Source organism: Nitrincola schmidtii (genome assembly GCF_008973715.1).
GTDB lineage: Bacteria > Pseudomonadota > Gammaproteobacteria > Pseudomonadales > Balneatricaceae > Nitrincola > Nitrincola schmidtii.
In genome coordinates this window covers 1-57,671 of record NZ_WBOL01000004.1, presented here as the reverse complement: position 1 = coordinate 57,671, position 57,671 = coordinate 1, and the positions used below count along the sequence as shown (strand labels likewise).

The following is a 57,671-nucleotide window of genomic DNA, read 5'->3' as shown; positions in this document are numbered from 1 at the left end:
GTTCAATATATACAAACAGGTATTAAAAATGGTCACCAAACGCATCTGCTGATGAACGGTCTCTAAGAAGTTATCCATTCCTTCACGAGCATAATCTGACTCGCGTTTGGCGTGAGAAAAGAGTTTCACGGTTTGAATATTGGTGTAGGCATCAACAACACGACCGGTCATGATCGAGCGCGCATTCGCTTGAAGCTGGGATACCTTACCCATCAATGGCACGAAATAGCGAAGCATCACAATATAGCTAGCTAACCACACTAGCAAAGGGATCATTAAGCGCAGGTCAGCACTACCCATGATGATCAGGGTGCCAATAAAATAGACACTGACATAATTCAAGACATCGATCAGTTTGATCACACATTCTCTAACCGATAGCGCCGTTTGCATCAGCTTAGTGGCAATTCGTCCTGCAAACTCTTCTTGATAATAATGCATTGATTGCTTTAGTAAATAACGATGAATATTCCATCGTATTCGCATCGGGTAAGTACCCATGAGTACTTGAAAGTTCAGCAAAGAATGCAGTAAAACTAATAAAGGAAGAGTAATGATCACCAAAGCCATTCCCAATAGTTTCCAGCCTTCTGTTTGCAAGAAGGTCGAGCGGTCTTGCTCTGCTAGCCAGTTGACCAGATTTCCCATAAAGCTAAACAGCCAGACCTCTACGACGGCAACACAGGCCATCATCAGCGCAGAAACTAACAGCCAGGGCCAAATATCACGTGAAAAATGCACGCAAAAAGCGATGACTCCTTTTGGAGGTTGTGTGGGTTCTTCAGGCGGGAAAGGGGAAATCCGTTGTTCGAACCATGTAAACAGCTTAGTTGACTTGATCATCTCTAACATATTGGTTTAAAAGTGTGGTTAAATTCAGACAATACGAAACATTCACGCTGATCTGCATTTTTAGGAGTTGATTATGATTTCGCTGCGTAAATTGCTGGCGACTGCCAGTGTCGCGTCTTGTTTGACCCTGTTATCGCTTCCTGCCATGTCGCAGGATTTTCGCTTAGGTTTGATTACGCCACCGTCCCATCATTGGACTCAAGCCGCTCAATCATTTGCTGAAACTCTGAATCAACAGTCCGAAGGTCGGCATAGTGTATCAGTATTTCCTGCAGCACAGCTTGGAAATGAAGCACAAATGGTTCAGCAGTTACAAACGGGTGCGCTGGATATGGCCTTTCTGACGGTCGCTGAAGTATCAAACCGAGTTCCTGAGTTTGGTGCGTGGTATGCTCCTTATCTAGTAGACAATATTGATGAAGCAGCAGCTTTGTTGAAATCTGAAGCAGCCGAGTCGATGTTTGAGTTGCTGCCACAACAGGCAGGTTTGATAGGAATCGGTTATGGTATGGCCGGTATGCGTCAAATGATGGCCCGTACGACGTTGAATACTCCCGCAGACTTGTCGGGTTTGAAAGTTCGAATTACTCCTTTCGATCCCATCCGAGATTTCTATGCGGCACTGAATACAGCACCAACACCTTTACCATTACCGGCTGTCTATGATGCCTTAGCGAATCGTCAAATCGATGCAATCGATATGGATTTTGATTCGATCCTAATCTTCCGTTTCTATGAACGCGCAGAAAATATGATGATCTCCAATCATATGATGTTCCCAATGGTTGGTGTGGTATCCGCACGTGTGTGGCGAAATCTTTCAGCCGATGATCAAGCCATGATTACTGATTTGATGAAAGCAGAACTAGATCAGGTAATCGAGACCTTCAGACTGCAAGAAGCTGAGCAGGAAGCGGAACTCAGAAGTTTGAATATCACCATTACTGAAGCAGATCGCGACGATTTTGCTGACAGTGTCGCTCAATGGGAAGCCATCTGGTCTGAAAAGAGTAGCAGTCTAGGTAAGCTTCGCGAAGCCGTTGAACAGATACGTCAACCTTGATAGCTGACGTTCTTTTTTGATGTTGCGAAGGTTATCGGCAGGTATTTCTTGGTTTGAGTGCTGGCTGGCTGCAGGGCTGGCCGGCTTACTTACGCTGTTAATTTTAGTCAATGTCATCACCCGAGCGCTGAGTATGCCGATTTATTGGGTTGATGAGTTGGCTATTTTTTGTATGGTATGGATGACGTTTTTGGCGACCACGGTAGTCATAAAACGTCGCCAAACACTATCGGTGACCTTGGTTCTGGATTTGTTGCCTACAACACCAAAAAAATGGTTAATACTTTTCAGTGATTTGATGGTTCTGTTGTTTGCCGGACTGTTAATTTACTTTTGTTTATTGTGGTTTCAACCCATTACGCTAATTAAATCTAGTTTTGAATTCAGTGCATTTCAGATGGAAACCTTCAATTTCATCTATTCCGAATCTACCAATACCCTCGGGGTTAAAAAGTTTTGGGTCTGGTTGATTATGCCATGGGTCGCTTTATCGTTGGTTTTGCATGCGTCTGTTAATCTCTGGGATAGCACAACGGACCTGTTAACGGCTAAGCGGCAGGGATCACACGAATGCTAGCTGCTGTATTCTTCATTTTATTATTCGCTGCAGTCCCTATTGCGTTGGTGCTTGCTCTATCCGCTGCTTTTTACATGGCGACATCGGGCAATTCAGTCCTATTTGCTTCGTATACGCAGCAATTATTTTCCTCCATTGAAAATTATGGCCTTTTAGCGATTCCTTTGTTCATGTTAGCCGGAGAGTTGATGAATGAAGGTGGGCTAACACGACGTTTAATCAATATGGCCAGAATTTTGGTGGGAGGCTTTCGCGGTGGGATGGCCTATATCAACTTAGTGGCGAATATGATGATGGCGGCGATTATGGGATCAGCTGCTTCGCAAATTGCGATCATGTCCCGTGCGATGGTTCCAGAAATGGAAAAAGAGGGGTATAGCCGTCCCTTTGCTTCAGCAATTACGGCAGCAGGTGGATTGCTATCGCCGATTATTCCACCATCCATGTTGTTTGTTCTTTTTGGTGTATTGGCACAAGTGCCTATCGCCGATATGTTTATAGCAGGTATCATTCCAGGTTTAATTCTATCCTTTCTCTTTTTTATCACTATCGCCCTGCTAGGTTTAGTGCATGAGTATCCACGAGGTCGTTGGTTAAGTTTTGCAGAAGCTTGGCAGGCACTACTGATGGGTTTGCCTGCGCTGGGTATACCGGTGTTGATCATCGGGGGCATACTGACAGGCGCAGTGACACCGACAGAATCTGCGGCACTGGCATCCTTAGGTGCATTGCTGGTGGGTCGATTTATCTATAAAGAATTTAGCTTTTCTCAGTTACCGGAAGTGCTAAAGCGAACTGCGCTGAATTCAGGTATGGTAATTATTCTGATCTCTGCTGCGGGTGTGTTTGGCTGGGTGTTGGTCTACGAGCATATACCTCAAAATGCAGCGGCGTGGATTGTTCAGCAAACCTCTGATCCCTTTATATTTTTATTGATGGTTATTGCTGCGCTGTTGCTCGTAGGCATGGTATTGGATGGTATTGCTGCGTTGATTTTAGTGGTGCCGATTCTGCTTCCTGTCGCACAGACTGAATTTGGAATTAGTGCCTATCAATTTGGCGTCGTCGTATGTCTAACCCTAGTGATGGGCTTACTAACACCACCGGTGGGTGCGGGTTTGTTTATCAGCTCAGCGATGACGGGTGAATCACCGATGCGAGTATTCAAGGCATTAATTCCCTTTTTATTGATGACCTTGCTGACATTAGTGTTATTGAGTTGGCAGCCACAACTGGTTTTGCTGTTACTGCCTTAATTCTTAATGCTTTTGCTTTACATTTGTTCAACAACGTGCAAAAAATAGAGTTAATGTGCAGTTGCGTGATTTCCCCACTTGCTCAGGTATTTAAACTGCGAGGAATAGATGAATCAACTAGATGGAGACAGGGGCGAAGATACTAAGGCGATCTACGACAGTATCACCAGTCGCATGAACGGTTTTCTATATCGTTGCCGCAATGATGAGCACTACACCATGCTGGTGATGTCTGGGCGTGTTGAAAGAGTCACTGGCTATGCATTGAATGATCTGCTCGGTAATCGCAAAGCATCTTATGTTTCGCTTATTCATCCAGACGATGTTGCAGCAGTTGATGCAGCAGTAGAAGCGGGTATTCAAGCGAAAAAGAATTGGGATGTTGATTACCGTATTCGTATGGCATCGGGTGCGATTCAATGGGTCAATGAACATGGTGGCGCCGTATTTGATGCTCAGGGCGAGTTGAATTATCTTGAGGGCGTGGTGGTTGATGTTTCCAAGCGCAAAGAGGAAGAAAATCAGCGAACTTCAAACTTGAAGCAAGTTGCTGACGTCAGTGGAAACATCATTCAAGAAACCCAAAAAATTCTCTATATGCTTAAATCCTTGCGCTTACTTAGCTTAAACGCCAGTATTGAAGCAGCGCGAGCTGGTGAAGCAGGGCGAGGTTTTGCGGTTGTTGCCGAGCACGTAAAGGAGTTGGCTGAAAATACAGGCCAATCTGCTGAGCTAATTAATAGGCTGATTGGCGAGTTAGAACGCCAATTAGATGCAGAAAATAAACGTTAAAAGTCGATTTTTTTATTTGTTGAATCGGAGATCTGTCGTTGCAGTTTGACCCCGTCAAAATATTAATCACTGGTGCCGATGGACAATCGGGATCTGCGATCGCACGTACCGCTGAATTAGATAGTTTCTTTGAAGTGATTCCGCTGAATCGTAAGCAGTTGGATGTCACTCAGCCTGACAAAATTGTTGCTGCTTTGGATAGGTATCTACCTGACTATGTGATTAACTGCGCTGGGTTGAACTCTGCTGATCGGGCAGAAAGAGAGCCGCATAAGGCAATGCTGCTCAATGCGGAAGCTGCGAAAAATATTGCTGCAGCCTGCGGCGATCTCTCGATACCTATGATTCAACTCTCCACAGACTATGTATTCGACGGACATTATGCCAGTGGATATACCGAAGTAGATGAAACCCGTCCACTGGGCGCTTATGGTGAAAGCAAGCTACAGGGTGAACTCAATGTTCAGCAGTTTATGCCTAGGCATATCATTATAAGAACCAGTTGGTTGTTCAGTGATCGAGGCAACAACTTCATGTTGCGTACCTTAGAAGAAGCTCGAGAAAATAACCTAATGTATGGTGTCGATGATCGACGAGGCTGTCCTACCTCTGCATTTGATTTGGCAAGAGTGGTGATAGCGGTGATCAAACAACTCAGTTGTGGCGCTGAAGCATGGGGAGTCTATCATTACTGCGGTGCTGAAGTGACTACGCGCTATGGGTTTTGTGAAGCCGTCATTGCAGCCGCAAGACAATATGAAGATTTAAAAGTCGACGAAATTAAACCGGTTGCAGCAAAAGACTTTGTTACTGAAGCAGAACGTCCGTCAACGTCTGTATTGAAGTGCAACAAGATTTTGAATGTATTTGGTATCAGGCAGCGCCCTTGGCGTAGTGAACTGCAACGATTAATTCGTGAGTACTACGGCCAAGTGCGCTATTAAATTGCGAGTAGTTTTAGAAAAGCCCTAACGTTGGTGTGCGACGAACGGCAACCATAGCAATATAAGCCAGTGTTGTACCAGCGAGCACCACACCGACTAAACGCGTTGGCAGCGTGGGTGCGGTTTTAAAGGCATAGACTGAAAAACCAATATAGGCCACTAGTGCAATAATCTTAGCTAACACCCAACCAACATGGAGTGGGTTCATTTGCATCACGACCAAAAGTGCAATCGCCGATAAAATTAATAAACCATCCACCGCGTGAGCGGTTATCTTCAACCAACGTTTACGAACCCCTGCCGGCCACACTAGAACAAATACCGCTCTAACAAGGAAGATAAGCACGGTAAGTGCTACGAGGGTTAAGTGAAGATGTTTAAACGCCATATACATAAAGCTGTGTTTCCATTGCTAAGTTAATAAAAGGTAAGTTAATAAAATTATTGATCGAAGGGTTTACGTTCAAATGAAGCTAAACGATTCATATTTACGTCATACCACGTCCAGTGCTGTCCTTCCAAACTGCTATAGACCGTTTCTTCTAAAAGCTGTAAAAAGCGTGACTCTATTTCTGCAGCATCTTGGCAGAACATACGAGTGCTGGCGATAGCTCCAAAGCTGAGATGATCACCTTCTAGCTGAATAGGGCCAGCCATGACATTACAGCCACTGTGCCCCGATAGTTGCTGCCCGCTGAAACGAACGTAAGGACGTACTAACATTTCTTCTAAATCTGAAGGAAAAAAGCCATCTAGCTCGACGATATCCCATTCGTGGTGTTCTAGCTCAGCAATTGGGCTGCCACAGGTAGTCGCTGGAAGAAGGCGCTTTAGATCTGTAAAGCGTAAATGGTGACGTGCAGGTCCCTCTTCAGGAGTTTCCCAAGTTAAAGTCACGTCGGCTAGGGTATGTAAATAACTTCCTCCAACAGTGCTAGAGGCAAGATAGGCGCGTTCGACTTCAAGCCATTCAGGCGACATGACGATGGGAAAACGCAAGCCTGTTTGGCATTCAACAAAAGTGGGAGCGTCAGCCATATAGGTCAGCATTCCATCAATCTCTTTTTTCACTTGAGTTGGCTGCCAGCCTTTGGGATCGAGAGTGTAATTCAGTTGCGACACGATGGGGTTGCCGAGAGTGTCTGCTTGTAACCAACCACCGGCTTCATTCGCAAAGTAGATCAGTTTGTCTTCCTTGGTATGGTGAAGCATTAAACGATCACCCTCTATTTCCCATAAACCGATTCGACTGAAGGTGCTATCAGGGCGATCTTGATACGTTTGGGTAAGAAAGTAAGTTCCATTAGCAAGAAGATCAAGTTGAGTTTCAATGCCTGGGCAGTTTGCACAGGGTAAAATACCAAAATAACTTTGGTTGCCACTGATACTGGTCGTTCCAGAGGTGCGAACCGCTTCTTGCCCTATTTCTTGAGTGGCATCTGGAGCGGTACTGCTGCAACCCGTCATCAGTATCGCAGCTAAAATACAACTTGAAAGACTATATCGAAGCGTTGGAGGCATGTGTTGATTCCTTGATTAATGATCCATAGATGCATAATTATGTTATGCAAAACTATAACGCTATGAAGCTGAATTCACCAGCAACTTAGGCAGATACCTCGACCCAGCGAAGACTTAAAAGCGCGCCAGCTAACCCAGCGATCCCCAAAATGATTAATGTACCTTGAATTGAAACAAGCGCAGTCAACGCGCCGATAGCGCCGGTTAATAACAGTAATGCACCAATCACCGAGTTACTGACCGCAACATAGTCAGTCCGTTGATTACCTGATGCCATATCCACCAAATAGGTTTTTCTTCCTAAGCGTATCCCTGAGTGAGCCACACCGAGTCCAAAAAATGCAGCTAGATACAAAGGCATTAAGGCAGTCGTAGCGATAGGTATCCATGAAATTAACGCCACCAGAATGGATAAGCCGCCTGCAAGAGCACAAGCGAGCGCAAACACCTGACGACTGGATCTATCTGCCCAGCGGCCCCAAATAGGCGAACTTAACAAACCAGCCAGTCCTTCTACCGCTATAAAAAGCCCGAGCAAACTGATTGCACTGCCCAGATCATCTCGAGCTAAAGCAATATAAAAAGGTGCGGCAAGTCCCGAGCCCATCGCTAAGGCTCTGGCGATGACAAATAAACGAAAAGGCTTATCTTCTTTGAGTAAACTTAGCTTTCCCATCGCATGAGCTAAGCCGTTAGCTCCACCTTCTGTCGCACCCGGTAACTCGATAATGCGGCTAAACCACCAAGCAGCGGCGAACCAACAAAGTCCCGCAAACAGTAACAAACTGGTATACAACCAAATTGAAGCATCTGGTGATAGTTGACTTAACAAAAGTCCAACAGTTAAAGCAACCAATCCAGAAATGGCGCTGATCCAACCTGATAAGCGCCCTCGACGAGTTTTAGGAACGGTTTTACCTTGAACATCTTTAAAGGCAACCGAACAAGCGCCTCGAGCAAGGCTGAATAAGATTAGCAATGAAATAATGACAATGCCACTCAGGGTGCCCTCAAAAGCTAAGGCAGCAAATCCCATTAGCATCAAACATAGCCCCTGCAACGTGCCGCCAATCACCCAGATCCATTTGCGTACGGCTTGCTTTCTTACCCAAGCACCGATCAGCATTTGAGGCAACATTGAACCTGATTCACGAATAGGAACCAACAAACTAAGCATCCATGCAGGAGCGCCTAGTTGCAGTAGCAGCCAAGGGAGGGTTGTTTTTGCGCTAGCGAGTTTATCGGCTAAATTGCTAAAAGTGTTTGATATTAGGGTGTAGATAAAGTTTTCGGGGGCAGCGTTACAAGCTTCTTCTGGAATATCCTTACAGACTCTTCCTTCATCATCTTCGGCTAGACGTTCATATAGATTTTCAACCCAGTCAGACTGTTTATGTACCATGCATCACTCTTCATTTATCGACGTAGAGAAACAGTGGTAACTCGTTGATCATCATATTGTTTAGCGCAAAATTCTTGTTCATCACCACCGCTATAGTGCACTTTAACATTAAATCCCATGCCTGGGTCATGATTCAACAGCACTAATCTCTCTTCCCCTGGGGCTAGTCTCAGTAATAACAGGTCAGATTGACCATTGGCGTTACCAAAATTTAACTGCAATGAGTCGATCATAACGTTGTCATCATTTTTGAAAGTGACATACATGCCAGTATCAGGTTGGCTGTTCATGTAAAAAACACCTGCACCTAAAATAAGTCCGATGAGAAGTGCAGGGAGCCAAGTTTTGAGATGTGATTTCATAGCAGCTATCTTTAGTCAGTGTCTAGAAGCCAGTATAAAGCTTTACTAATATAAAAAAACCTATCGAGCTATAAATGTTATTGAGCTGAAATTTACATGACGACAGGTTAAGCTCTGCGATTAACTTAGGAGAATGTAATGCAGGGTCTATTAATGGCACTGGCAGCCTATATTTTATGGGGCTGCTTTCCGCTATTTTTCAATTTGTTATCACACGTTCCCTCTATCGAAGTATTAGCTAACCGTATTATCTGGTCGATGGTGGCGACACTTTTAGTGATCCTTGCTTTAGGTAAGCGAGATACGTTATTTGCGTTGCTTAAAAACGCGCAGTTGATGAAATGGCTAGCCTTAACGTCGTTATTGATTTCGGCAAATTGGTTGATCTTTATCTGGGCTGTTGCTCAGCATCGCGTTATGGAAGCCAGCTTAGGCTACTACATGACGCCGTTAGTAAGCTTGTTGTTGGCGAGAATATTACTTAAGGAATCCTTGCATCCGTTGCAAGCGATTGCAGGTGCTTTGGCTGCCATTGCGGTATTTTGGGAGTTGTATAGTTTAGGAAGCTTGCCCTGGGTGTCTTTAACCCTAGCGATAACCTTTGGTTTTTATGGTTTGGTGCGTAAACGTTATCCGGTGGATGGCTTATCCGGTTTAACTGTAGAGACTTTGTTGATATTTCCCATCGCCATGGCCTGGTTGCTTTGGCAGTTTTGGAGTCCAGCACACAATTTATTGTTTGGCGAAAACGTGAATACGACATTGTTGCTGATGGCATCGGGTATTGTCACTGCGGTACCGTTGTTACTTTTTGCGGCGGCAGCGAAACGCTTAGATTTATCAGTCGTTGGCTTTATTATGTATATCAACCCTACCATGCAATTTTTAATTGCGGTATTGATCTTTAAAGAGGACTTTCCCCCACAGCGATTAGTGACGTTTGTGATTATCTGGACAGCACTGGTGTTGTTTATGTGGGGAATGTGGCAATCTCGACAAAAATCGAAAAAAGCTGAAGAGCAGATTGAAGAGCAGCTAGGCTCTTCATAGCGGTATGGAAGTCGAGTGACAACGTGATAAAAATCGAATATATTAGAGTTATCTTAACTAGTGGTTTCTAGGAACTATTATTTTTAGAAACTATTACTTTAGAAACTATAAAAGGACCCCTGAACATGTTTTCATCCCGTCATCAGAAGTTGGTTTTTACGTTTTTAATGTCCATTTATATGGTCACCATCATGACATTTGTGATTACTTTGGTGAATACCGGTATGGCTGATGGGTTTTTGCTGCGCTGGTTTAAAGCATTTGCAGTGGCTTGGCCAGTAGCATTTGTTCTGATCTTGGTGGGTGGTCCACGGATTCAGAAATTAGCAGGAAAACTGATTCGCCAAGGTTAAAACCCAAAAGGTTAGGTTTTTTTACTTGGCGAATAGTTAGGATCTGATTAGGGCTTAAGCGTGTAATTTCCAGCGAAGTGTTTCACCTGCACGAAGTGGCACGATGATGTCATTTCCAAAAGGCATTTCATCTGGAACTTGCCACGCGTCTTTGAGTAAGGTTACTTGCTCTTGATTGCGTGGTAAGCCATAAAAATCCGCGCCGTAGAAACTTGCAAATCCTTCCAGCTTATCTAGAGCACCTAGATCTTCAAAAATTTCTGCATAGAGCTCAATCGCTGCATAAGCGCTGTAGCAGCCTGCGCATCCACACGCATTTTCTTTAGCACCTTTGGCGTGCGGTGCAGAATCGGTTCCTAAGAAAAACTTATGGCTGCCGCTCACCACAACATCCTGCAATGCTTTTTGATGAATATTGCGTTTCAAGATGGGTAAGCAGAAGAGGTGAGGGCGAATGCCACCGACCAGCATGTGGTTACGATTGTAAGCTAGATGTTGAGGCGTAATCGTTGCGCCAACATTATCACCATGCGCTAGGACAAATTCGGCTGATTCTTTCGTGGTGATATGTTCAACCACCATTCTCATTTTAGGATGGCGCGCTGCTAAGGGTGCTAATATTTCATCCAGAAATTCTTTTTCACGGTCAAAAATATCAACATGATTATGCGTTACTTCACCGTGTACCAATAAGGGCATATTGGCTTCAGTTAAAGCAGCGCAGATATCATCCAGTTTGCCTAAATCGGTTAAGCCTGAATCGGAGTTAGTGGTCGCACCCGCAGGGTAGAGCTTGACCGCTTTCACATACTCGGTCCTACCCGCTTCAGCGATTATCTCGGCACTTGTGTGATCAGTGAGATACAGCGTCATCAAAGGGTTAAACTGAACGCCTTCAGGAACATGCGCCATAATACGTTCACGATAAGCTAGAGCCTGTTCAGCATTAGTCACAGGTGGCTTGAGATTGGGCATCACAATAGCGCGATGCATCTGTCTAGCCGTTGCAGGCACAACATGTTGCAACACTTCTCCATCACGTAAATGAAGGTGCCAATCATCGGGACGAGTCAGGGTTAAGCGGTCAGTCATCGTATTAAAGCCCTTTTAATTAAGTAGTAGCCGTTTCCGTGCTGTTAAGGGCAATAGTTTATCACAGGCATGCTTGGTTGCTGAGGGACTTTAACGATGAACGATGACATCAACGGTTGATTATTCGAACAATTAAGGTTTTCTTCTAAAAACTAAAAGAGCCCCGCCAAGTAAAATAGACCCTACGCCAGCCCACATCGGAACATTGACGTTCTTTTTTTCTTTAACAGATAGTTCGATAGGCCCTAAATTTGCTTCATGCGTTTCAGATGTATAACTAAAGCTTCCATAAACTAGACCTAAGGTTCCAGCGACGATCAGTAGGATGCCAATCATTTTAATAGCATTCATTACGAAATCCTTTATCGTGAGTGATAAATAACAACAATATTTGCTGCTATATTCACACCATATAGAGTATTCCCTAGGGAAGATATGTATTTATAAGTATGACGCAGGTTGGCAAGTTAACTTGGCTTAACTAAAAAGAGATGGATGCAGATTAAGAGACTGGTGTACAAGGAATAGTGCCCTGCCGGGGGACGGAAACAGGGCACTATTTTTAGAGCAACTACTTATTCGGGAATCAACACCGTATCGATCACATGAATAACACCGTTAGATGCTTTTACATCTGCCATCACTACTGTTGCGTTGTTAATCATGACGCTGTCGCCAGTAGCGTTAACATTTAAAGAACGGCCTTCCACTGTTTCAGCAGAAAGTTCTTTTCCGGCAATATCGGCGCTCATCACAACACCAGATATGACATGATAAGTCAGAATTGCAGTCAGTTGATCACGATTTTCTGGCTCCAGAAGGCTCGCAACTGTACCTTCTGGCAAGGCTGCGAAAGCTTCATCGGTGGGTGCGAATACAGTAAATGGACCTTCACCGCTTAATACTTCTACTAATTCAGCAGCACTTAGCGCAGCAACCAGGGTTTCAAAGCTTCCATTGGCAACTGCAATCTCTGTAATGGTGCCTGCAGTTTCTTCTTTGCTGTAACCATAGCTGGATGATTCTTTGTTACCACCATGATTGTGAGCAAATGCCATACCACTCAATGCTAAAGAACTTGCGATAGCGATTGCCAGAGTTTTAATTTTTTTCATTGTTAATCTCCATATTGATTTTGTGACAACGTTTTAATCATTCTGCAGATAGATCGAAAGGTCTTACGCTCTGTCTGGTGTATTTGGATTGCAAATCATTTACTGTGAATAAAAATTATCCAGTGAGAGGTTCCTATGTCTGAAGATAAGCGTCGCCAGTATTCGTCACAAGTTGTTGATGGAATTGGTAAATCGGCTAGCAGAGCGATGTTAAGAGCGGTAGGTTTTACCGATGAAGATTTTAAAAAACCTCAGGTAGGCATCGCTTCTACTTGGAGTAATCTGACTCCCTGCAATATGCACATTAATCGTTTGGCTGAAGAATCCGCTGCTGGAGCAGATGAAGCGGGCGGTAAATCTCTTATATTCAATACGATTACCATCTCTGATGGCATCGCTAATGGTACCGAGGGAATGAAGTATTCCTTAGTGTCGCGAGAGGTGATTGCAGACTCTATCGAGACGGTTGCTGGTTGCGAGGGTTTTGATGGATTGGTAGCCATCGGTGGTTGCGATAAAAATATGCCGGGATGCATTATGGGGCTGGCGCGTCTGAATCGTCCTTCTGTCTTTGTGTACGGTGGCACCATTTTACCGGGTGAAAATCATACCGATATAATTTCGGTATTCGAAGCGGTGGGCGCTCATGCTCAGGGTAAAATGGATCTGATCGAAGTTAAACAGATTGAAGAAAAAGCCATTCCTGGTGCGGGTTCCTGTGGTGGTATGTATACCGCTAACACCATGGCCTCGGCGATAGAAGCCATGGGAATGAGTTTGCCCGGCAGTTCTGCACAAAATGCAGTTTCCAATAACAAGCTAGAGGATTGTCGCGCTGCTGGTGCTGCCGTTCTTCATCTACTTGAAAAGGATATTAAACCCTCCGATATCATGACTCGTGAAGCCTTTGAGAATGCGATCACTGTGATCATTACACTAGGCGGATCAACCAATGCAGTGCTCCATCTGATTGCGATGGCCAATACTATCGGTGTTGAGCTGACGCTGGATGATTTTGCAGAAATCGGCAAGCGTGTACCTGTACTCGCTGACTTACGCCCTAGTGGTCACTATATGATGTCTGAGTTGGTGGCTATTGGTGGTATTCAACCGCTGATGAAACGCCTTTTGGATCGTGGATTGCTGCATGGCGACTGTATGACCGTGACGGGTAAAACCCTAGCCGAGAATCTGGCAGATGTTGCGCCTTACCCAGAAGGTCAGCAGATTATTCGTGATTTTGATAACCCCATCAAAGCTGATAGCCATTTACGTATTCTGTACGGCAACCTTGCTCCTACTGGCGCAGTAGCAAAAATCACCGGTAAGGAAGGTACCCACTTTACCGGTCGCGCAAGAGTTTTCCATTCGGAAGAAGAAGCTCAAGAGCGCATCCTTGATGGTTCAGTCGTTGCCGGTGACGTGTTGGTGATTCGCTACGAGGGACCCAAAGGGGGGCCGGGTATGCGAGAAATGCTCAGCCCAACATCCGCTATTATGGGAAGAGGTCTTGGGAGTGATGTGGCCTTGATTACCGATGGCCGATTCTCCGGTGGAAGTCATGGTTTTGTGGTGGGACATATCACACCCGAAGCAGCGGAAGGTGGACCGATCGCCTTAGTCGAAGAGGGCGATATGATTACCATCGATGCGGTTGAAAATCGAATTGTCTTAGATGTATCCGATCAGGAACTTGCACGTCGTCTTGAGACATGGCAAGCGCCTGAACCGAAATACAAAAGAGGTGTGCTGGCTAAATTTGCACGTACTGTGCAGTCGGCATCACAGGGTGCGATTACTGATTTGCCTTGATGCTATGGGTAAAAAGCAGATCAATTAATTTGATCTGCTTTTTAATCGAGCCAGTTTGATATGTGCGATAAGTCAGGCTACATAAATTATTTGGGTGCTGTACTTAGTTGATAAACAATAAAGTCACTCGGACCTGATGTGTATTTATCGTAAAAGCCTCTGCCTCGCTCATTAAAGTGCTGTGTGATCCAGCGTAACAATGACCAACCTCTTTGAATAGCAATGGATTGTAGCTCAGCAACAACGGCATCCGCTGCTCCTGATCCTCGCACATCAGGAGCAATGAAGAGATCATCTACAAAGCCTATTTCACCTCCACTTAATGAACGTGGGCAGGCTCTAAAGTGAACAAATCCGATGACTCTTTTGGATTCATTACGTACCAATAACCCTTCGAATTGATGATCAGGATCTTGTAGCCAAGCCCAGACGCGATCAATAGCGTCTTGTTCTATTTGGGTTTTATAGAAATCTGCGTAGGCTTTAAAAAGTGTTTGCCAGTCCTCTTTATCGTCAGCTTTAGGTTGGCTTAATTGATAATTCGACATGATTGATAACTCTTAGTAGTAGAGTATTAAAGAAATCGTAATCTGAGGGGTCTAGTCTGCCATAGCGGCAACTTTTATGGGTAGAGGTTTTGTAGTGATGCTAGAGGACGTTATTCAATGGAGTGTTGCTAAGTAAGGTGGTGGAGGTGGCGGGTGCCTAAAGTTGCCCCTTAACCTCTTGTAATTGCAATTCTTTTGAAAACGATCTTCAACTCGAATGGCACCAGCGAATGTAATATAGACCACATCAGATCATGATGTAAAGCCTCAATTAGATGATTTTAGTCCTTGTTAAACGTTTATGCTAATACCTTGTATTAATTGATGTTTTAGTTATTCTGAATTATAAAGAGCTCTCAACTTACAAAGAGGAAGTGAAGAGTGAAAAAACTAAAATTGGCACTCGTTGCAATGGTTGCTTTACTGGCATTGGTTGGTACGAAAACTTTTGCTGATGAATTTAAACATCTATACATGGTTATTGGCTATGACGACTTCATCTGGGGTGAGCATGAAGATCACCTATTTGTGATGTCAAACCACTCACTCTTCAGTGATCACTTGGTAACAGGTTGTATTATCACAGATACAAATTACAAAGTGCAGGTGGTTGAAAACAATGAAGAGGTTGCTGGAATTATTTCGGCAGGTGGAAATTTTGAAGCTGATGGTTTCAGTGAGCAGTCTTTAAAAGAGATCCTAGCTGATTCGTTAGGAGAGTGTGATTAAATTTGAAATGGTGTGTTATTTTCTCGTCTGAGCGGGTAGAGCATAATGCATTAAAGTATAATTATTTGATTATTATAAATAGTTCTTATGAGAATGATTTTTTATGTAATCTTGAGGATGGAAAAATCTCACACTCTTGATATAAATGAAATTGAAATAAAGTTTTTCTATGTTCGAAGCTTTATTTTGACTTGACATGTTTTTTTATACAGTTATATTGGTACTCATCACAGGTTTCGATAAGGAAACTAAAAATGAGTACCGAAATTACCATCAATGAAGCAGCTCTGCAACTAGGTGTAAGTGAGCAGAGAGTTAGAACTTTATGTCGCCAAGGTATTTTAGTTGCCCGAAAAATAGGTAACTCTTGGGTCATTGACGCAAAAAGTCTCAAAGTATACGGTCTTAAAACGGCACATCACGTGGCGGAAGACCATCCTGCATATGTGAGGAGTAGTACAAAACCTATTGCTTTAAGTTTCTTTTCAGGTGCTATGGGACTTGACTTGGGTATAGAGAAGGCGGGTTTCGATGTTCGCCTTGCATGTGAAATAGATAAGTTTTGTAGGCAAACTATTGCTTTAAATAAACCTGATATAGCTCTACTGAGTGATATAAATAATTACAACGCGGATGATATCAGAAATGCAGCTGGCTTGAGCAGTTCTGATGAAATTGATCTAATTGTTGGAGGGCCACCATGTCAAGCGTTTAGTACTGCGGGTAATAGGAAAGGCTTCAATGACGAGCGAGGCAACGTTTTTTTAAAGTATTTGGAATTATGCCTTGAATTGAAACCTAAGTACTTTGTGATTGAAAATGTTCGAGGGCTTTTGTCATGCCCAATGGAGCACAGACCTCATGATCAGAGAGGAAAGGACTATCCAGACCTTAGTGAAGATGAACTAAAAGGTGGTGCTCTAAACTTCATCATAAGTAGGGTTGAAAAGTCAGGGTATGGATTTTCTTTTAACCTATATAATTCTGCGAATTTTGGTACTCCACAAATAAGGGAGCGAGTGATTATTGTCTGTTCTCGTGATGGAATAAAGCCACCATTTTTAATACCCACCCATTCTGAAAGTTCAGAATACGAATTACCCAAATGGAATACGTTGAAAAAGTGCATTTCGAAAATTGAAAAGCATGATCACCTTACTTTTCCAGAGAAAAGACTAAAATATTATCGGTTGTTAAAGTCTGGTGAGAACTGGAGAAACCTGCCTGCTGATCTGCAAAAAGAAGCTATGGGTAAATCGTTCTTTTCCGGTGGTGGTAAGACTGGTTTTCTTAGACGGTTAGCATGGGAGAAGCCTTCCCCTACACTAGTTACTCATCCAGCTATGCCTGCAACTGATCTTGCTCATCCTGAAGAGGATAGACCTTTATCTATTCAGGAATATAAGAGAATCCAAGAGTTCCCTGACAGCTGGGAGTTGGCAGGGCCCCTAATTCAACAGTATAAACAAGTAGGTAATGCAGTACCCGTTAGTTTAGGTTGTGCTGTTGGAGAATTGGTTTTGAAATTACTAAGTGGCATTAACGTGATTCAGTATAAAGATTTTAAGTACTCGCGCTATAAAGCCACTACAGATACAGAGTGGAGAAATGAATTCAAAAAACTTGTAGAAGGTCATAAGTCAAAAGTAGAGCAACAACAACTGGGGTTTGGTTGACCCCAGTTATCAAAATTCAGATCCATGGATTTTCTTTTTCAACAGCCAAACAATTTGGATTTTTTGCGAGTGTGGATTTAACAAAATTCGCAAATGATTGCTCTGAAAGACTGGTGGTTCCACAAATTATGTTCAGGGAGTCCCACATATATTCGATTCTATCTGCTTTAATTCTGAACCATTTTTCAATTTGAGTACCATGCCGAATTGCACTACTAGAACTGTTTTCAGAATTACTTCGATTTTTGATTTGAAGAAGTCGACCGTTTTTGTGAACAAAATCTACTGATTTTACTGTTTCACCCCATGCACAATACCAGCCATAAGTTTCTAAATTAACAGCTAAATATTCTTCTAAAATTAAACCGAGTATGTTTTCTGCCGACATGCCCAAGCGATGGCCATAGTTGATTTTTTTAAGATCATTTGGTGAAAGTTTTGTTATTCTTGCACCTATTATTTTTTCAATAATAGGATCAGATACCGTACCCGGAGGGTTAGATATTCTTTGACTTGCTCTTCCATCCTTGCCACTTTGATATTTCAAAATCCATTTTTTGATGGCAGCAGCCTGATCATCATCTTTACCTCCTATATTAGCGGGTGCTCGATCAAAATCATTCACTATGGCGTTAAAAACAACACCTAAGCCTCCGTCCCAAGCTATATTTTGTTGTATTGCAATCCGCTTGGCTAGAGTAATTGAATTTTCACGTCCTAGCTTTTCCAATGCTTCTTTTAGCTTCAAGTGATTCCCCAATACACGAGTCGTTATAAGTTCTGATTTGCAAGTTATGAGGAATTTCACCTCATAACAAGTAATAGCAGATTTAACTTATGACGGCAAAATATAGACAAGAATTTTTTAATACATGCTTGCTTATATTCCATATCTTTAAATTAAACTTCTAAAATACTATATGTATCCGACGACGGCACATCACTCTTTAATAGCGTCATTTCCAACTTTTCCATGTAACTATCAACCAGTTCCTGTATCTTTTCAGGTGGTTGATTCGATTCAACTATTTTCTGAATGTACACAAAATGCTTCTCTAGTGCACCTTTTTCTTTCAGATGAGGGTAGTCCTCAACAGAGATAGAAAGTGCCTTTTTAAGCGATTTTAGAGCATCTTCCGTAACACGATGCTGACGTTGCATAGATTTTTCTTTACCAACTTGCCTGTTGAGTTCGTCAACCTTGCTGCGTAGCTTGGATAGCTGCTCGTTCAATCTAGCTTCAGCTTTCCTCTCAATCCGTTGAGTAATGCCAAACCATCCAAGAAATTTACCCAATACACCATCGTACTTTGACATCTGGCGGATACGGTCATCTAGAGTTGATTTTAACTTAATAGCGTCTTTCTTGAGTTCAGCCGCTTCTCTGGCGTCAAGGTCAGCTTGCTCCTTAAGTTGCTTAGCTTCAGCCAACTGGTCATCAGCTAGAGATTTTTGGTCATCAGCTAATTTTTTCTGGCGATTAATTTCCTCTTGAGTGGCCTCAATCATCATTTGTGCCTGACTTGCTGCCGTGGCTAACTCAACCTCAATAAGTTGGTCAATACTTTTCCCCCTTTGAAGGGATTCAGCAATAGAGTCCAATTGAGCCTGTTCTTTTTTCCATTCCGAGCGACTCTTCCGTCTGCGTTTCGGTCCAAGTCTCGCCTGACCGTAATAGATTGCTACTTCATCATGGTACTTATCTTGGAAACGACGCATCTCCTTTGTATAGGCATCATTTCCTAGTTTCTTTCCTTTACCCGTTCTGTCATTACCCTGCGCTTTTTTACGAGCCTGTTCCCCTTTGTGGATAATATTGAAATCCTCGCTAGGTTCAGTGCTACCGATAAGTATGTGTATATGAGGGTGTGATTCGTCCCAATGCAATGCAGCGACTTTAACCAGATTGGGAAACTCCGTTTCAGCGAAAGTGACGGTATCTTCAGCCCATTCCTTGATTTCAGCAATTCTTTGATTTCGTTCTGGCTCAGACATCGCATTAATATCTTCTATAGATAGAGGATGGCTAGCGATAAGACCAATGCCCACATTTGCATCTTTACGAAGATTGCGTTTTTTGCCGCTATGGAGAACTTTGCTGGTATCTGCTGCGGCAACGATGGCTTCAGCCGATTCTACGAAAGAAGTACCCAATAAAAATTCGGGCGGTTGCGGAGCGTTGACGTGTGGGTGATTTCCACTATCTCGATCTGCTTCTTTAGCAATCGAAATTAGACTACGTTTTTTGTCATTTCCTGTTCGAGCATAAGCCTCGTAATGAACAAATTGATATCCTGCCATAATAAAATCCTTTTCATAAAATAAGTCCTTGTTTTAGTTTTTTTTCAAAGCGTGGGTCTAAGACCCAGTGACCGACTATGTCTTACCCATTTTCCCTACGGTCGATGGGTAAGACGTCGGTCAAGGGGATACCCCTTGAAACCCCTCAATCGCTGACAATAGATTGTTTGTCAGCTTCTTTTTTCTTCCTTGCAGCTAATGCCTTTTTCTTTCTTTCCCAATTTGCTTTGATGTCGATAGGACGACCTACATTGGGTCTTCCTCGCCATCTCGCATACTCCATAAAGGCATCAAAATTCAGGTGGGAAAGATCGATATCGTGATCAATCATGTTCACGGTCGAGGCTAATTGTTTAATCCCTCTACCACGTCCATAGCGAGATGTGGTTGAACCATGTTCATGACCAACCACTGACGCAATCCGAACTTCCTCAACGTCTTGGTCTACCAGACATTGAATGACGGTATGGCGGGTGGAGTGAAACACCTTATCGTCTGGATCGGTGAGGTTACACTGGGACAGATAGCTAGACATTTTGTCATTGCCATTGAACCAATCACTGACTTTCTTCCCGAACTTGTTCTTTTTGTCGAAATTCAGACCAATAAACAGCAAATCACTGCTGGGTGATTCATTTTTTCGTGATTGAACAAATTCAAGAAAACCAAGATTCAGTAATGCCTTGTGGATGGGGACTTTACGAATGGAGTTCTCAGTCTTAACCGACTGTCCTTCGCCTTGTTCTTGGAAATTAAAGCACCAATAACCTTGAGTTTGGATGATATCACAGATGCGTAACTGGCAAATCTCGTTCAATCGAGCGCCTGAGTGGAGGGCGATAAGGATGACCCAGAAATGATAAGCATAAAGATCACGTACTCGATTCAGAGGTGTTTGCGTGTAGTGGTATCCGCTGAGTAATTTTGACAGGTCATCCTGTGTAAAACCTTGGCGTTTTGTGTGGGTCTTGCTGGCAACTTTGAACTCAACACCATCGGAAATATTGATATGATGGTGTTCTTCAGCAAAGGCGAAACGGCAGATCGCTTGGAAAAGAACAAAATACTTCTTGGCTGTTTGCGCCACAATGACCTTATTACCATCTTTGAAGCGTCTGTCAGGGATTTCCGAAACCTTATCTCGCATCATGCGGGCATCAGCACGTGTAAGTGATGAAAAGGGTTTTGACGTGTCGATCATCGTGAACATAAAGTTGATGCGCGATTGTTCATGGTTTCGTGTGTTTTCATCTGACCAATCACCCGATTTGATTTTACTCTTAACAAATAAATCAATGACCTCAGCAATGGTTTTAGCGTTTGTGATGGTCGTGCCACCACCGCCACCGCCGCCGGTGGATCGGCGTTTTTCTAGCCATTCATTTGCATCTTCTTTATCTAGGTTGTGGTTGCCCGAATCAAAGGTAATTTTCTCGACACCAAATTCAACAGTCACCTTGTTCAGTGGGTCCCACTGGTAGGGGTTGAGCATGGGCTGATGTGCATAATTGATTCCACGCATTAAAGGGCGTGTTGATCGGGAGTGATTGGAATAAAGAGATGAAGTTGACCCAAAAAACGATTTTGGGATTGAATCAGATGAGTTGATCTGAGAAGGGGAAAAGTACTTGGTTAGATCAGATAGGTCGTTAGATCTATTTCTCGGTAATGAAACCTCGCGTTCTTGTCGTTGCATAATATCGCTCCTTGACACATTTGAATTGTAAATTTCTTTGTGAATAACACATTGTTTTATCCTGCCAATTAAACTGGATGAATGTACAGTATAGCGATGGGTTCTTAATTCGTCAATATTTTTTTGAAAAATACTTGCATATTCGAATATTTTATGCTTTGCAGTGTTTCTGTCTTTGGTTTGAAGAGAGAAGCGAATTTCGCGTTCAGGGATATTTAGAGACTGGCGAAGGTCTTTGGGCACGACAAAACGGGCAAAGAAATTACCTGTTGCAGAACGGTATGTGTAGGGTAGGGACGAATTCATTGAGAACCCCCAGTGTCACCTGTGAGTGTCACCAATCGGGTAGGGGATGTTCTCTTGGAAAGAAAATGATTGCGAATCAATCATTTATTGCAATTTGGTGGAGGTGGCGGGTTTCGAACCCGCGTCCGCCAATCCTCTGCCTTAAGATCTACATGCTTAGGCTGCTCTATTTAGTTAACCCAGCACGACCCGAGAGCCAGGGTGTTTAGGGCGAGCTCTTTTAGTTTTAACCTTTCAGCTTAGAGCAAAGCATCCGGGCGATTCTGTCTCATATGACACTGCGAACCTCTGAGTTACAGACACCTTAGAGTGCAGCGCTAGCCGACTTAAGCGGCTAGAGCGTAGTTATCGTCGTTTGCAACTATAACTGTGTGATGAGGGATTTACGAGAATCATCACGTTCTCGGCATGCACCCAAGGGTTCGTAATCAGCGTCGAAGCCATGTCACCCCCAGATATCTCCGCCAGTATAGCGGAAGCTGGTACAAATCAGAAGCCTTAAGTAGCCGCCATAATGCGCTGCTTTTGACGATCCCAATCTTTTTCTTTCTCTGCTGCACGTTTGTCATGCAGCTTTTTACCTTTCACCAGCGCGATTTCACATTTGACATTACTTTGCTTCCAGTAAAGTGCCAACGCAACACAGGTATAGCCTTTGGCTTGAGTTGCGCCAATAAGCCGGTCAATTTCACGTTTGTGCAACAACAGCTTTCGATCACGTCTAGGATCAGCAAGCGTGTGTGTGCAGGTCGAAATAATTGGTGTGAAGTGAGCTCCAACGAGCCAAGCTTCGCCATCTTTTATAACAACATAAGAGTCAACCAGCTGCGCGCGGCCAGCACGTAGGCTTTTGACTTCCCAACCAGACAGCACGAGACCCGCTTCGAACTTTTGCTCGATGCTATACTCATGGCGTGCCTTTTTATTTTGGCAAATGGTTGAGCTGGTAGGTTTTGCTTTCTTTTTTGACATGCGCGAATTATATAGACGAGACAGGGGCTTTGAAAGCTGTTTTACTTAACAGGCTGATTAGCCAAATTTAAAAGGTGGGTATGCAAGCAGAACGAAAAGCACAGGAGTTATGGTCGCACCGGAGCGTATTTATTCTTGCGCTAATGGGGTCGTCGATTGGTCTTGGCAATATATGGAAATTTCCTCACCTGATCAGCGAGCAGGGAGGGGGTACGTTTATTCTTGTCTATTTGATCTGCATGCTGTTGGTGGGTGTGCCGATGATGACGGCAGAAGTGTTAATTGGACGGCATACGCGAAGCAATCCTGTACAAGCCCTGCGCATCTTAAGCCAGCAAACAGGAGCATCTCCTAATTGGCAGTGGGTTGGTGTGTTAGCTATCGTAACGGGTTTACTGATTTTTTCTTTTTACGCAGTCGTTGCCGCTTGGATTTTTTACTACGTATTCTCACTTTCGTCTGGATTGCTAGTTGATGTTGGATTAGATCAGTCCAACACCTTTTTCACACAGATGTTGATCAATCCAGATGCACTGGTTATCAGTCACACTCTGTTTATGTTGATTGTTTTGCTGATTCTTGGGGCGGGAGTGCGCCGAGGATTAGATAGGGCAATTCGTTATCTGATGCCATTGATGCTGTTACTGGTGTTGATCTTGTTAGTCTACGCCACGCAAACAGGATATTTTGCTCAGGCGTATCATCATCTTTTTAGTTTTCGTCCAGAGCAAATCACTTCAACCATGGTGCTTTCTGCTTTAGGACATGCGTTTTTTACCTTCTCTTTAGGAATGGGTGTGATTATGACGTATGGATCTTATCTCAGTCGCAAAGAGTCGATAGGTCAAACGGTGGCTTGTGTTGGTGTAATGGATACGGTGCTGGCTTTATTGGTCGGTATGGTTATTTTCCCAGTATTGTTGTCGGTGCAAATGGAGCCTGTATCGGGTCCGGGTTTATTGTTTATTACCATGCCTGTTGCCTTTGGTCAGCTTCATGCGGGTCAGGTGTTGTGTGTATTATTTTTCCTGTTTGTTGGGGTTGCTGCAGTTACTTCGGCAATCTCTTTGATGGAACCAGTTACTGCTTGGATAGAGCAGCAGTTGGGTCTTAAACGCTTTACTGCGGCAACCTTAGCGGTGTTAGGTGCATGGGTACTCAGTTTGGTGGTGTTATTCTCGTTTAGCTATTTTGCTGGCTTTACGTTGTTGCAGATGAATGTGTTTGAGCAGTTAGGTGCTCTGACTACCTATGTGTTGCTTCCTGTTATTGGCTTTGCCACTATGATTTTTACCGGTTGGATCTTAACGCGACGTATCACTCAAGATGAGTTGTCTATGAGTGTACCCTTCTATTATTTGTGGCGTTTATGCTTGAGGTATCTTGTTCCTTTTGTGATTGGACTTATTTTTGTGACAAATCTGTATAATGTCAGTTTTTGAATACAACAATTGAATCTGTATGACAGAAATACATAAAAGTGCACTGGTGCTGCACACAGCAGAGCAGATGTTTGATCTGATAAATGATGTCGGCAATTACCCTAGTTTTGTGCCTTGGTGTGCCAAAACGGTTGTGCTGCACGAGTCAGAAGATGAAATCCAAGCTACGCTGCATGTTGCAAAGGCGGGTTTACAGTATAAGTTCACGACACGTAACCGAAAAAGACGACCGACCTATATGGATATGGAGCTTGTCGAAGGACCTTTCTCGGACTTTACCGCGGCGTGGCACATTACTCCTTTAAGTGATGAGGCCTGCAAAGTCGAGTTTACGATGAAGTATAACTTTGCTGGAAAATTAGCCAATATGGCGATGAGTAAGGTCTTTGCAGGAGTCGCGTCGACCATGGTCGATGTGTTTGTAGAGCGAGCCGATCAACTTTATGGTTGAGGATGATGTGATGATTCGTGTTGAAGTTGCTTATGCTTTACCTGACGAACAAAAAATCATTGCGCTGAATGTGCACCCTGAGACATCGATTTACGAGGCAATCATTCAGTCAAAAATCCACGATTTTTTCCCACAAATTAATGTGGAAACAGATCCTGTCGGTGTTTTTGGCAAGGCAGTGAAAGATCCTAAGTCTACTGAAGTCAGAGAGGGAGATAGAATTGAAATCTATCGCCCATTACTGGCTGATCCAAAGGAAATTCGTGCGCGCAAAGCCGCGGAGAAAGCCGCAAAAGAGCAGGCCTGAGCCTACTCTGATGTGCCGCCGGGTCTGAAGTCACCGCTTATGCGGCTGAGTTGACTATTTTCAAAGAAAAGCGAAATTCTCTCTTGTTCGCGAGGACCTCCGCCACGTTGAATGCTGTAAAGGTAGTCCCAGCGCTCACCTGAAAAGGTATCCGTGATGAGCGGAGTTCCCATGATGAATCTGACTTGGTTATAGGTCATACCCGGTCTGAGCTGATCTACCATCTCTTGAGTAACGACATTTCCTTGAGGAATGTCTATTCTGTAAACTCCGGGGAAGCAACCTGATAGAAACAAAGAGGTTGCCAAAACAATTAGAATTTTTCGCATGGGTAAATAACTTCCACTTTGAAGCGTAAACATTGATAATGAAGTCTACCACTGCAGATCCCAAACCGCATAGTAATTAGAGACAGATTATGGCTATAGAGAATCAAGAGCTTCGCAAAGCAGGACTAAAAGTCACCTTGCCGAGGGTAAAGATTTATCAGTTGCTTGAGCGCGCTGGAGAGGGAGAACATTTTAGTGCTGAAGATATATACAAAATGCTCATGGAAATGGGTGATGATGTTGGCTTAGCAACCGTTTATCGAGTGTTAACGCAGTTTGAATCTGCTGGCCTCGTTTCTCGTCACCATTTTGAAGGTGGTCATTCTGTTTTTGAGCTGGCACGTGATGATGATCATGATCATATGGTCTGCATCAAGACCGGACGTGTTTGTGAGTTCACCGATTCTCGTTTGAATGAGTTGCTGGATGAGATTGCAGAAACCAATGGTTTCGAGATTTCAGATCGTACACTGTATCTTTATGGTAAATTTAAAGACGATAAAGCGAGCTAAACGAATTCACTTCGCCGATGTTGTTGCATCGGCGAATTGCTGATCAGTGTTTTAGCATCTCTTTTGCGTGCATTAAGGTGGCGTCAGTTAGTTGTATGCCACCCAACATTCGCGCAACTTCCTGTAAGCGTGCGTTTTGATCTAAATGATCTATCTGAGTTTGCGTCTTATTCTTCTGACTGCGTTTGCTGACAAATAAGTGCTGATGACCTTGTGAAGCCACTTGTGGTTGATGCGTTACGCAGAGGATCTGTGTGCGTTCACCCAGTTCTCTTAATAGACGGCCAACCACTTCTGCAATGGCACCACCGATACCCACATCGACCTCATCGAATACGAGAGTCGGAGTGCTGGATGTTTGTGCCGTGATGACCTGGATGGCCAGGCTAATGCGTGATAACTCACCCCCAGAAGCTACTTTTGCTAAGGGACGTGCCGTTTGTCCGCGATTGGCTGCGATCAAAAATTCAACTTCCTCCAATCCGTTTGCATTCCATTTACTGTCATCCAGCGGTGTTAGTTGTGCTGAAAAACGAGCGTCAGTCATGCCTAAGCTGTGCAGTTGAATATCCACTGCCTTGGCAAGTTTGGTCGCATGTGTTTGTCGAGACTGGCTCAGCTTTTTGGCTAATGTTAGGTATTCTTGTCGGGCGTTGGTTACATCCTGATGGAGTTGATCCAGCGCTTCATCAGATTGGTGAAGACTGTCCATCTCGAGTTGAAGAGTGTTACGAAGCTCCATTAGTTGATCGGGTTGAACGCGATGTTTGCGAGCAACGTCATAGATCAGTGTTAAGCGCTCTTCAACTTCGTTTAATCGTTCTGGGCTGAGCTCGACATTATCTAAGTAGGAACGTAGTTCATGTGAGGCTTCATCGACTAAAATCTGGGCATTATTCAGCATCTCTGCTACTTGAGACAGTGCAGGTGCATGTCGGCTAACCTGCTGTAACAGCTGCTGGCTTTGATTCAGTAAGCTGATACAGTTCTGCTCATCATGTTCTGAGATGATCTGCATTATCTGATGGCCAGACTGGAGAAGTTGGCCCGCATTTTCCAGTAGCTTTTGCTCTTGCTCTAAGGCCTCAAGTTCATCTTCTTGAAGTGCAAGTTGATTTAGCTCTTCCAGTTGATAACTTAGTAGCTGGGTGCGCGCTGTTTTTTCTGCGCTATCTTCCGTTAGTTTTTTTAAGGTTTGCTCAAGTTTTTGCCAGCGTTGAAATTGCTGGCGCACCTTTTCTGCAACAGGTCGCTGTTGGGCAAAGTCATCTAACAAAATGCGATGATATTCGCGATGAAGAAGGCGTTGATGCTCATGTTGACCGTGAATATCGACTAGGAATTGACCTAGTTCTTTCAGTTGGTTTAGTGGGGCGGGCTGTCCATTAATATAGCTACGACTGCGGCCTTCACGTGTAACAATGCGGCGTATTTGGCATTCATTGTCTTGATCTAAATCGTGCTGAGATAGCCACTCTATTGCTTCGGGAATTTCACTTATATCGAAGGTTGCGGTGATTTCAGCACGCTCTTCTCCCTCGCGGACTGTATCACTGTCAGCTCGATCACCTAGGGTTAACCCCAGTGCATCAAGCATAATAGATTTGCCCGCACCCGTTTCACCACTGATGACGGTCATGCCGTTTTTCAGTTCTAGTTCCAGTTGGTCTACAAGCGCAAAATTATTAATCAATAGATGTGTCAGCATGATCGTCACGCATGGTTATTTATACAGTACTATGTATAAGATATTTTTGTCTTGGCTGCAATAGTTGCACCTTAAGTTAATAAAAAAATGAGTCATTAATTATAAAAACACGCTTGAATCGTGAAACATTGCCCCCATAAATCAGGCATTCTCAAGCTATTGCAGATAATGACAGGAGAAAGTGGATGGCTAACGATCAGCAGAAACACTCGGAAACAGCACCGGAAACCCCGGAGTCGATGCGTGCGGCTGAAGATGTCACCCCAGAAAGTGAGCAGAATGACGCGCCCACTGATGTAGCGGGTGATCAACAGGATGCTCCTCAAGAAAGCCAAGAGGATGTGTCTTTAAACGATGATGAACAAGCACAGCTTGCCTTGGCTAAAGATGAGATTGAGCGTTTGAAGCAAGCGCTGGTGGATACTCAGTTAAGAGCACAAGCTGAAATTCAAAATGTTCGTCGTCGTGCGGAGCAGGATGTCGAGAAGGCACACAAGTTTGCTTTGGATAAGTTCGCGCAAGAATTGTTGCCCGTGATCGATAGCCTCGAGCGAACCGTTCAGGCTTGCTCTTCAGAAGATGAGGTTGTTCGGCCGCTACGGGAAGGCGCGGAAATGACCCTGAACTTGTTTATCAGCAGTGTTGCAAAGTTCAATTTGGATGTGGTTGATCCAACAGGTCAGCCGTTTGACCCTGAATTGCATCAGGCGATGTCAATGGTCGATGCTCCCGATGCGGCACCTAATTCCGTTGTTGCGGTGATGCAAAAAGGCTACACCCTAAATGGACGTTTAGTTCGTCCTGCGATGGTTATGGTCGCAAAAGGGTAATTTAATCCATCTAAATGCGCTTGAAATAATCTGACTGAGCCCCATATAGGGATCAACAGCAAAACACAGAATTCAACCGCTACGCGGTTAACGATTACGGAGAGTAAAATGGGAAGAATTATCGGTATTGACTTGGGTACAACCAATTCATGTGTTGCTATTTTAGATGGCGACAAACCACGTGTTATTGAAAATGCAGAAGGCGATCGTACTACGCCATCCATCATTGCGTTTACTAATGATGGCGAAACCTTGGTCGGCCAGTCTGCAAAACGTCAGGCAGTGACTAACCCTGATAACACCTTATATGCTATCAAACGTCTGATTGGTCGTCGTTTTGAAGATGATGTTGTGCAAAAAGACATCAAAATGGTGCCATACAAAATCGTTAAAGCAGATAACGGCGATGCTTGGGTTCAAGTGCGTGACAATAAAATGGCTCCTCCACAGGTGTCTGCTGAAATCTTGAAAAAGATGAAGAAAACAGCTGAAGACTACCTAGGTGAGCCTGTGACTGCTGCCGTTATTACGGTACCTGCGTACTTCAATGATTCACAGCGTCAAGCCACGAAAGATGCGGGTAAAATTGCTGGTCTTGAAGTTAAGCGTATCATCAACGAGCCAACTGCTGCTGCATTAGCCTATGGTATGGATCAGTCTAAAGGCGATAAAACTATTGCGGTTTTTGACCTAGGTGGTGGTACCTTCGACGTATCCATCATCGAGATTGCTGATGTGGATGGCGAGCACCAGTTTGAAGTGTTGGCGACCAACGGTGACACTTTCTTAGGTGGTGAAGATTTCGACTTAGCGATCATCAATTACTTGGCTGATCAGTTCAAGAAAGAATCAGGTATTGATCTGCACAATGATCCTTTAGCGCTTCAGCGTCTAAAAGAATCGGCTGAAAAAGCAAAAGTTGAATTGTCATCTTCACAGCAGACCGATGTGAACTTGCCTTACATCACGGCTGATGCATCGGGTCCTAAGCATTTAAATGTGAAGCTGACTCGCGCTAAGTTAGAGTCGTTAGTTGAAGATCTGGTTGAGCGCTCACTTGAGCCATGTAAGATTGCTTTGAAAGATGCAGGTCTTTCAGCCTCTGAAGTCGATGAAGTGATTCTTGTCGGTGGTCAAACACGTATGCCTTTAGTGCAAAAGCGTGTTACTGATTTCTTCGGTAAAGAGCCACGTAAAGACGTTAACCCAGACGAAGCGGTTGCTATTGGTGCTGCGATTCAGGGTGCGGTACTGTCTGGTGATGTGAAAGACGTTCTGTTGCTTGACGTCACTCCGCTGACCCTCGGTATTGAAACCATGGGTGGCGTGGCTACGCCATTGATTGAGAAGAACACCACGATTCCTACCAAGAAATCTCAGGTGTTCTCTACTGCTGATGATAACCAGACTGCCGTGACCATTCACGTTGTCCAGGGTGAGCGTAAGCAAGCGAATCAGAACAAGTCGCTAGGGCGTTTTGATTTGGCTGATATTCCGCCTGCTCCACGTGGTGTGCCGCAAGTCGAAGTGACTTTCGATATTGATGCCAACGGTATTTTGAACGTATCAGCGAAAGACAAAGCAACCGGTAAGCAGCAATCTATCGTTATCAAAGCCTCTTCTGGTTTGAGTGATGAAGAAGTTGAACAAATGGTACGTGATGCTGAAGCGCATGCTGAGGAAGATCGTAAGTTTGAAGCCTTGTCTCAGGCACGTAACCAAGGCGATGCCATGGTTCACACCGCTAAGAAAACATTGAAAGATGCAGCGGATAAAGTCACTGATGATGAAAAAGCTAAAATTGAAGCGGCGATCAGCGATCTTGAAGAAGTGCTGAAAGGTGATGATAAAGAAGCGATTGAAAGCAAAACGGAAGCCCTAACCGAAGCAGTTTCTGCTGTTGCTCAGAAGATGTATGCCGATGCGGCTGCAGCTGAAGGTGCGCAGGGTGAACAGGCGAATGAAAAGCCCGCTGATGATGTGGTTGATGCTGAGTTTGAAGAAGTGAAGGATGACAAGAAGTAATCCTTGCACCTTAGCTTAACCCATTGAATTGAAGGCAACGCGGGCACCTGCCCGCGTTGTCGTGTCCGGCTCCCGTAGGAGTCATCGTTAACCGGATCAGATTCGGACTATGTCAAAAAAAGACTATTACGAACTACTGGGTGTCCCACGCGATGCCTCAGACCGCGATATTAAAAAAGCCTATCGTCGCTTAGCGATGAAGTACCATCCTGATCGTAATCCGGATGACAAGCAGGCTGAAGATAAATTTAAAGAGCTTAGCGAAGCTTATGAAGTCTTGTCTGACTCTCAGAAAAAGGCCGCATATGATCAATTTGGTCATGCTGGTGTTGACGGTCAAGGCATGGGCGGTGGTGGTTTCCACGGCGGCTTCGAAGGTAACTTCTCTGACATCTTTGGTGATGTGTTTGGCGATATCTTCGGTGGCGGTGCAGGTGGCAAACGTCGCAGCAGCGTTCAGCGCGGCGCCGATCTTCGCTATAACCTAGACCTAACACTTGAAGAGGCGGTGCGTGGCTGTGAAAAAAGCTTACGCGTTCCAACTCTAGTGGGTTGTGAAGTCTGTGATGGCAGTGGTGCAAAACCTGGCACTAGCGCAAAAACCTGTGGTACCTGTGGTGGTATGGGTCAAGTGCGTATGCAACAGGGCTTTTTCTCCGTGCAGCAAACCTGCCCAACCTGTCATGGTCAAGGTAAAGTCATTTCTGACCCTTGTAATGCGTGTCATGGACAGGGTCGTGTTGAGAAGGTCAAAACCCTACAGGTTAAAATTCCTGCTGGAGTCGATACGGGTGATCGTATTCGCTTATCGGGTGAAGGCGAAGCAGGCAGTCATGGTGGGCCTTCAGGTGACTTGTATGTTCAGGTCAATGTGCGTGAACATCCTATTTTCCAACGTGATGGAAAGCATCTGTATTGCGAAGTGCCGATTAGTTTTGTCGATGCAGCTTTAGGTGGCGAGCTAGACGTACCGACCTTAGATGGTCGTGTGAAGCTGAAAGTGCCGGCTGAAACACAAACAGGTAAACTCTTCAGGCTTCGTGGTAAGGGTATTGCCCCTGTCAGAGGTGGAAGTGTCGGTGACTTGATGGTCAAAGTGACGGTTGAAACACCCGTTAGCCTTAACAGTCGTCAAAAAGAGTTACTGCGTGAGTTTCAAGAGGCCACTGAAGAGGGTAAGCATAAGCATAGCCCTAAGCGTCATGGTTTCTTTGATTCCGTTAAGAAATTTTTTGAAGATATGACCTGATCAATATCGGGTCATTAAGCAGGTGTCAGATGCTGAGAATTGCAGTCACAGGTGCGGCAGGCCGCATGGGAAAAACACTGATTGAAGCAATCAATCAAGCGGACGGTGCGGTCTTATCGGCCGCCATTGTTGAACCTACCAGTAGCTTAATCGGTGCTGATGCAGGTGAGCTCGCTGGGCAAGGGAAGCTAGGTGTGCAGTTGAGTGGATCGCTTGAATCCGTTGCGGATGATTTTGATCTGTTAATTGATTTCACCGCTCCTGAAGTGACGATGCAAAATCTTGCATTTTGTGAAGCTAACGGCAAAAAAATCGTTGTCGGTACCACTGGATTGAATGCAGAGCAGAAACAGCGTTTGCAGCAAGCCTCAGTGACGACTGCTGTAGTCTTCGCTCCTAACATGAGTGTCGGTGTGAACCTGTGCTTCAAGTTACTCGAAATAGCCGCAAAAGCCTTAGGTGATGACGGTGGATACGATATTGAAGTTATTGAAGCACATCACCGTCATAAAGTGGATGCGCCTTCGGGAACTGCGTTGCGGATGGGCGAGGTTGTTGCTGATGCGCTAGGTCGAGATCTAAGCAAGTGCGCTGTTTACGGCCGTGAAGGGCAAACAGGTCCTCGTACTGCCAAAGAGATTGGCTTTGAAACCATTCGTGCGGGTGATGTGGTCGGTGATCATACCGTACTCTTCGCAACTGAAGGTGAGCGTATCGAAATCACTCACAAAGCTTCTAGTCGCATGACCTTTGCTAAAGGTGCTGTGCGTGCAGCGGTTTGGTTAGCGGATAAGCCGAAGGGCTTGTTTGATATGCAGGATGTGTTGAATCTTAAGTGATCTTAGTAAGGAAGTGAGTTGTTCAGCTCACTTCCTTACTATCTCTCTATTAACTGAACAGCCCCTTCGCTGAAGTGAGCAACCAATAGTAGGCATAAATACGGGGTATGCGGAACAGGATAGACGCTAGCAAAACCGTGTGCCAACGAATGTTCAACACTCCAGCAGTCCAGCAGGTAACAGAATAGGGAAGTGGTGTTACTGATCCTATCGCTACAGCCCAAAAGCCGTATTTCTGAATGAATTCATGATGTTCCTGCTCAAATTGACCAAACAGTTTTCTTGACCACTGAAAATGTCCTAGCCAGCGACCAATGCTGTACCCCGTCATGCCTGCAGCGACTGATATACAGCCTAAAATACCCACAAAAAACGGCCAGCGTTCAGCTAAATGTGTCTTCGAGATAATCACTAAGAGTATATCGGGCGGAAAAGGCGTTACTAAGGTGTCGGTGACCATTAAGATGGCAGCCAGACCCCAAAAGCCAATTTTATCAACGACCCAGCTGGTTGCCTGCGCCATTTCTTCTTCAAAAAGAATGCCAAGCGTTACTATAAGCACGATAAAAATCACTAAACCTAACAGTGCTTTAATTAAATTTTTCTGAATCATTTAGAAAACGCTACTCTGGGCAGGAATAAAAGTTGAAATTGTAAAGTGTTTCGAGTTTTCGGAAAAGTACAAGTAGCGGATACATCAGTTGTCGAAGATCAACTTATCAGCTGAGTGTGCTTGTAAAACCTGCATTAGCATGGCTTAATCTTGATAAGCGATTTAAACAGGAAGTAAGCCGTGTCCCAGTTGCTTTTATCCTATTCCAAAATACTGGAAATAGTAGGAGACCTTGTCAAGGTCTATGTTCCAGAGCCAGATAAACACTCCACCGGCAATATTGGTTTTGGCGATCTTGCCATTATTGAAAATCCTCATGATCCTTCCCAGTTACCGGCACTTGCTCAGGTGATAGAGATAGATCGTGACAAAGTGTCTTTGCAAGTTTTTTCTGGTACAAAGGGCTTATCGACCCAAGCCAGTATCCGCTTTTTAGGTCACTCCATGCAGGTCGCCTTCTCTACCAATATACTGGGTAGAGCCTTTTCTGGCGTCGGTGTGCCGATTGATTCGGGTCCTGATTTAAACGAAGAGCCTCATATTGAGATTGATGGACCGACGGTTAACCCGGCTCGTCGTGTACTAGCTTCGCGAATGATACGAACTGACGTGCCAATGATTGATATATTTAACTCCTTGGTTGAAAGTCAGAAAATCCCTATCTTCTCCGTAGCCGGCGAGCCTTATAACCAGCTTTTAGCGCAAATAGGCGCACATGCCGATGCAGATATTATTGTTTTTGGTGGTATTGGTCTGATTTTCGACGATTACCATTTCTTCAAAACAGCCTTTGCAGATGCCGGTGTGTTGGCTAAAACCGTTATGTATGTCCATTTAGGTTCTGACCCCACTGTAGAGGCGCTGTTAGTTCCAGATATGGCGTTGGCTGTTGCAGAACGTTTTGCAGTCGATGAAGGTAAACGCGTCTTGGTACTGCTAACTGATATGACCGCCTATGCCGATGCGTTGAAAGAGGTGGGTGTTGCAATGGAACATGTACCCTCTAACCGAGGATATATTGGCGACCTTTATTCCCAGTTGGCACGCCGTTACGAGAAAGCCTGTGACTATAAAGGCGCTGGCTCTGTCACGATTTTATCAGTAACCACTATGCCAGGTGACGATGTCACACACCCTGTACCCGACAATACCGGATATATTACCGAAGGTCAGTTTTACCTTCATGATGGTGTCTTGGACCCCTTTGGATCGCTGTCACGCTTAAAGCAGCATGTCATCGGTAAAGTTACCCGGGAAGATCACGGTCAAATTATGAATACCATGGTGCGCTTTTATGCCTCCGCACAGGATGCCCAACAGAAACAAGCCATGTCGTTTGAGTTAACTGAATATGACCATCGTTTATTACGTTTTGGCGAACTGTTCCGTAAACGTTTTATGGATATACGGGTGACCATTCCTTTAGAAAAAGCCTTAGATCTTTGTTGGAAAACTCTTGCAGAATGCTTTGAGGCAGAAGAGTTGTTGATGAAGCAGGACTTAGTGGATAAGTATTTCCCTGTTAGTGTTCAACGGAGTTAATCATGGCTCGATTAGCGCTCAACAAAAGCACCTTGAACAAAGAAGGTAGGAAAGTTAAAGCCTACCAAAAGTTCGTGCCAGCGCTAGACTTAAAACGTAAACAATTATTGGCTGCCCGTGCGGCGGCTGAACAAGCCTTGCTTCAGCAGCAACATGAGCTGTTACAGATTGAACAACAGGTAAAAGCTCAGCTGACGATGCTGCCCAATTATGAAGGCAAGGTTGATCAGTTGATCAGTATTCGTTCAGTAGAAATTGAGCAGATTAATCTCGTCGGTATTCGGTTACCCGAATTAAAGTCACTCGATGTGACACTGGAGCCTTATTCCTGTTTGGGAACCGAACATTGGCTTGATCATTTATCGAAATTGTTGAAACAGCAAGTGACGCTTCAAGTGCAGCAACAACTGCTGCATAAAAAGTTGGAATGCCTTAATTATGGGTTACAGAAAACGACACAACGATTAAATTTGTTCGACAAGGTATTAATCCCTCAGTCGCGTAAAAATATCCGTAAGATTCAGATCGCTCTGGCGGATGCAGAGCGTGCAGGTGTTGTTCGCGCCAAAATTGCAAAACGTAAGCGTTTGGATGTATCGCTATGAGTATCTTGCAGCTTAATAAGATTTCTCTGGTCGGCTTAACTGAGCAAAAGCCAAGGTTGCTGGATGCACTGCAGCAGTTAGGCTTGATGCATGTTATTCCATTGCAGGAGGCTGAGCAGCGCCAAGCTGCGGACGATAGCGTTAATCCCGAACGCTTGAAAAGAGCGTTGCAGTATCTGCTAAGTAGTCGGGAAAAGCGCCGCCAAGTCGTGCGCCTAAGACAGTTTAACCTGTCAGAGATGCTGGATCGCATCGACCATAATCGTTCGCAACGATTAGACTTAATGTCTCGACGAGATTTTCTTGAAAAACGTATTGCCGATTTAACGCCTTGGGGAGATTTTGCTCTACCAGCGCTAAATGATTTGGCGGGTCAAAAGCTGTGGTTTTATTTAGTACCTAACTACAAGATGCCAGCCGTTGAACGTTCTGGCTTAACTTGGCACTGTGTCCATCGTGATAATCGTCATGCTTATATCGTCGTGCTTTCCGAGCATGAACCTGACGCTAATCGAATGCCTGTTACGCGCACCTTTACGGGTACGATTCCACTCAGTCAGTTAGAGCAAAATCTAGAAGACTTAGAAATTGAGTTAGAAGCAGTTGAGGCCGAACGTGAAGCCTTGACGCGATGGATCTACCAATTGCAACGCTGTATTGCTGATACAGAAGATCGAGCTTTCTTGGCTGAAGTATCTGATCAAACTCTCGATTACGAAGAGATTTTCGCTATTCAGGGTTGGGTGGCTGCTAACTACCTATTAGAAATTAGACAGTTTGCAGAAGAAAATCATTTAGTCCTTTTGATTGAGCAGCCAGAGCCTGATGAACTACCTCCCACGTTGTTAGATAACCCTGAAAAGCTTCAGGGTGGACAAGAGTTGGTTAGCTTTTTTCAAATGCCAGGATATCGAAGCTGGGACCCTTCTCGTGTGGTGTTTTTCTCTTTTGCTGCCTTTTTCGCAATCATTATGTCTGATGCTGGCTATGCCATCTTGATGGGATTGGTTTTGGCATATTACTGGAAAGACATGGCTGCAAGTGAGACATCACGTCGCTTACGTTCATTAGCTGTCACTTTGACGGGCACCAGTTTGGTCTGGGGTGTGTTGGTTGGTAGTTACTTCGGTGCAGAGGCACCGGTTGAGTTCCTTGCGAAGCTGAAAATACTGGATTTACAAGACTTTGATGCAATGATGCGCTTTTCCATCACCTTTGGCGCTTTGCATCTAGTTTTGGCTAACTTAATGATGGCTTGGGTTAGGCGAACCCGGCTTGAAGCTTGGGCTTCAGTCGGTTGGACTGTGACGATCCTGTCAGCACTGGCCGGTTGGTTACAAGGTTTCCATCTAATACATTGGCTGGTGTTTGGCGCGGGTGTAGCGACTGTCGTGTTGATGTCAAATCAACAACAGCAATGGCAATTACGCAATGTGATTTGGGGAGCCTTAGCCTTGACCAATATTACCAAGCTATTTGGTGATATTTTAAGTTATCTGCGTTTGTTTGCGCTGGGTCTTGCCAGTGCTTCTTTGGCGATTACGTTCAATCAACTTTCCGTGGATGTTGCCAATGCATTACCTGGAATTGGTGTTTTCTTACAATTACTCATCTTACTGACGGGGCATCTATTGAATTTCGTGCTGACAGTCGTCAGTGGGGTTATTCATGGTTTGCGTCTTAACTTAATTGAATTTTACAACTGGAGTTTGGCGGATGAAGGCTATGCCTTCCGTCCTTTCTCAAAGCAGGAGGTTACACCTTGGACAACCTGATTATGGCATTAGGCTGGGCAGGCCTTTACGGCCCGATGGCACTTGGCGCAATTGGCAGTATGATCGGCTGTTCTTTGGCAGGTCAAGCGGCAGCCGGTGCTCTTCTAGAAACAGAAACAGGACACGGTAGATACATCGGGATATCGGCGATGCCGTCATCCCAGTCTATCTACGGCATCGTGGTTATGTTTGCACTCAACCGTGAAGTGACTCCGGAAAATGCTGCGGGCCTAGCGGGCATCGGTTTACTCTGTGGATTGGCGTTAATGTTCAGTGCGATCTATCAGGGTCGTAGCTGTGCATCGGCGATCAATGTCTCCAAAATTCGTCCTGAAATTTTTGGTATGTCGTTAGCACCAGCCGCGATTGTAGAGGGCTTCGCCGTGTTCGCGTTTATTTTTGCTTTGGTTATTAGCGCTGGTGTTCCAGCCTAGGAGTGGATGATGAATCATCATGAAAAACATCATCCCTCTTCAGGTGTTGAAGCCTTAATCGAGCAACTGCGAGATCAAGGTGTTCAACGTGGTCGTGACGAGGCTGAGCAACTATTAAAAGATGCACGGCAAAAAGCGAATCAAATTCTTGAAGATGCCCGTCACGAAGCGGATGTATTGCTTCTGCAAGCGAAGAAAGAAGCGGAGCAAACCCGAAAAGCGGGTGAAGATGCGCTAAAAATGGCTGCTAGAGACCTGTTGTTGACCTTAAAAGAAACCATGGCGTTGAGTTTTGCTGATCAAGTTGAGCGCTTGGTTGAACAACAGATGGACAATCAAGAATTTATGCGTCGTCTTATTCTTGAGTTGGCAGGCAAAGTGCGCGATCAATCTCAAATGACCCATCATGAGATTGAAATTTTATTACCTGATGAATTTATAGGCTTAGATGAGTTGCGTCGTAATGCGCATGAATATCGTCAAGGTCAGTTAAGCCAATTTGTTCAATCCCTGTCAGCTGATCTATTGCGAGAAGGCGTCCGTTTGGATTCACACACGGGACGTGGGCTGCGGATACGTTTGGTGGGTAAAGAGATAGAGATAGATTTGACCGAGTCCTCGATTGCAGAGGTGCTGTTGAAGCACTTACAACCTCGTTTTCGGGCCTTGTTAGAAGGGGTGATTCGCTAGTGGCGAACTACTATACGCTGGTCACCTGTCTGCCGTGGTTACCTGAGCAGATGGAAAAGTGCACACAGCTTCCTCTATCACGTATTGCGCTTAACCGGCGTCTAACGCTGTTAAGTCCAGAGGATCAGCAAAGCCTTGCTATTGCTGAAGCACTTTATCACCCGTCAGTGACCGAGGTGCAACCTGATCGCGAGCGAGTTCAGCAGTGGCAAAAACAGATCGCTGAACTGCCATCTTCTGTACTGCAAGAGTTGGTCACACAGCGTTTAGAAATACAAACCTTAATGGCAGCTTTGCGTTACCGAAAGCGCCCTAATACCTCTGCCGAACACTTTTATGGTTATGGTCGTTTGACCGAGTGGATAAAAAACCACTGGAAAGAGCCTCTATTTGCACTAGAAACACAAATAGACCCTTTAGAGCAGTGGGGAGAGCTATTTAGCTCTGAACATAGCGGTGATTTACAGTCGCAGCTGGATCGATATTTTTGGCAGCAGTTGCTTGCCGTAGAGCGTAGTCATCATTTTACCATCGAGACAGTGGTGAGTTTTGTGCTGCGCTGGGGTATTGCAGAACGTCGCCTGAAAAGTGATGCCGAGACTGCGTTGGCCGACTTTCATACCCTGAGTGATACGCTCCTACATAGTAGTGGTATCCAACAGCAATTGAATAGCTTGTTTGAGGACATGAACAGATGAATGGAACGCCGATTACAGCCCGAGTTGCCGGGGTACGGGATGACATAGTGACCATTCGCTTGATGAAAGATGAGCATGGTGAATATTATCCGCTGATAAAAAATGAAGTGGTGTATATCTGTCCGGAAAGACGTCCTGTAGATCAGCGTCAAGAGCGTTTACAGGCTGAAGTGCTGCGCGTTCGTCACGGTGAAGCGGATGTACAAGTGTTTGAGAATACACGTGGCGTCTCAATAGGCGATCGTGTTGAGCAAAGTGATCGCTTACTGTCAGTGGCATTAGGTCCAGGATTATTAGGGCAGATTTATGATGGTTTGCAAAATCCCCTTGAGCTCATTGCTTCTCAGCATGGCTTTTTTCTACCCAGAGGCTTAGACGTCGATGGCATAGATAATCAGCATCTGTGGGCCTTTCAGCCAACTGTTAAAATCGGCGCAAAAGTGCGTGCCGGTGACCCGCTTGGAAAAGTCCAAGAAAGACGCTTTACTCACAAAATCATGACACCCTTCAAGCTGCGTGGTGATCTGGAAGTAACCTGGATTCAAGAAGGAAGCTTTACCGTAACTACGCCTATTGTTCGTCTAAAAGACGTGAACGGTGAAGAACATGAAATTACCATGCGTCAGTTCTGGCCCGTTCGTGTTCCGGTTAACCGAGATTTACTGCGAACAGGTTCGAGCGAGCGCTTGTATCCAGATCAGCCCATGTTAACGACTATTCGTTTGATCGATACTTTTTTCCCTGTAGCAAAAGGGGGAACTGCCTGTATTCCTGGGCCTTTCGGTGCGGGTAAAACGGTACTGCAAAGCTTGATCTCTCGTTATTCCGATGTCGATATTGTGGTCATCGTTGCCTGTGGTGAGCGAGCGGGTGAGGTGGTTGAAACCATTACCGAGTTTCCAAAAACGGCTGATCCCAAAGGCGGCACCTTGATGGATCGAACGGTTATTATTTGCAACACTTCGTCGATGCCGGTTGCCGCGCGAGAAGCCTCCATATACACAGGTATCACGATCAGTGAGTACTACCGTCAAATGGGTTATAACGTGTTGCTGATTGCTGACTCGACATCTCGTTGGGCACAAGCGATGCGTGAAACCTCAGGTCGCTTAGAGGAGATCCCTGGTGAAGAGGCTTTTCCTGCCTATCTTGACTCTGCCGTACGAGCGCTTTACGAGCGTGCTGGCTTAGTGCGTACTAACGATGGTTCTTTAGGTAGTTTGACGCTGATAGGAACCGTTTCGCCTGCCGGGGGTAACTTTGAAGAGCCGGTGACTCAGTCAACCCTCAGAACGGTGAAAACCTTTCTAGGATTAAGTGCTGATAGGGCCTATAAGCGTGCCTATCCTGCAGTAGACCCGCTCATTTCTTGGTCACGTTATTTAGCTCAACTAGAAAGTTGGTTTAACACCCATCTGGATGTCGACTGGGTACCTCAAGTACGTGAAATGCTCAAACTACTAAGGCAGGGTGAAGAGGTTCAACAAATGATGCAGGTGACCGGTGAAGAAGGCGTCACCTTAGAAGACTATATTGTTTGGCAAAAATCTCAGTGTCTTGATCAGGTCTATCTACAGCAGGATGCGTTTGATCCTGTGGATATCTCCACACCGATCGATCGTCAACGAGATCTATTTCGTTTATTGGTTAGAAGCCTAGAGGGCATGCCAGCACTGAGCACTAAAGAAGCTGTACGTAAGCACTTTGTTCACCTAACCGGTTTATTAAGAAATCTTAATTACACCCGACAGGATAGCCCAGAATATCAGCGCTTATGGCAGGAGATTGAAGCCTTATCGGCACCTCATCATTGATGGGTGCCCATTTCACAGCATAGCTCGCCTTCCGGTCCTCTACTGAGTGCAATGTGTCGAAGAGGGAATTTTCCTTCTTTGCGATCACTAAAGAAGAATTGTAAAGCGTTCTTGATGGTAGGAAATGCCAGTTCATTCCAAGGTATTTCGTCTTCTGTAAAGAGTCTAACTTCTAATGACTCTTCACTAATGGAAAAGTCAGGTTCAGGCATTTCCGCAAGATAAATCATCTGAACTTGATCGACATGTAGGATCGAGGTTACGGTGTAAAGACTGAGTATATTAACTGAGGCATTCGCTTCTTCAAGTGTTTCACGCATAGCGGCTTGTTCAGTCGATTCGCCATTTTCCATAAAGCCGGCCGGCAAGGTCCAAAGCCCATAGCGAGGCTCTATGGCGCGTTTGCAAAGCAATACTTGATCCTGATAAACGGGTAAACATCCTGCAATAATGCAAGGGTTCTCATAATGAACCGTGTGGCAGTTATTGCAGACGTATCGGTGACGGTTATCACCTGCAGGTATTTTCTGCTCTACCACAGCACCACAGTTTGAACAGTATTTCATCTTTGCTTCCTTCTTGCCTGAACCTTCATTGTAGACAGATCCAATAGGGCTAGTCGACCCGTTTATTTAAGGCTATGATTATTTTCACTAGGGGGACTCATGCTCAGTCAAGCTATTCATCGAATTCAACATCACCGTCCATGGTCGTTACGTCGCAAAGGGCGTGAGGCTGCTGTCCTCATACCGATCACTCACTCAGAAGAACATCCCGAGATTATTCTTACCGTTCGCTCTTCTACCTTAAATACCCATCAGGGTGAAGTCTGTTTTCCCGGTGGTAAACGAGATCCTGATGATCTTCAATTGAAGCAAACCGCCCTGCGTGAAACCGAAGAGGAGTTGGGTATTCAATCGAAAGATATTGAACTCTGCGGTGCGCTTGGGCAGGTAGTTTCAAAACATCATTTACATGTCACACCTTGGGTTGGGTTAATACCTCCGCAACTCCCTTTACATCCGAATCCCGAAGAGATAGCTCGAGTATTCAATGTACCTATACGCTATTTTTTAGAACAAGGAGCACCCAAGCTACAACGATTGAGTGTTGAGGGTCAGATTTGGGAATTACCCTACTGGGACTATCAAGGCGAACATATTTGGGGGCTAACCGCGTATATTATCTGCGAATTGTTGACGGTGGGGTTCAAAATGCCCATGCCGATGCCCACTAGACCTGAGCGCGGCATGGGGTCTTCTGCATAATTAGCCGATACGATCTTTCTTAATCGAAATCATTCTAACCGTTTTGATAAACTTATCTTGAATTTGCAGGGTTTCCAGCCGGTATTCACCAATCACCATACAGATATTGGCGTCAGGTAGGGATTCCAGTGTTTCGGTTATTAGACCATTCAGTGTTTTTGGGCCATCGGTTGGTAGTTGCCAATGTAAAGCGCGATTGATATCACGAACATAAGCACCGCCATCGATAAAATAACTTCCATCATCTTGAGGATGGATATCCTCCACTAAGTCATTATTTTCCTCGGAAAGCTCACCAACGATCTCTTCAAGAATATCTTCAAGCGTCACGATACCTTCAACATCGCCATACTCGTCTACCACAATACCAATACGACGGCTCTGCTTTTGGAAATTCAGCAGTTGTGTTTGTAGAGGAGTGCTTTCAGGAACGAAGTAAGGCTCTCTAGATACGGTTAAAATACTGTCTTTAGTGACTTCACCGCGCTGTATGAGTTGTGCCAAATTACGCATGTGCAATAGACCCACCACATGGTTAATATCACCATGATAAATGGGTAAGCGAGTGTGCTGGGTCGTCGATAGCTGCTCTAATATCTGCTCGATAGACTGATCTAAGTCTATCCCTTCCACTTCGTTGCGTGGAATCATGATGTCGTTAACGGTGACTTCTTCCAGTTCCAGTACCCCGAGTAGCATTGATTGGTTGCGCTTAGGCAGCAGCGCTCCCGCTTCGTGAACCAAGGTACGTAGCTCTTCTGTGCTTAAATGGTCGTTGCCGTGTTCGCCGGGACGAACACCGAAAAGTCGAAGTAAGTTGTTAGTGATGGCACCCACGAGCCAAACCAGAGGATAGAATACTTTCAGCAAAATCTTTAAGACATAACTTGCTGGAAAGGCGATCTTTTCCGGATGAAGTGCAGCAAGCGTTTTGGGTGTGACTTCTGCAAAAATCAAAATAATCAGGGTTAAGGCAATGGTTGCAATGGCGATGCCGGCGTCACCCCAAAGCTTAACAGCAATGATTGTAGCAATCGCTGAAGCAAGTATGTTGACAAAGTTGTTGCCGATCAGAATGACACCGATTAGGCGATCAGGTCGTTCTAAAAGCGAACTGGCATTGATAGCAGCGCGGTGGTTCTTTTTGACAAGGTGCCGAAGTCGATAACGGTTAAGCGCCATCATAGAGGTTTCGGAGCTAGAGAAAAAAGCTGACAGGATAATCAGAAAACCAAGCAGGATCAGCAATGAGCTTATCGACGCGTCTTCCAAAATGTAGGGTCCATGTTAAAAAAGTTGAACGCCATTTTCAGAGTAGAGAGCGGCCCTGTCAATAGCGAAGTAGTCCATTAAAGAATGAATTCAAGCACCAGTTTGGAGCCAAAGTAACCCAGCATTAATAGTAAAAAGCCGCCAATAGTCCAGCGGACTGCAGTTATACCACGCCAGCCAAGTATTTGTCTGCCGCCTAATAGCGTGGCATAAATCAGCCATGCTGCTATAGACAGTATTGTCTTATGTGCTAGGTGTTGTGCAAACAAGTTATCCACAAACAACCAGCCACTAATCAATGAGATGCTTAGCAGAATGAAGCCTACCCACAGCATTTCAAAAAGTAGTTTTTCCATAATTTGCAAAGGAGGTAGGCTGGCAACTAACCCGCGTGTGTGGTGCTGTTTCAGAGCTTGTTGCTGGCGCCATAAAAGAACTGCCTGTAAAGCCGCTAAGGTGAAGATACTGTAGGCTAAAACGGATAGTAAAATATGTAAAAAAAGTCCACTGCCATAGGGTTTTAGTACATCAGAAGCTGGCATTAGGCTGGCAAGTAGCACCGTGATGGCTGCCATAGGAAATACACCAATAAACAGGTTATCTATTTTTTGACGTAAGCTGCTACCAATGACTAGTGCAGTCACTAGCCAACTGATCAAAGACCCCATGCTGAAAAGCCCAAGATCAATACCAGTTGGATGATGAAGTGTGTGATAGACAGAAACACCATGCAACGCAAAGCCAGCTATTCCGAACAGTATAACTGTCGGTCTAACGTTTATTTTACGACCTGTTGCACGCTGCCATTGCATCCATGATGCGATAGCGTAACTAATGGCTGCAGTTAATGAGATGAAAATCAGCATCCAATGAATCTCCTATCAAGCGCACAAGTTTGGCATAAAGTTGTTAAAGAAGAAATATAGGGTGCCGTGAAGTGACGGGGATCTGTATAATACGCAGTAATTTAGATTGATTATCACAACAGACGTTATCTATTGAGTTCTGTTGGGGGTAAAAGACTCATTATAGAGGCACAGCATGTTTGACAATCTTACACAACGATTAACACAAACCTTACGAAGTGTCACGGGACAAGCCCGTCTGACCGAAGAGAATATCAAAAGTACGCTTCGTGAAGTTCGTATGGCGCTTTTGGAAGCTGACGTAGCGCTGCCAGTTGTCAAAGCGTTTATCGATAGCGTCAAAGAGCGTGCAGTCGGTCAAGAAGTTAGTAAAAGTCTGAGTCCTGGTCAGGTATTCGTTAAGATTGTTAATGAAGAACTGATTAAAGTGATGGGCGAAGCTAACTCCGAGCTAAACCTAAGCACCACCCCTCCCGCTGTTGTCATGATGGCAGGTTTGCAAGGTGCGGGTAAAACGACCTCGGTTGCTAAACTGTCACGCTTTTTGAAAGAGCGAAAAAAGAAGAAAGTATTGGTGGTGTCTGCTGACGTTTATCGTCCGGCAGCTATCCGTCAGTTAGAAACTCTGGCAGCCGATGTTGGGGTTGATTTCTTCCCCTCGGATATCAGTCAGAAGCCAATTGATATCGTCAATTCGGCGATCCGTCATGCCCGTCTTCAACATCACGATGTACTGATAGTCGATACTGCAGGTCGTTTGGCGATTGATGATGCTATGATGGCGGAAATTCGTGACCTGCATGCCGCGGTCAATCCTGTTGAAACCCTATTTGTGGTTGATGCCATGACGGGGCAAGATGCGGCGAATACTGCGCGTGCTTTCAACGAAGTACTGCCACTCACTGGTGTGATCCTAACCAAAACCGATGGTGATGCGCGTGGTGGTGCTGCGCTTTCGGTACGTCATATTACCGGTAAGCCAATTAAATTCCTCGGTGTGGGTGAAAAAACCGATGCCTTAGAGGCTTTCCATCCTGATCGTGTTGCTTCACGTATCCTTGGAATGGGAGATGTGCTGAGCTTAATTGAAGAAGCTGAGCAAAAGATCGATAAGGTTAAAGCCGAAAAGTTAGCGAAGAAAATCACCAAGGGTAAAGGCTTTGATCTAGAAGATTTCCGTGAACAGATTCAGCAGATGAGTAATATGGGCGGCATGATGGGAATGCTGGAAAAATTACCGGGTATGGGGCAGATGGCCCAAGCGGCCCAAGCTGCTCAAGCTGAAAAAGGGATGAAGCAGTTTGAAGTGATTATCAATTCTATGACACCGAAAGAGCGTCGTAACCCGGATATTATCTCTGGCTCAAGAAAACGTCGTATTGCCCTCGGTTCTGGAACACAAATTCAAGATGTAAACCGTTTGCTAAAACAGCATAAGCAGATGGCTAAGATGATGAAAAAGTTTGGAAGCAAGTCTGGTATGACCAAGCTCGCTCGAGGAATGAAGGGTATGTTGCCTTCTGGTATGGGCGGTGGCGGTGGTTTTCCTCGCTTCTAACGGTATCAATGCTTTTATTTATTGGTTGTTTGGCGTACAATTCGCGCCTTGTTTTTTAAGAATGGCCCCCGTCTTGTCGGCTTAAGCAGCGAAGGGGCGGGGATTTTTAACGATGGGCGATCCTAAAACCCATCCTTGCGAAATAAAGGGGTCCAGCGCATGGTCACTATTCGTTTGTCTCGCGGCGGCGCCAAAAAGCGTCCGTTTTATCAAATCACCGTTGCCGATTCACGCTTTGCTCGTGATGGCCGCTTTATTGAGCGGGTAGGCTTTTTTAACCCTGTAGCCCGGGGTCAGGAAGAGCGTCTGCGCGTCGACCTAGAGCGTGTTGACTATTGGGTCAGCAAAGGTGCACAGACCTCTGAGCGCGTTGCTCAGTTGCTGAAAGATGCACGCAAAGCAGCCGCACAATAAGTTTGGCGGATCTGACAGGCATGGAGAAAGACGCAGCGAATGAGCTCACTTTGATCGGCAAGTTAGCCGCTCCTTATGGAGTGAAAGGCTGGGTGAAGGTTTATTCCTACACCGACCCGATTGAAAACGTCTTTACTTACAAACCCTGGCAGATAAAACGTGATGGCAAAATGGTTTCGATTAAACTCGAATCAGGTAAGCCGCACGGAAAAGGCTTGATTGCCAAGTTGGCAGGTATAGAAACCCCTGAACAGGTAAAAGAGTGGACTGGCGTGGAAATTTACGTCTCCATGGATCAATTACCTGCACTCGAACCGGGTGACTATTACTGGAGTCAGCTTGAAAATCTTTTGGTATTTACCGAATCCGGCGAATTGCTGGGGCGGGTAGATCACCTGATTGAAACCGGTTCTAACGATGTGTTGGTTGTTCATGCAACCGATGAGAGTTTGGATCAGGCTGAACGTCTGATTCCCTATTTGCCGGATCAGGTGATTAAAGAGATAGATCTTAAAGCAGGAACGATGCGGGTTGATTGGGACCCGGAGTTCTAGATGTGGTTTGGAATCGTTAGTCTATTTCCTGAGATGTTTACAGCCGTCACTGGTTATGGCATCACAGGACGTGCGGTTCGAAATGGTTTGCTGAGTGTTGAGTGTTGGAATCCAAGAGATTTTACACTCGATAAGCATCGCACAGTGGATGACCGACCTTATGGCGGTGGTCCTGGAATGCTGATGAAGGTGCAGCCATTACGAGATGCAATTCAGGCTGTTAAAGCTGAAGCGCCCGGTAAGCCCAGAGTGATTTACCTTTCTCCTCAGGGGAAACGTTTAACACAAGCTGGGATATTGGAGTTAGCGCAAGCGGATAGTCTGATTTTAGTCGCAGGGCGTTACGAAGGGATTGATGAACGTCTGATTGAAGCAGAAATAGACGAAGAATGGTCGCTGGGTGACTTTGTTCTCAGTGGTGGTGAGTTGCCGGCCATGGTGATGGTCGATGCGATATCTAGAATGTTACCCGGAGTATTGGGGCATGAGGATTCAGCAGCGGAAGACTCATTTGCAGAGGGTTTGTTAGATTGCCCTCACTACACGCGACCTGAAGAGCTTGATGGTAAGCAGGTTCCAAGTGTGTTGTTAGGTGGTAACCATGCTGAAATTAAGCGCTGGCGCTTAAAACAGCAGTTAGGAAGAACCTGGCAGCGACGACCAGATCTACTGGATAAGATTGAACTTAACCCCGAACAGCAGGCGTTGTTAAGCGAATATATCCGCGAAGCCGAACAGGCGTGCGGTTGAAAAAAACAGGAGCGAGCGATGAGCAGCAAAAGTAATATTATTCAGCAGATCGAAGCTGAACAAATGAATAAAGAGGTGCCTTCATTTGCACCTGGCGACACTGTTGTCGTTCAAGTAAAAGTAGTTGAGGGCGATCGTAGCCGTCTTCAGTCTTTCGAAGGTGTTGTGATTGGTATTCGTAACCGCGGTTTAAACTCTGCGTTTACTGTACGTAAAATCTCTCACGGCGTGGGTGTAGAGCGTACTTTCCAGACTTACAGCCCAGTCATTGACAGCATCAGCGTCAAGCGTCGTGGTGATGTGCGTCAAGCGAAACTTTACTACTTGCGTGAGCGTAGTGGTAAATCTGCGCGTATCAAAGAAAAATTGGGTTGATTGTTTCAAATCTTCCACTAAAAACGGCCTAAGGGCCGTTTTTTAGTTAAAAGGGGTTCGCCAAACTACTAAAATCTGCCTAGAATGGACATATACATGGGGAGCGGGGTTAAATGGTCTGAATGCGAATACTTAAGCACCTATCAAAAGCACTTTTTTTACTGTTGATCCTTGCGTTGGCGCTCTATGGTCTTTATTACTATCAGGTTAAAAGATCCGTTGATCGTCAACTACAAGAGATGGGCCCCTTCGTAGATGCTCAATATGATTCGCTTTATGTGAATCCACTAGGCGAGATTACCCTCAATACCGTTGCCGTTAACCTCATGGGTCAATCGGGTATTATCATTGATAGTATCAGCCTGAAATCTGATCCTCTTTTCTTTTTGCAGTTTGAATCCCGAGTGAATCAGGGCGATTGGCCAGACTCTTTGACCTTGGCTATAGAAGGACTCAACGTCGATTTTAATATGCCCTTGTTCTTGATGATGGAGCAATTCGCTACGAATGATAGTGAAGGGGTTCAGTTAGCAGCTTTAGGTTGTGGACGAGTCACTCAATTTGATATGTCCGCACTTCGTATGATGGGCATGCGTCAGGGTCGCTTTGATTTCTTCCTCAATCTTCGCGGTCGCGATATGGGGCCTCTGAATCTTCAACTTCTCACCAACATGCAAGGTTGGGGCGAGTTGTTGCTTGATGTTGACGTTGGTGGGAATGTTGGATTGGGAAATCTAACTGCTGCACCTAGTTTACAACGCGTAAGTTTTAGTTTGCGTGACACAGGTTTTAACCAGCGAAGAAACCAATTCTGCTCCATGCAATCTGGATTATCACTGGCTGAGTATCGTCAAGAGCACCAAAGCTTAGTGAATGATTGGGTAGCACAAACTATGATACCGGTGCCCGAAAATTTAATTTCTGCTTATCATCAATTAGCTGAGCCAGGTGCAAGCTTTTCTATCCAGTTGAATACCGAAGGTCTTAATCAATCTGATTTGTTGTCACCAGATCAATTATTTGAACGTTTAAGTCAGCAGTTAAGTGTTACGATTAATAATCAAGTTCAAGTGATCGATGCAGAGAGTGCTAATTTGATGTTGGCGTTGATTCAGCAACCGGTGGTGTTGTCTTCAGAGGATGTATCAGAGCCAGTTGAAGTAGATCCCTCCTTGCCAAGAAGTATGCCGGGTGTCGCCTCTCCTCCTGCTCAAACTGTGCAATCAGCAGTGCCTAGACGATATCAACAAACATCACCAGAAGATTTAGTGAACTATGTTGGGCATCCGGTAAGATTCTTTACCTCTTTTGGTAAGCGTGTTGATGGTGTATTGGTAAGTGTAGAAGGTTCAACTGTCCGAGTTGCTGAACGTGTTCAGCATGGTGTCGCCCAGTACCCGGTTGAATTAGACACGATTCAGGGAACAGAGGTTTATCGTTGAGTGTTGATCGTCGTTTTAATGCCCTGCGACCCACAGAAAAAGACCAGCGTATTATCGAAGAGTTTATTCGGCTTGCATGGCTTGAAAAGGGCTTAAGTAAAAATACGCAACAGTCTTATCAGCGAGATTTGAACCATTTTGCCGCCTGGTTAAATCAACAAGGTATCTCAATCGATCAAGCCCAGCGTGCTGATCTTCAACGATATTTAGATTGGCGCGTTACACAAACCTTTAAGGCAGTGTCGACTTCCCGAGTATTATCTTGTTTAAGGGGGTTTTTTCGTTATTTGCTTCGAGAAGGTCAGATTCAACACGACCCAACACTGAATATATTAAGCCCTAAACCCGGTCGACCATTACCCAAAACGCTTAGCGAAAGTGATGTTGAAGCCCTGTTAGCTGCCCCCGATACATCCGATACGCTAGGGTTAAGAGATAGAACAATGCTTGAACTGCTCTATGCGGCCGGTTTGCGAGTGACAGAGTTAGTTACCCTTAGTTTACAGCAGATCAGTCTTCAGCAAGGAGTAATGCGGATTGTCGGTAAGGGTAACAAAGAAAGATTAGTTCCCGTGGGCGATGAGGCTTTGGATTGGCTTCGACTCTATTTTAAGCAGGCTAGGCCTTTATTATCTATACATGCGGATCAAGAGGTGGTTTTTTTAAGTCAGCGTGGTACACAAATGACTCGCCAAACTTTTTGGCATCGTATTCGTCAACACGCAATGACAGCAGGTATTGAAAAGCCTATTTCACCTCATGTGTTAAGGCATGCGTTTGCAACCCATTTATTAAATCATGGCGCGGATTTGAGAGTTGTGCAGATGTTATTAGGGCATTCAGATCTGTCAACGACTCAGATATATACTCATGTAGCCACGCATCGTTTACAGTTATTGCATCAAACTCATCACCCGCGAGGATGAGAAGGTGAACTTTTATTGAGCTGCATTATCAGAGAGAAGAGAGTTAAACGTGAAAGCAATTAAAAATACTGAGGTAACTATGAAAATATCCACGTTGTGGGTTAGTTTAATCGCTGCATTATTGATATCAACACAGGCTATGGCAGATCCGCGTGACACTATCCGCGAGCAGTTACTAAAAGCGGATGCTAGAATCCCTGTGAAAAGTGTTCAGTCGACTGATATGCCCAGTGTTTATGAAGTTGCGCTTGAAAGTGGAGAGATTTTGTATGCCCATGAATCAGGAGAATACTTTATTGTTGGCCACCTGTTTCGAATAGATGACCAACAAGGCATAGTCAATGTTACTGAGCAAACGCAAAATGAAATGCGCACCGAAGCTTTAGCTGCGGTTCCAGCAGAGCAGAAAATTACCTATCCAGCTAAGGGTGAGCGCAAGACTACCATCCATGTATACACCGATGTGGATTGTCCTTACTGTCGCCAGTTGCATGATGAAGTCGCTGCGTTAAATGAAATGGGTGTTGAAGTCTCTTATTTGGCCTTTCCACGTGGCGGTCCAAATACCGCGACCTATAAAACCATGGTGTCGATCTGGTGTGGAGAAACAGCGGATGAGCGTGTGAAATTGATGGATCGAGTTAAATCCGGCGCGAAAGTGTCAGAGAAAAGCTGTGAAAATCCGGTTTTTGATCAATTGGTTCTTGGACAGAAAATGGGTGTTTCTGGTACACCAGCAATGGTCTTGGAAGATGGTTCTATCATTCCGGGTTACATGCCAGCTGCACGTATTGCGCAGATGCTAGGCATTAACTAATTAAGTCAAATAAGGTCTCAAAGGACGGGGGCGTGCATAGTGCATCGCCCCCGTTTTCGTTATACTAGAGCCCATTTTTTATCCACTTGTGTGGAATTATCTAGCGAACTATATCTGTGAGGTGTGTTTTGAAGCCGGTTAGAGTCGGGATCTGTGGGCTGGGTACTGTCGGTGGCGGTACATTCAATGTGCTGACAAGGAATGCAGGTGAAATTGCTCGCCGTGCGGGTCGTACGATCGAGGTGACCGCCATTGCCTCTCGTCACGACAATCCAGCTTGCAACACCAGCAGTTATACCCTTCAAAGCGATGTCATGGCATTAGCACGTGACCCCAACATCGATGTGATTGTTGAGTTGATCGGTGGTTATGATGTTGCCAAAGAACTGGTGATGACGGCGATTGAGCATGGCAAACACGTGGTTACAGCCAACAAAGCCTTGATCGCGGTGCATGGTAATGAGATTTTTGCGGCTGCGCGCGCTAAAAATGTCGTGGTAGCTTTTGAAGCGGCTGTAGCGGGTGGTATTCCCATCATTAAAGCCATTCGTGAAGGTCTTGCGGCTAACCAGATTAACTGGCTAGCAGGTATCATTAATGGTACTGGCAATTTCATCATGACTGAAATGCGTGAAAAAGGTCGTGCTTTTAACGATGTTTTAGCAGAAGCCCAAGCGCTGGGTTATGCGGAAGCAGATCCTACCTTTGATGTTGAAGGCATCGATGCCGCACATAAGTTGACCATTTTGGCATCCATCGCCTATGGTATTCCTTTGCAGTTCGATAAAAGCTATACCGAAGGAATCAGTAAAATTACCCCTGATGATGTTCAGTATGCTGAAGAGTTAGGTTATCGAATCAAACACTTGGGCATCAGTCGTCGTACTGATCAAGGTATTGAACTGCGCGTGCATCCAACCCTAATTCCTAAGTCTGCTTTGTTAGCTAACGTCAATGGCGTGATGAATGCTGTGTTGGTATCAGGTGATGCAGTGGGTCAAACACTCTACTACGGACCCGGTGCCGGAGCAGAGCCAACCGCATCCGCTGTCATTGCAGATCTGATCGATGTTGCCCGTTTATTAGATACCGATGCGCAAAGTCGCGTACCCCCATTGGCCTTCCAGTCTGATGAGTTGTCTGAACTTCCAGTGTTGCCTGTTGAACAGACAGTGAGTGGTTACTATTTGCGCCTTCAAGCAGTGGAGCGTCCTGGGGTATTGGCTCATGTCACGCGTATTCTTGGTGAAAAAGGTATTAACATCGAAGCGATCGTGCAGAAAGAAACGCGTGAAGCACAAGTGCCGGTCATCATGCTAACGCAGCGTGTTGAAGAGCGCATGATGAATGAAGCGATACGTGAAATTGAAGCGCTTCCCGATATTCTTGGTGATGTGATCCGCATCCGTATCGATCATCTGGAAGGTTGAGGTTAAAAGATGAAGTATATTTCAACGCGTGGTAAAGCTCCGGTATTGAGTTTTTCCGATGTTCTATTAGCTGGCTTGGCCGATGACGGTGGCCTTTATGTGCCAGAGACCTTGCCTAAATTTAGCCACGAAGAGATCGCTTCTTGGGTAGGTTTACCTTATAACGAGCTAGCATTTAAGGTGATTAAGCCGTTTGTGGCTGATTGCATTAATGATGCTGATCTTAAGCGTATGGTTGATGAAACCTATGCCGTGTTTGAGCATCGTGGAGTTGCACCTTTAGTTCAGTTGGGTTCGAATGAATGGATTTTAGAACTCTTTCATGGACCCACCTTGGCCTTTAAAGATTTTGCTCTGCAGTTACTGGGTCGTTTGATGGATCATGTGTTAGCTGAGCGCGGTGAGCGTTTAGTTATCATGGGCGCTACCTCTGGTGATACCGGTTCTGCCGCTATCGAAGGTTGCCGCCACAGTGAGCACCTCGATATTTTTATCATGCATCCCTACAACCGTGTATCAGAAGTTCAGCGTCGTCAAATGACCACTATTCTGGCTGATAATGTGTTCAATATTGCCTTAGAAGGTAATTTTGATGACTGTCAGGAGATGGTTAAAGATAGCTTTGCTGATCAAAGCTTCCTGAAAGGGTTGAGATTAGGCGCGGTTAACTCGATCAACTGGGCTCGCATTATGGCTCAGATCGTTTATTACTTCTCATCAGCTTTGGCTGTGGGTGGTCCACATCGTCCCGTTTCTTTCTCGGTACCGACTGGTAACTTTGGTGATATTTTTGCGGGTTACCTGGCTAAACAAATGGGCTTGCCGATTGAGCAGTTAGTCGTCGCGACTAACCGCAATGACATTCTTCACCGAGTTATTTCCGGTAATGATATGTCTAGAGGCACCTTAGAACATACCTTGTCTCCGTCGATGGATATTATGGTCTCTTCTAACTTCGAGCGCCTGTTGTTCGATGTTTATGGTCGTGATGGTGCTGCGATTGCGGATCTGATGAAACGCTTTAAGACTGAATCAGTCAAGCTAGATAGTGAGCAGTGGGAAAGTGTCCGTGAACTCTTTGATAGCTATGCCGTCGATGATGAAACCACTTGCCAAGTGATTGCTGAATGTCATGCTGAAACGGGATATTTGCTGGATCCCCATACCGCCATAGGTTTGAAAGCAGCTCGTGAGTGCTGGCGTAATAAAGCCACCCCGATGATTACGTTAGCAACCGCTCATCCGGTGAAATTCCCTGAACCTGTGGTGAAAGCCGGTTTACATGCGCCAGAGCTACCCGAGCGCTTAAGTGATCTAATGACCCGTGAAGAGCGCTTCACCGTGTTGCCAAAGAGCATGACGGAAGTTCAAACGTTTATTGCCTCCAAGGTTCATCGCGATTAATGTCTATCTATCAGAGGCTCTCATCAATGAGAGCCTCTGTTCTTTCTGTTGGGCCTAGTCTTCATTCATGTCTGCTCCAATCATAAAACGCCGTTCTCCGCTCATCGATCCTGATAGCCTATCTGGTTTGCACCCTGTGTTAGCGCGTGTCTATGCTGCCAGAGGTATCAAAGATCCCAGCCATATTGGACGGAGTCTTAAAGAGTTACTTCCAGATTCTGAACTCAAAGGAATGGATGCAGCGGTACAGCGTTTAGTCATTGCTTTAGAGCAGCGACAGTCAATCCTAATTGTTGGTGATTTTGATTGTGATGGGGCTACCAGCACAGCGGTGGCCGTACTGGCCTTGCGCATGATGAAGGTGGAGCAGGTTGACTACTTGGTTCCTAATCGCTTTGAGTTTGGTTATGGACTTAGCCCAGAGATAGTCGATGTCGCCTTAGCCTTGCCAAAACCGCCAGACTTAATCGTTACGGTAGACAACGGTATTTCCAGTGTTGAAGGTGTTGCTCGTGCGCAAGCAAGAGGAGTCGATGTTCTGATTACGGATCACCACCTTCCGGGTGATCATCTACCTGATGCTGTAGCCATTGTTAATCCCAATCAGCAGGGGTGTGAGTTTATCGCCAAATCCACCTGCGGTGTGGGAGTCATCTTTTATGTGATGATCGCCTTGCGTCGAGCCTTAATAGCGTCTGGCTATTTCCAGCGTCAGGGTATTGAGGTACCTAACCTAGCCAACCTGCTTGATCTAGTTGCTTTAGGCACCGTCGCAGATGTTGTGGCATTTGAGCACAATAACAGGACACTGGTTCATCAAGGATTGTTGCGCATTCGAGCAGGACAAGCACGCCCAGGTATTTTAGCGTTACTCGACGTGGCGGGCCGTCAACGTGAAAATCTGATGGCGGCAGACTTAGGCTTTGCGATTGCGCCACGTTTAAATGCGGCGGGCCGCTTAGAAGATATGTCGATTGGCATAGAATGCTTGCTGTGTGACGATGCTGATCAGGCACAGCAATTCGCTCAGCAACTCAATAACTTGAATGTAGAACGTCGCTCGATAGAGCGACAAATGCAACAGGATGCACATGAACTACTTGAAAGTTTAGAGTTGGATGCCGATGAGATGCCTTGGGGTGTTTGTCTTTTCGATCCTAATTGGCATCAAGGTGTGATAGGCATCTTAGCTTCTCGCATCAAAGAGCGTATGCATCGCCCAGTGATCGCCTTTGCGCCCGGAGAGGGTGATGAGTTAAAGGGTTCAGCACGTTCGATTGAAGGCTTTCATGTTAGAGATGGCTTAGATGCTATCGCAGCCAAACATCCTAGTCTTCTTCGTAAGTTTGGTGGTCATGCTATGGCGGCCGGGATGTCGATAGCAATGGATGATTTAGAGGCTTTTCGTGCCGCCTTTGATGAAGAAGTGCGCCTTCGCTTGAATCAAGATGATTTACAAAGAGTGGTGTTTACTGATGGCGAACTATCCGAAAGTGAGTTTACCTTAGAGCTTGCTGAAGTATTGCAAGAAGCGGGTCCCTGGGGGCATCAATTTCCTGAGCCGTTATTTGACGGTGAGTTCCGGTTATTGCAGCAGCGTATTGTCGGATATCGTCATTTAAAGATGGTGGTGATGCCGGTTGGTGGACAACTGGCTTTGGATGCGATTGCTTTCAATATCGATACCGAAGTATGGCCTAGTGAAGCTATTCAACAGGTTAGGTTAGTATATCGTCTTTCGAAGAATGTTTTCAGAGGTCGAACAACGCTTCAATTAATGGTTGATCGATTGATTCCTGTCTCTTGATAGAAAAAACTAATCGAATAGTTAATCTATATTAATTTCCAAATGTCATACTTTTTGACTAACATGGCTCCTGTTGAATAACGACAATCCCTACAGGAGAACGAAATGTCATTGATTAATACTGAAATTAAACCGTTTAATGCAACTGCTTACCACAATGGTGAGTTCGTTCAGGTGTCTGATGCAGACCTGAAAGGAAAGTGGTCAGTCGTATTCTTCTACCCAGCAGACTTTACTTTTGTTTGCCCAACTGAGCTGGGTGATCTTGCTGATTTCTATCCAAAACTGCAAGAAATGGGCGTTGAAGTCTACTCAGTTTCTACTGATACTCACTTCACCCACAAAGCATGGCACGATGCTTCTGATACTATCAAGAAGATCAACTTCCCAATGGTTGCTGATCCAACTGGTAAAATTTCACGCAGCTTCGAAGTGATGATTGAAGAAGAAGGCCTAGCGCTACGTGGTACTTTCGTGATCAACCCAGAAGGTCAGATCAAAGTTGCTGAAATTCACGATCTAGGCATTGGCCGTTCTGCTAAAGAATTGGTTCGTAAGATCCAAGCAGCTCAATATGTTGCTTCTCACGACGGTGAAGTTTGCCCAGCTTCTTGGCAGCCAGGTGAAGAGACTCTATCTCCTTCACTAGATCTAGTTGGCAAAATCTAATTTACGTTAGATAGCTGATATAGCCGGCCCCGTTCGGGGTCGGTTTTAACACCCTTAGAATTTTTTATTAGCCTAATCGTTAAAGGACGGTCTCATGCTGGACGCGAATATCAAGAAGCAACTGGACACCTATTTGCAGAACATCGTTAATCCGATTGAGATTACTGTGTCCGTTGACGAATCAGCAAAAGCAAAAGAACTACTCAATCTGTGTCAGGAAATCGCTGGTCTTAGTGAAAAAATCAGCTTGAAAACGCTGACCGATGGTAGTGAAAGAACTCCAAGTATGGCCATCGCTCCCGTAGGTGAAAAACCTCGTGTGCGTTTTGCTGGCATCCCGATGGGGCATGAATTTACATCACTGGTGCTGGCATTGCTTCAGTCTGGTGGATACCCTTCAAAGGCCGACGCTGAGCTAATCGAGCAAGCGCGCCAGTTGCAGGGTGAGTTTCATTTTGAAACCTACATCTCTTTGTCATGTCAGAACTGCCCGGACGTTGTTCAAGCACTGAACCTGATGGCCATTCTGAACCCCAACGTTACCAGTGTGATGATTGATGGTGCGTTGTTCCAAGAGGAAGTCAACGAGCGCCAAATCATGGCGGTGCCAACGGTATTATTGAATGGCAAGCCTTTCGGTCAGGGTCGTATGACCTTAAAAGAGATTTTAGGAAAAGTAGACTCAGGCGCAGCGAAGCGTGAAGCCGCTGTTTTGAATGAAAAAGAACCCTATGACGTATTGATTGTTGGTGGTGGTCCTGCGGGAGCCGCAGCTGCAATTTATGCAGCTCGTAAAGGGATCCGTACGGGTATCGTTGCCGAGCGTTTTGGTGGTCAAGTGATGGACACCGTTGGTATCGAGAACTTTATCTCTGTTAACTACACCGAAGGTCCTAAGCTGGTTGCTAGCTTAGAGCAACATGTCAAAGAATATGAAGTCGATGTGATGGATAACCAGCGTGCGAAGAAATTACGCCGTGAAAAGCTGGTTGAAATTGATCTGGAAAATGGTGCAACGCTGAAAAGTAAAGCCGTTATCCTTGCGACAGGTGCACGTTGGAAAGAGATGAACGTACCCGGTGAGCAAGAGTACCGTGGTAAGGGTGTTGCCTACTGCCCACACTGCGATGGTCCTTTATTCAAAGGCAAGCGCGTTGCTGTCATCGGCGGTGGTAACTCAGGCATTGAAGCCGCGATCGACCTTGCTGGCATTGTCGAGCATGTCACTGTGCTAGAGTTCAGTGATACCCTGCGTGCCGATGCGGTTCTGCAGCGTAAAGCCTCTTCAATGAAAAACATCAACATCATCAAAATGGCGCAAACCACAGAAGTGCGTGGTGATGGTAACAAGGTCGTTGGTTTGACGTACAAAGATCGCAAGACCAATGAGATGGTTGATGTCGATGTTGCGGGTATCTTTGTTCAGATCGGTCTTATCCCCAACACTGAATGGTTAAAAGGTGATATGGAGTTGAGCCGCTTCGGTGAAATCGAAGTCAACAGCCATGGCGAAACCAACATTCCTGGTGTATTTGCAGCCGGTGACGTGACGAACATTCCTTACAAGCAAATTATCATTGCGATGGGACATGGCTCAACCGCTGCATTAGGTGCGTTTGACTACCTAATCCGCTCATCAGTAGAAGATGAAGTCGCTGCATAAACAGTAGCTTGTTCCCCTCTATTAAGCCCGGCTAGTTCCGGGCTTTCTTGTTTGCCCAGCGAAGCTGGTAAACCCGTCAGGTTGAAAGAAACCTGAGTCACCCTGACTAAGGGGAAGACAATCCGAATGGCAAGGGCGTTGCTGGCCAACGGCAGGGTCTGAAGGAAGCCATAG

General features: G+C 45.1%; 58 protein-coding genes, 1 other RNA gene and 1 pseudogene (1 of these 60 running past the window's edge). 39 read left to right on the top strand and 21 right to left on the bottom strand.

Annotated features, from left to right (window positions below):
- A protein-coding gene (locus F7R24_RS04825) for an ABC transporter ATP-binding protein (RefSeq protein ID WP_151670120.1) crosses the window boundary here: on the bottom strand, positions 1 to 843 show its 5' end (the start). 1,008 nt of this gene lie to the left of the window's left edge; the window shows 843 of its 1,851 coding nt (coding positions 1-843); the start codon lies at positions 841 to 843; its stop codon lies beyond the left edge, outside the window.
- 82 nt (positions 844 to 925) lie between these two features.
- Between F7R24_RS04825 and F7R24_RS04820 the strand changes: the two genes are divergently transcribed.
- The 5 genes from F7R24_RS04820 to rfbD all read left to right on the top strand — a co-directional run bounded on the left by F7R24_RS04820 (position 926) and on the right by rfbD (position 5,484).
- Positions 926 to 1,915 carry a TRAP transporter substrate-binding protein gene (locus F7R24_RS04820; protein ID WP_151670119.1) on the top strand — a complete coding sequence of 330 codons (990 nt, stop codon included), beginning with the start codon at positions 926 to 928 and terminating at the stop codon, positions 1,913 to 1,915.
- 19 nt (positions 1,916 to 1,934) lie between these two features.
- Positions 1,935 to 2,492 (top strand): TRAP transporter small permease, encoded by a 558-nt coding sequence (locus F7R24_RS04815; protein WP_151670118.1) that lies wholly within the window; start codon positions 1,935 to 1,937, stop codon positions 2,490 to 2,492.
- Entirely contained in the window at positions 2,486 to 3,748 is a 1,263-nt protein-coding gene (locus F7R24_RS04810; protein WP_151670117.1) for a TRAP transporter large permease, read from the top strand. The genes F7R24_RS04815 and F7R24_RS04810 overlap by 7 nt, the downstream gene beginning before the upstream one ends.
- Before the next feature lie 108 nt (positions 3,749 to 3,856).
- Entirely contained in the window at positions 3,857 to 4,540 is a 684-nt protein-coding gene (locus F7R24_RS14885) for a methyl-accepting chemotaxis protein (RefSeq protein ID WP_151670116.1), read from the top strand.
- A gap of 38 nt (positions 4,541 to 4,578) precedes the next feature.
- Entirely contained in the window at positions 4,579 to 5,484 is a 906-nt protein-coding gene (gene rfbD, locus F7R24_RS04800; protein WP_240775989.1) for a dTDP-4-dehydrorhamnose reductase, read from the top strand.
- A gap of 13 nt (positions 5,485 to 5,497) precedes the next feature.
- Here the strand turns inward: rfbD and F7R24_RS04795 are convergent, their stop codons facing one another.
- The 4 genes from F7R24_RS04795 to F7R24_RS04780 all read right to left on the bottom strand — a co-directional run bounded on the left by F7R24_RS04795 (position 5,498) and on the right by F7R24_RS04780 (position 8,769).
- Positions 5,498 to 5,878, bottom strand: coding sequence for a SirB2 family protein (locus F7R24_RS04795; RefSeq protein ID WP_151670114.1), 381 nt, complete (start codon positions 5,876 to 5,878; stop codon positions 5,498 to 5,500).
- 47 nt (positions 5,879 to 5,925) lie between these two features.
- Positions 5,926 to 7,005: an META domain-containing protein gene (locus tag F7R24_RS04790; RefSeq protein ID WP_151670113.1), complete on the bottom strand. Its 1,080-nt coding sequence runs from the start codon at positions 7,003 to 7,005 to the stop codon at positions 5,926 to 5,928.
- 85 nt (positions 7,006 to 7,090) lie between these two features.
- Positions 7,091 to 8,407, bottom strand: coding sequence for an MFS transporter (locus tag F7R24_RS04785; protein ID WP_151670112.1), 1,317 nt, complete (start codon positions 8,405 to 8,407; stop codon positions 7,091 to 7,093).
- Positions 8,408 to 8,421: 14 nt separating this feature from the next.
- Positions 8,422 to 8,769 (bottom strand): hypothetical protein, encoded by a 348-nt coding sequence (locus tag F7R24_RS04780; protein WP_151670111.1) that lies wholly within the window; start codon positions 8,767 to 8,769, stop codon positions 8,422 to 8,424.
- A gap of 138 nt (positions 8,770 to 8,907) precedes the next feature.
- Here F7R24_RS04780 and rarD point away from each other — a divergent pair, with 138 nt between their 5' ends.
- Together rarD and F7R24_RS04770 are read left to right on the top strand one after the other, a co-directional pair.
- On the top strand, positions 8,908 to 9,819 hold the full coding sequence (rarD, locus tag F7R24_RS04775) for an EamA family transporter RarD (protein ID WP_151670110.1): 912 nt from the start codon (positions 8,908 to 8,910) through the stop codon (positions 9,817 to 9,819).
- A 125-nt stretch (positions 9,820 to 9,944) separates the two neighbouring features.
- Positions 9,945 to 10,172, top strand: a complete 228-nt coding sequence (locus F7R24_RS04770) for a DUF2798 domain-containing protein (RefSeq protein WP_151670109.1) — start codon at positions 9,945 to 9,947, stop codon at positions 10,170 to 10,172.
- 54 nt (positions 10,173 to 10,226) lie between these two features.
- On the opposite strand, the gene pyrC is transcribed toward F7R24_RS04770, so the two are convergent.
- The 3 genes from pyrC to F7R24_RS04755 form a co-directional block, all read right to left on the bottom strand.
- Positions 10,227 to 11,264 (bottom strand): dihydroorotase, encoded by a 1,038-nt coding sequence (gene pyrC, locus F7R24_RS04765; protein ID WP_151670108.1) that lies wholly within the window; start codon positions 11,262 to 11,264, stop codon positions 10,227 to 10,229.
- Positions 11,265 to 11,396: 132 nt separating this feature from the next.
- Entirely contained in the window at positions 11,397 to 11,615 is a 219-nt protein-coding gene (locus tag F7R24_RS04760; RefSeq protein ID WP_151670107.1) for an LPXTG cell wall anchor domain-containing protein, read from the bottom strand.
- A gap of 224 nt (positions 11,616 to 11,839) precedes the next feature.
- Entirely contained in the window at positions 11,840 to 12,379 is a 540-nt protein-coding gene (locus tag F7R24_RS04755; RefSeq protein WP_151670106.1) for a fasciclin domain-containing protein, read from the bottom strand.
- Positions 12,380 to 12,514: 135 nt separating this feature from the next.
- Here F7R24_RS04755 and ilvD point away from each other — a divergent pair, with 135 nt between their 5' ends.
- A complete protein-coding gene (ilvD, locus tag F7R24_RS04750) occupies positions 12,515 to 14,191 on the top strand; it encodes a dihydroxy-acid dehydratase (protein WP_151670105.1) in 1,677 nt (558 codons plus the stop codon).
- 86 nt (positions 14,192 to 14,277) lie between these two features.
- Here the strand turns inward: ilvD and F7R24_RS04745 are convergent, their stop codons facing one another.
- Positions 14,278 to 14,739 (bottom strand): GNAT family N-acetyltransferase, encoded by a 462-nt coding sequence (locus F7R24_RS04745; protein WP_151670104.1) that lies wholly within the window; start codon positions 14,737 to 14,739, stop codon positions 14,278 to 14,280.
- Positions 14,740 to 15,120: 381 nt separating this feature from the next.
- On the opposite strand from F7R24_RS04745, the gene F7R24_RS04740 reads away from it, so the two are divergent.
- Complete coding sequence (locus F7R24_RS04740; RefSeq protein ID WP_151670103.1) at positions 15,121 to 15,468, top strand: hypothetical protein; 348 nt, start codon at positions 15,121 to 15,123, stop codon at positions 15,466 to 15,468.
- A gap of 254 nt (positions 15,469 to 15,722) precedes the next feature.
- A complete protein-coding gene (locus F7R24_RS04735; RefSeq protein WP_151670102.1) occupies positions 15,723 to 17,144 on the top strand; it encodes a DNA cytosine methyltransferase in 1,422 nt (473 codons plus the stop codon).
- A 16-nt stretch (positions 17,145 to 17,160) separates the two neighbouring features.
- Here the strand turns inward: F7R24_RS04735 and F7R24_RS04730 are convergent, their stop codons facing one another.
- From F7R24_RS04730 to smpB, 6 genes and pseudogenes are all read right to left on the bottom strand, one after another.
- On the bottom strand, positions 17,161 to 17,892 hold the full coding sequence (locus tag F7R24_RS04730) for a SinI family restriction endonuclease (protein WP_168926778.1): 732 nt from the start codon (positions 17,890 to 17,892) through the stop codon (positions 17,161 to 17,163).
- 152 nt (positions 17,893 to 18,044) lie between these two features.
- Positions 18,045 to 19,445: a plasmid recombination protein gene (locus tag F7R24_RS04725; protein WP_151670100.1), complete on the bottom strand. Its 1,401-nt coding sequence runs from the start codon at positions 19,443 to 19,445 to the stop codon at positions 18,045 to 18,047.
- A 145-nt stretch (positions 19,446 to 19,590) separates the two neighbouring features.
- Positions 19,591 to 21,141, bottom strand: a complete 1,551-nt coding sequence (locus tag F7R24_RS04720) for a site-specific integrase (RefSeq protein ID WP_168926777.1) — start codon at positions 21,139 to 21,141, stop codon at positions 19,591 to 19,593.
- A 111-nt stretch (positions 21,142 to 21,252) separates the two neighbouring features.
- Positions 21,253 to 21,447: pseudogene (locus F7R24_RS14975) on the bottom strand (DUF6538 domain-containing protein); the annotation flags it as partial.
- Positions 21,448 to 21,542: 95 nt separating this feature from the next.
- Positions 21,543 to 21,900, bottom strand: a transfer-messenger RNA (tmRNA) gene (gene ssrA, locus F7R24_RS04715).
- A 45-nt stretch (positions 21,901 to 21,945) separates the two neighbouring features.
- A complete protein-coding gene (gene smpB / locus F7R24_RS04710; RefSeq protein WP_151670098.1) occupies positions 21,946 to 22,419 on the bottom strand; it encodes an SsrA-binding protein SmpB in 474 nt (157 codons plus the stop codon).
- Between the two features lie 80 nt (positions 22,420 to 22,499).
- On the opposite strand from smpB, the gene F7R24_RS04705 reads away from it, so the two are divergent.
- From F7R24_RS04705 to F7R24_RS04695, 3 genes are read left to right on the top strand one after another with little or no spacing between them, the layout of a single operon-like run.
- Positions 22,500 to 23,861, top strand: a complete 1,362-nt coding sequence (locus F7R24_RS04705; protein ID WP_151670097.1) for a sodium-dependent transporter — start codon at positions 22,500 to 22,502, stop codon at positions 23,859 to 23,861.
- 19 nt (positions 23,862 to 23,880) lie between these two features.
- Entirely contained in the window at positions 23,881 to 24,312 is a 432-nt protein-coding gene (locus F7R24_RS04700; protein WP_151670096.1) for a type II toxin-antitoxin system RatA family toxin, read from the top strand.
- A gap of 10 nt (positions 24,313 to 24,322) precedes the next feature.
- Complete coding sequence (locus F7R24_RS04695; RefSeq protein ID WP_151670095.1) at positions 24,323 to 24,619, top strand: RnfH family protein; 297 nt, start codon at positions 24,323 to 24,325, stop codon at positions 24,617 to 24,619.
- A 2-nt stretch (positions 24,620 to 24,621) separates the two neighbouring features.
- Here F7R24_RS04695 and F7R24_RS04690 read toward each other — a convergent pair whose 3' ends face one another.
- A complete protein-coding gene (locus F7R24_RS04690) occupies positions 24,622 to 24,948 on the bottom strand; it encodes an outer membrane protein assembly factor BamE (protein ID WP_151670094.1) in 327 nt (108 codons plus the stop codon).
- A gap of 89 nt (positions 24,949 to 25,037) precedes the next feature.
- On the opposite strand from F7R24_RS04690, the gene fur reads away from it, so the two are divergent.
- Entirely contained in the window at positions 25,038 to 25,460 is a 423-nt protein-coding gene (gene fur / locus F7R24_RS04685; protein WP_151670093.1) for a ferric iron uptake transcriptional regulator, read from the top strand.
- A 43-nt stretch (positions 25,461 to 25,503) separates the two neighbouring features.
- Here fur and recN read toward each other — a convergent pair whose 3' ends face one another.
- A complete protein-coding gene (gene recN / locus F7R24_RS04680) occupies positions 25,504 to 27,168 on the bottom strand; it encodes a DNA repair protein RecN (protein ID WP_151670092.1) in 1,665 nt (554 codons plus the stop codon).
- A gap of 185 nt (positions 27,169 to 27,353) precedes the next feature.
- On the opposite strand from recN, the gene grpE reads away from it, so the two are divergent.
- From grpE to dapB, 4 genes are all read left to right on the top strand, one after another.
- A complete protein-coding gene (grpE, locus tag F7R24_RS04675; RefSeq protein WP_240775987.1) occupies positions 27,354 to 27,998 on the top strand; it encodes a nucleotide exchange factor GrpE in 645 nt (214 codons plus the stop codon).
- Between the two features lie 108 nt (positions 27,999 to 28,106).
- The gene (gene dnaK, locus F7R24_RS04670) at positions 28,107 to 30,023 is read left to right on the top strand and encodes a molecular chaperone DnaK (protein WP_151670091.1); all 1,917 of its coding nucleotides are present in this window, start codon (positions 28,107 to 28,109) and stop codon (positions 30,021 to 30,023) included.
- Positions 30,024 to 30,132: 109 nt separating this feature from the next.
- Entirely contained in the window at positions 30,133 to 31,272 is a 1,140-nt protein-coding gene (gene dnaJ / locus F7R24_RS04665) for a molecular chaperone DnaJ (protein ID WP_151670090.1), read from the top strand.
- 29 nt (positions 31,273 to 31,301) lie between these two features.
- Entirely contained in the window at positions 31,302 to 32,111 is an 810-nt protein-coding gene (gene dapB, locus F7R24_RS04660; RefSeq protein WP_206057475.1) for a 4-hydroxy-tetrahydrodipicolinate reductase, read from the top strand.
- A 49-nt stretch (positions 32,112 to 32,160) separates the two neighbouring features.
- On the opposite strand, the gene F7R24_RS04655 is transcribed toward dapB, so the two are convergent.
- Entirely contained in the window at positions 32,161 to 32,724 is a 564-nt protein-coding gene (locus F7R24_RS04655; RefSeq protein ID WP_151670089.1) for a YqaA family protein, read from the bottom strand.
- A gap of 180 nt (positions 32,725 to 32,904) precedes the next feature.
- Here F7R24_RS04655 and F7R24_RS04650 point away from each other — a divergent pair, with 180 nt between their 5' ends.
- The 7 genes from F7R24_RS04650 to F7R24_RS04620 are packed head-to-tail and all read left to right on the top strand — an operon-like array spanning position 32,905 to position 40,282.
- Positions 32,905 to 34,266, top strand: a complete 1,362-nt coding sequence (locus F7R24_RS04650; protein ID WP_151670088.1) for a V-type ATP synthase subunit B — start codon at positions 32,905 to 32,907, stop codon at positions 34,264 to 34,266.
- Between the two features lie 2 nt (positions 34,267 to 34,268).
- Positions 34,269 to 34,871, top strand: coding sequence for a V-type ATP synthase subunit D (locus F7R24_RS04645; protein ID WP_151670087.1), 603 nt, complete (start codon positions 34,269 to 34,271; stop codon positions 34,869 to 34,871).
- Entirely contained in the window at positions 34,868 to 36,646 is a 1,779-nt protein-coding gene (locus F7R24_RS04640; protein ID WP_151670086.1) for a V-type ATP synthase subunit I, read from the top strand. Before F7R24_RS04645 ends, F7R24_RS04640 begins: the two co-directional genes overlap by 4 nt.
- The gene (locus tag F7R24_RS04635; RefSeq protein ID WP_151670085.1) at positions 36,634 to 37,080 is read left to right on the top strand and encodes an ATP synthase subunit C; all 447 of its coding nucleotides are present in this window, start codon (positions 36,634 to 36,636) and stop codon (positions 37,078 to 37,080) included. Before F7R24_RS04640 ends, F7R24_RS04635 begins: the two co-directional genes overlap by 13 nt.
- Before the next feature lie 9 nt (positions 37,081 to 37,089).
- Entirely contained in the window at positions 37,090 to 37,770 is a 681-nt protein-coding gene (locus F7R24_RS04630) for an ATPase (protein ID WP_151670084.1), read from the top strand.
- The gene (locus F7R24_RS04625) at positions 37,770 to 38,468 is read left to right on the top strand and encodes a DUF2764 family protein (RefSeq protein ID WP_151670083.1); all 699 of its coding nucleotides are present in this window, start codon (positions 37,770 to 37,772) and stop codon (positions 38,466 to 38,468) included. The genes F7R24_RS04630 and F7R24_RS04625 overlap by 1 nt, the downstream gene beginning before the upstream one ends.
- A complete protein-coding gene (locus F7R24_RS04620) occupies positions 38,465 to 40,282 on the top strand; it encodes a V-type ATP synthase subunit A (RefSeq protein ID WP_151670082.1) in 1,818 nt (605 codons plus the stop codon). The genes F7R24_RS04625 and F7R24_RS04620 overlap by 4 nt, the downstream gene beginning before the upstream one ends.
- On the opposite strand, the gene F7R24_RS04615 is transcribed toward F7R24_RS04620, so the two are convergent.
- On the bottom strand, positions 40,276 to 40,848 hold the full coding sequence (locus F7R24_RS04615; protein ID WP_151670081.1) for an NUDIX hydrolase: 573 nt from the start codon (positions 40,846 to 40,848) through the stop codon (positions 40,276 to 40,278). The genes F7R24_RS04620 and F7R24_RS04615 overlap by 7 nt on opposite strands.
- A 99-nt stretch (positions 40,849 to 40,947) precedes the next feature.
- Here F7R24_RS04615 and F7R24_RS04610 point away from each other — a divergent pair, with 99 nt between their 5' ends.
- On the top strand, positions 40,948 to 41,550 hold the full coding sequence (locus F7R24_RS04610) for a CoA pyrophosphatase (protein ID WP_151670080.1): 603 nt from the start codon (positions 40,948 to 40,950) through the stop codon (positions 41,548 to 41,550).
- Here the strand turns inward: F7R24_RS04610 and F7R24_RS04605 are convergent, their stop codons facing one another.
- Positions 41,551 to 42,822, bottom strand: a complete 1,272-nt coding sequence (locus tag F7R24_RS04605) for an HlyC/CorC family transporter (RefSeq protein ID WP_151670079.1) — start codon at positions 42,820 to 42,822, stop codon at positions 41,551 to 41,553. It abuts the gene before it with no gap.
- Between the two features lie 77 nt (positions 42,823 to 42,899).
- Complete coding sequence (locus F7R24_RS04600) at positions 42,900 to 43,688, bottom strand: cytochrome C assembly family protein (RefSeq protein ID WP_151670078.1); 789 nt, start codon at positions 43,686 to 43,688, stop codon at positions 42,900 to 42,902.
- A gap of 175 nt (positions 43,689 to 43,863) precedes the next feature.
- Here F7R24_RS04600 and ffh point away from each other — a divergent pair, with 175 nt between their 5' ends.
- The 13 genes from ffh (at position 43,864) to ahpF (ending at position 57,497) form a co-directional block, all read left to right on the top strand.
- A complete protein-coding gene (ffh, locus tag F7R24_RS04595; RefSeq protein ID WP_151670077.1) occupies positions 43,864 to 45,246 on the top strand; it encodes a signal recognition particle protein in 1,383 nt (460 codons plus the stop codon).
- 159 nt (positions 45,247 to 45,405) lie between these two features.
- A complete protein-coding gene (gene rpsP, locus F7R24_RS04590; RefSeq protein WP_151670076.1) occupies positions 45,406 to 45,660 on the top strand; it encodes a 30S ribosomal protein S16 in 255 nt (84 codons plus the stop codon).
- A gap of 20 nt (positions 45,661 to 45,680) precedes the next feature.
- Positions 45,681 to 46,214 (top strand): ribosome maturation factor RimM, encoded by a 534-nt coding sequence (gene rimM, locus F7R24_RS04585; protein ID WP_151670075.1) that lies wholly within the window; start codon positions 45,681 to 45,683, stop codon positions 46,212 to 46,214.
- Positions 46,215 to 46,964, top strand: a complete 750-nt coding sequence (gene trmD / locus F7R24_RS04580; protein WP_151670074.1) for a tRNA (guanosine(37)-N1)-methyltransferase TrmD — start codon at positions 46,215 to 46,217, stop codon at positions 46,962 to 46,964.
- A gap of 18 nt (positions 46,965 to 46,982) precedes the next feature.
- Entirely contained in the window at positions 46,983 to 47,339 is a 357-nt protein-coding gene (gene rplS / locus F7R24_RS04575; protein WP_151670073.1) for a 50S ribosomal protein L19, read from the top strand.
- Between the two features lie 122 nt (positions 47,340 to 47,461).
- A complete protein-coding gene (locus F7R24_RS04570; RefSeq protein ID WP_151670072.1) occupies positions 47,462 to 48,781 on the top strand; it encodes a hypothetical protein in 1,320 nt (439 codons plus the stop codon).
- Positions 48,778 to 49,707: a site-specific tyrosine recombinase XerD gene (gene xerD / locus F7R24_RS04565; RefSeq protein WP_240775986.1), complete on the top strand. Its 930-nt coding sequence runs from the start codon at positions 48,778 to 48,780 to the stop codon at positions 49,705 to 49,707. Before F7R24_RS04570 ends, xerD begins: the two co-directional genes overlap by 4 nt.
- A gap of 79 nt (positions 49,708 to 49,786) precedes the next feature.
- Positions 49,787 to 50,524: a DsbC family protein gene (locus tag F7R24_RS04560; RefSeq protein ID WP_151670071.1), complete on the top strand. Its 738-nt coding sequence runs from the start codon at positions 49,787 to 49,789 to the stop codon at positions 50,522 to 50,524.
- A 128-nt stretch (positions 50,525 to 50,652) separates the two neighbouring features.
- Positions 50,653 to 51,954, top strand: coding sequence for a homoserine dehydrogenase (locus F7R24_RS04555; protein ID WP_151670070.1), 1,302 nt, complete (start codon positions 50,653 to 50,655; stop codon positions 51,952 to 51,954).
- Between the two features lie 9 nt (positions 51,955 to 51,963).
- Entirely contained in the window at positions 51,964 to 53,358 is a 1,395-nt protein-coding gene (gene thrC, locus F7R24_RS04550; RefSeq protein ID WP_151670069.1) for a threonine synthase, read from the top strand.
- Between the two features lie 67 nt (positions 53,359 to 53,425).
- Entirely contained in the window at positions 53,426 to 55,165 is a 1,740-nt protein-coding gene (gene recJ, locus F7R24_RS04545; protein WP_151670068.1) for a single-stranded-DNA-specific exonuclease RecJ, read from the top strand.
- A gap of 105 nt (positions 55,166 to 55,270) precedes the next feature.
- Entirely contained in the window at positions 55,271 to 55,834 is a 564-nt protein-coding gene (gene ahpC / locus F7R24_RS04540) for an alkyl hydroperoxide reductase subunit C (RefSeq protein WP_151670067.1), read from the top strand.
- 94 nt (positions 55,835 to 55,928) lie between these two features.
- Positions 55,929 to 57,497, top strand: a complete 1,569-nt coding sequence (gene ahpF / locus F7R24_RS04535; RefSeq protein ID WP_151670066.1) for an alkyl hydroperoxide reductase subunit F — start codon at positions 55,929 to 55,931, stop codon at positions 57,495 to 57,497.
- Positions 57,498 to 57,671: the final 174 nt, after the last annotated feature.

Coding starts and splice junctions, on each gene's coding strand:
- F7R24_RS04820 (WP_151670119.1), top strand. CDS start 926: ATGATTTCGCTGCGTAAATTGCTGGCGACTGCCAGTGTCGCGTCTTGT.
- F7R24_RS04815 (WP_151670118.1), top strand. CDS start 1,935: ATGTTGCGAAGGTTATCGGCAGGTATTTCTTGGTTTGAGTGCTGGCTG.
- F7R24_RS04810 (WP_151670117.1), top strand. CDS start 2,486: ATGCTAGCTGCTGTATTCTTCATTTTATTATTCGCTGCAGTCCCTATT.
- F7R24_RS14885 (WP_151670116.1), top strand. CDS start 3,857: ATGAATCAACTAGATGGAGACAGGGGCGAAGATACTAAGGCGATCTAC.
- F7R24_RS04795 (WP_151670114.1), bottom strand. CDS start 5,878: ATGTATATGGCGTTTAAACATCTTCACTTAACCCTCGTAGCACTTACC.
- F7R24_RS04790 (WP_151670113.1), bottom strand. CDS start 7,005: ATGCCTCCAACGCTTCGATATAGTCTTTCAAGTTGTATTTTAGCTGCG.
- F7R24_RS04785 (WP_151670112.1), bottom strand. CDS start 8,407: ATGGTACATAAACAGTCTGACTGGGTTGAAAATCTATATGAACGTCTA.
- F7R24_RS04780 (WP_151670111.1), bottom strand. CDS start 8,769: ATGAAATCACATCTCAAAACTTGGCTCCCTGCACTTCTCATCGGACTT.
- rarD (WP_151670110.1), top strand. CDS start 8,908: ATGCAGGGTCTATTAATGGCACTGGCAGCCTATATTTTATGGGGCTGC.
- F7R24_RS04770 (WP_151670109.1), top strand. CDS start 9,945: ATGTTTTCATCCCGTCATCAGAAGTTGGTTTTTACGTTTTTAATGTCC.
- pyrC (WP_151670108.1), bottom strand. CDS start 11,264: ATGACTGACCGCTTAACCCTGACTCGTCCCGATGATTGGCACCTTCAT.
- F7R24_RS04760 (WP_151670107.1), bottom strand. CDS start 11,615: ATGAATGCTATTAAAATGATTGGCATCCTACTGATCGTCGCTGGAACC.
- F7R24_RS04755 (WP_151670106.1), bottom strand. CDS start 12,379: ATGAAAAAAATTAAAACTCTGGCAATCGCTATCGCAAGTTCTTTAGCA.
- ilvD (WP_151670105.1), top strand. CDS start 12,515: ATGTCTGAAGATAAGCGTCGCCAGTATTCGTCACAAGTTGTTGATGGA.
- F7R24_RS04745 (WP_151670104.1), bottom strand. CDS start 14,739: ATGTCGAATTATCAATTAAGCCAACCTAAAGCTGACGATAAAGAGGAC.
- F7R24_RS04735 (WP_151670102.1), top strand. CDS start 15,723: ATGAGTACCGAAATTACCATCAATGAAGCAGCTCTGCAACTAGGTGTA.
- F7R24_RS04725 (WP_151670100.1), bottom strand. CDS start 19,445: ATGGCAGGATATCAATTTGTTCATTACGAGGCTTATGCTCGAACAGGA.
- F7R24_RS04720 (WP_168926777.1), bottom strand. CDS start 21,141: ATGCAACGACAAGAACGCGAGGTTTCATTACCGAGAAATAGATCTAAC.
- smpB (WP_151670098.1), bottom strand. CDS start 22,419: ATGTCAAAAAAGAAAGCAAAACCTACCAGCTCAACCATTTGCCAAAAT.
- F7R24_RS04705 (WP_151670097.1), top strand. CDS start 22,500: ATGCAAGCAGAACGAAAAGCACAGGAGTTATGGTCGCACCGGAGCGTA.
- F7R24_RS04700 (WP_151670096.1), top strand. CDS start 23,881: ATGACAGAAATACATAAAAGTGCACTGGTGCTGCACACAGCAGAGCAG.
- F7R24_RS04695 (WP_151670095.1), top strand. CDS start 24,323: ATGATTCGTGTTGAAGTTGCTTATGCTTTACCTGACGAACAAAAAATC.
- F7R24_RS04690 (WP_151670094.1), bottom strand. CDS start 24,948: ATGCGAAAAATTCTAATTGTTTTGGCAACCTCTTTGTTTCTATCAGGT.
- fur (WP_151670093.1), top strand. CDS start 25,038: ATGGCTATAGAGAATCAAGAGCTTCGCAAAGCAGGACTAAAAGTCACC.
- recN (WP_151670092.1), bottom strand. CDS start 27,168: ATGCTGACACATCTATTGATTAATAATTTTGCGCTTGTAGACCAACTG.
- grpE (WP_240775987.1), top strand. CDS start 27,354: ATGGCTAACGATCAGCAGAAACACTCGGAAACAGCACCGGAAACCCCG.
- dnaK (WP_151670091.1), top strand. CDS start 28,107: ATGGGAAGAATTATCGGTATTGACTTGGGTACAACCAATTCATGTGTT.
- dnaJ (WP_151670090.1), top strand. CDS start 30,133: ATGTCAAAAAAAGACTATTACGAACTACTGGGTGTCCCACGCGATGCC.
- dapB (WP_206057475.1), top strand. CDS start 31,302: ATGCTGAGAATTGCAGTCACAGGTGCGGCAGGCCGCATGGGAAAAACA.
- F7R24_RS04655 (WP_151670089.1), bottom strand. CDS start 32,724: ATGATTCAGAAAAATTTAATTAAAGCACTGTTAGGTTTAGTGATTTTT.
- F7R24_RS04645 (WP_151670087.1), top strand. CDS start 34,269: ATGGCTCGATTAGCGCTCAACAAAAGCACCTTGAACAAAGAAGGTAGG.
- F7R24_RS04640 (WP_151670086.1), top strand. CDS start 34,868: ATGAGTATCTTGCAGCTTAATAAGATTTCTCTGGTCGGCTTAACTGAG.
- F7R24_RS04630 (WP_151670084.1), top strand. CDS start 37,090: ATGAATCATCATGAAAAACATCATCCCTCTTCAGGTGTTGAAGCCTTA.
- F7R24_RS04620 (WP_151670082.1), top strand. CDS start 38,465: ATGAATGGAACGCCGATTACAGCCCGAGTTGCCGGGGTACGGGATGAC.
- F7R24_RS04615 (WP_151670081.1), bottom strand. CDS start 40,848: ATGAAATACTGTTCAAACTGTGGTGCTGTGGTAGAGCAGAAAATACCT.
- F7R24_RS04610 (WP_151670080.1), top strand. CDS start 40,948: ATGCTCAGTCAAGCTATTCATCGAATTCAACATCACCGTCCATGGTCG.
- F7R24_RS04600 (WP_151670078.1), bottom strand. CDS start 43,688: ATGCTGATTTTCATCTCATTAACTGCAGCCATTAGTTACGCTATCGCA.
- ffh (WP_151670077.1), top strand. CDS start 43,864: ATGTTTGACAATCTTACACAACGATTAACACAAACCTTACGAAGTGTC.
- rpsP (WP_151670076.1), top strand. CDS start 45,406: ATGGTCACTATTCGTTTGTCTCGCGGCGGCGCCAAAAAGCGTCCGTTT.
- rimM (WP_151670075.1), top strand. CDS start 45,681: ATGGAGAAAGACGCAGCGAATGAGCTCACTTTGATCGGCAAGTTAGCC.
- trmD (WP_151670074.1), top strand. CDS start 46,215: ATGTGGTTTGGAATCGTTAGTCTATTTCCTGAGATGTTTACAGCCGTC.
- rplS (WP_151670073.1), top strand. CDS start 46,983: ATGAGCAGCAAAAGTAATATTATTCAGCAGATCGAAGCTGAACAAATG.
- F7R24_RS04570 (WP_151670072.1), top strand. CDS start 47,462: ATGCGAATACTTAAGCACCTATCAAAAGCACTTTTTTTACTGTTGATC.
- F7R24_RS04560 (WP_151670071.1), top strand. CDS start 49,787: ATGAAAATATCCACGTTGTGGGTTAGTTTAATCGCTGCATTATTGATA.
- thrC (WP_151670069.1), top strand. CDS start 51,964: ATGAAGTATATTTCAACGCGTGGTAAAGCTCCGGTATTGAGTTTTTCC.
- recJ (WP_151670068.1), top strand. CDS start 53,426: ATGTCTGCTCCAATCATAAAACGCCGTTCTCCGCTCATCGATCCTGAT.
- ahpC (WP_151670067.1), top strand. CDS start 55,271: ATGTCATTGATTAATACTGAAATTAAACCGTTTAATGCAACTGCTTAC.
- ahpF (WP_151670066.1), top strand. CDS start 55,929: ATGCTGGACGCGAATATCAAGAAGCAACTGGACACCTATTTGCAGAAC.